General features: G+C 63.3%; 56 protein-coding genes and 1 pseudogene (1 of these 57 running past the window's edge). 25 read left to right on the top strand and 32 right to left on the bottom strand.

The features are described 5' to 3' along the window. A protein-coding gene (locus AB7I51_RS05285; RefSeq protein ID WP_428403285.1) for an ATP-dependent DNA helicase crosses the window boundary here: on the top strand, nt 1–151 show its 3' end. Its footprint begins 944 nt before the window's first position; the window shows 151 of its 1,095 coding nt (coding positions 945–1,095); its start codon lies beyond the left edge, outside the window; the stop codon is at nt 149–151. Between the two features lie 212 nt (nt 152–363). Here AB7I51_RS05285 and AB7I51_RS05280 read toward each other — a convergent pair whose 3' ends face one another. The 3 genes from AB7I51_RS05280 to AB7I51_RS05270 form a co-directional block, all read right to left on the bottom strand. Beyond that, nucleotides 364–1,542, bottom strand: coding sequence for a hypothetical protein (locus AB7I51_RS05280; RefSeq protein ID WP_428403284.1), 1,179 nt, complete (start codon nt 1,540–1,542; stop codon nt 364–366). 283 nt (nt 1,543–1,825) lie between these two features. Further along, nucleotides 1,826–2,314: a hypothetical protein gene (locus AB7I51_RS05275; RefSeq protein ID WP_428403283.1), complete on the bottom strand. Its 489-nt coding sequence runs from the start codon at nt 2,312–2,314 to the stop codon at nt 1,826–1,828. A 28-nt stretch (nt 2,315–2,342) separates the two neighbouring features. Next, the gene (locus AB7I51_RS05270; protein ID WP_428403298.1) at nt 2,343–2,861 is read right to left on the bottom strand and encodes an HNH endonuclease; all 519 of its coding nucleotides are present in this window, start codon (nt 2,859–2,861) and stop codon (nt 2,343–2,345) included. A 426-nt stretch (nt 2,862–3,287) separates the two neighbouring features. Between AB7I51_RS05270 and AB7I51_RS05265 the strand changes: the two genes are divergently transcribed. The 5 genes from AB7I51_RS05265 (at nt 3,288) to AB7I51_RS05245 (ending at nt 12,775) form a co-directional block, all read left to right on the top strand. Beyond that, complete coding sequence (locus tag AB7I51_RS05265; protein ID WP_428403282.1) at nt 3,288–4,505, top strand: exonuclease SbcCD subunit D; 1,218 nt, start codon at nt 3,288–3,290, stop codon at nt 4,503–4,505. A gap of 2 nt (nt 4,506–4,507) precedes the next feature. Beyond that, complete coding sequence (locus tag AB7I51_RS05260; RefSeq protein WP_428406124.1) at nt 4,508–8,275, top strand: AAA family ATPase; 3,768 nt, start codon at nt 4,508–4,510, stop codon at nt 8,273–8,275. Between the two features lie 229 nt (nt 8,276–8,504). Further along, entirely contained in the window at nt 8,505–10,292 is a 1,788-nt protein-coding gene (locus AB7I51_RS05255; RefSeq protein WP_428403280.1) for an OprO/OprP family phosphate-selective porin, read from the top strand. Between the two features lie 198 nt (nt 10,293–10,490). Continuing rightward, nucleotides 10,491–12,344 (top strand): OprO/OprP family phosphate-selective porin, encoded by a 1,854-nt coding sequence (locus tag AB7I51_RS05250; protein WP_428403279.1) that lies wholly within the window; start codon nt 10,491–10,493, stop codon nt 12,342–12,344. A gap of 209 nt (nt 12,345–12,553) precedes the next feature. Continuing rightward, nucleotides 12,554–12,775: a DUF2093 domain-containing protein gene (locus tag AB7I51_RS05245; RefSeq protein ID WP_014890019.1), complete on the top strand. Its 222-nt coding sequence runs from the start codon at nt 12,554–12,556 to the stop codon at nt 12,773–12,775. Here AB7I51_RS05245 and lpxK read toward each other — a convergent pair. The 4 genes from lpxK to AB7I51_RS05225 form a co-directional block, all read right to left on the bottom strand. Then, nucleotides 12,772–13,776 (bottom strand): tetraacyldisaccharide 4'-kinase, encoded by a 1,005-nt coding sequence (gene lpxK, locus AB7I51_RS05240; protein WP_428403278.1) that lies wholly within the window; start codon nt 13,774–13,776, stop codon nt 12,772–12,774. The genes AB7I51_RS05245 and lpxK overlap by 4 nt on opposite strands. Before the next feature lie 27 nt (nt 13,777–13,803). Next, nucleotides 13,804–15,081 (bottom strand): 3-deoxy-D-manno-octulosonic acid transferase, encoded by a 1,278-nt coding sequence (locus AB7I51_RS05235; RefSeq protein WP_428403277.1) that lies wholly within the window; start codon nt 15,079–15,081, stop codon nt 13,804–13,806. A gap of 126 nt (nt 15,082–15,207) precedes the next feature. Further along, complete coding sequence (locus AB7I51_RS05230; protein ID WP_428403276.1) at nt 15,208–15,468, bottom strand: DUF4170 domain-containing protein; 261 nt, start codon at nt 15,466–15,468, stop codon at nt 15,208–15,210. Next, on the bottom strand, nt 15,465–16,283 hold the full coding sequence (locus AB7I51_RS05225; RefSeq protein ID WP_428403297.1) for a 3'(2'),5'-bisphosphate nucleotidase CysQ: 819 nt from the start codon (nt 16,281–16,283) through the stop codon (nt 15,465–15,467). The genes AB7I51_RS05230 and AB7I51_RS05225 overlap by 4 nt, the downstream gene beginning before the upstream one ends. A 222-nt stretch (nt 16,284–16,505) precedes the next feature. Between AB7I51_RS05225 and AB7I51_RS05220 the strand changes: the two genes are divergently transcribed. Continuing rightward, the gene (locus AB7I51_RS05220) at nt 16,506–17,036 is read left to right on the top strand and encodes a DUF6101 family protein (RefSeq protein ID WP_428403275.1); all 531 of its coding nucleotides are present in this window, start codon (nt 16,506–16,508) and stop codon (nt 17,034–17,036) included. 154 nt (nt 17,037–17,190) lie between these two features. Here the strand turns inward: AB7I51_RS05220 and AB7I51_RS05215 are convergent, their stop codons facing one another. The 5 genes from AB7I51_RS05215 to AB7I51_RS05195 form a co-directional block, all read right to left on the bottom strand. After that, nucleotides 17,191–18,294, bottom strand: a complete 1,104-nt coding sequence (locus AB7I51_RS05215; RefSeq protein WP_428403274.1) for a CobW family GTP-binding protein — start codon at nt 18,292–18,294, stop codon at nt 17,191–17,193. A 152-nt stretch (nt 18,295–18,446) separates the two neighbouring features. Next, complete coding sequence (locus AB7I51_RS05210) at nt 18,447–19,322, bottom strand: metal ABC transporter substrate-binding protein (RefSeq protein ID WP_428403273.1); 876 nt, start codon at nt 19,320–19,322, stop codon at nt 18,447–18,449. A gap of 4 nt (nt 19,323–19,326) precedes the next feature. Continuing rightward, nucleotides 19,327–20,196, bottom strand: a complete 870-nt coding sequence (locus AB7I51_RS05205; protein WP_428403272.1) for a metal ABC transporter permease — start codon at nt 20,194–20,196, stop codon at nt 19,327–19,329. Beyond that, nucleotides 20,186–20,974, bottom strand: coding sequence for a metal ABC transporter ATP-binding protein (locus AB7I51_RS05200; RefSeq protein WP_428403271.1), 789 nt, complete (start codon nt 20,972–20,974; stop codon nt 20,186–20,188). The genes AB7I51_RS05205 and AB7I51_RS05200 overlap by 11 nt, the downstream gene beginning before the upstream one ends. Beyond that, on the bottom strand, nt 20,971–21,141 hold the full coding sequence (locus tag AB7I51_RS05195; protein ID WP_428403270.1) for a hypothetical protein: 171 nt from the start codon (nt 21,139–21,141) through the stop codon (nt 20,971–20,973). The genes AB7I51_RS05200 and AB7I51_RS05195 overlap by 4 nt, the downstream gene beginning before the upstream one ends. Before the next feature lie 260 nt (nt 21,142–21,401). Here AB7I51_RS05195 and rpsU point away from each other — a divergent pair. Then, nucleotides 21,402–21,626 (top strand): annotated as a pseudogene (gene rpsU / locus AB7I51_RS05190) (30S ribosomal protein S21); the annotation flags it as partial. Between the two features lie 113 nt (nt 21,627–21,739). Then, nucleotides 21,740–22,615 carry a tetratricopeptide repeat protein gene (locus tag AB7I51_RS05185; RefSeq protein WP_428403269.1) on the top strand — a complete coding sequence of 292 codons (876 nt, stop codon included), beginning with the start codon at nt 21,740–21,742 and terminating at the stop codon, nt 22,613–22,615. 102 nt (nt 22,616–22,717) lie between these two features. Here the strand turns inward: AB7I51_RS05185 and AB7I51_RS05180 are convergent, their stop codons facing one another. After that, nucleotides 22,718–23,407, bottom strand: coding sequence for a TerC family protein (locus tag AB7I51_RS05180; RefSeq protein WP_428403268.1), 690 nt, complete (start codon nt 23,405–23,407; stop codon nt 22,718–22,720). Nucleotides 23,408–23,719: 312 nt separating this feature from the next. On the opposite strand from AB7I51_RS05180, the gene AB7I51_RS05175 reads away from it, so the two are divergent. Next, entirely contained in the window at nt 23,720–24,889 is a 1,170-nt protein-coding gene (locus AB7I51_RS05175; protein ID WP_428403267.1) for a PQQ-dependent sugar dehydrogenase, read from the top strand. Here AB7I51_RS05175 and AB7I51_RS05170 read toward each other — a convergent pair. Together AB7I51_RS05170 and dapF are read right to left on the bottom strand one after the other, a co-directional pair. Then, nucleotides 24,870–26,048 carry a MiaB/RimO family radical SAM methylthiotransferase gene (locus tag AB7I51_RS05170; protein WP_428403266.1) on the bottom strand — a complete coding sequence of 393 codons (1,179 nt, stop codon included), beginning with the start codon at nt 26,046–26,048 and terminating at the stop codon, nt 24,870–24,872. The genes AB7I51_RS05175 and AB7I51_RS05170 overlap by 20 nt on opposite strands. Next, on the bottom strand, nt 26,045–26,908 hold the full coding sequence (gene dapF / locus AB7I51_RS05165) for a diaminopimelate epimerase (protein WP_428403265.1): 864 nt from the start codon (nt 26,906–26,908) through the stop codon (nt 26,045–26,047). Before dapF ends, AB7I51_RS05170 begins: the two co-directional genes overlap by 4 nt. 134 nt (nt 26,909–27,042) lie before the next feature. Between dapF and AB7I51_RS05160 the strand changes: the two genes are divergently transcribed. Further along, a complete protein-coding gene (locus AB7I51_RS05160; RefSeq protein ID WP_428403264.1) occupies nt 27,043–27,813 on the top strand; it encodes a GyrI-like domain-containing protein in 771 nt (256 codons plus the stop codon). 11 nt (nt 27,814–27,824) lie between these two features. Here AB7I51_RS05160 and AB7I51_RS05155 read toward each other — a convergent pair whose 3' ends face one another. Genes AB7I51_RS05155 through AB7I51_RS05145 form a run of 3 tightly spaced genes read right to left on the bottom strand, consistent with a single transcriptional unit; the run spans nt 27,825 to nt 29,509 of the window. Beyond that, nucleotides 27,825–28,706: a hypothetical protein gene (locus tag AB7I51_RS05155; RefSeq protein WP_428403263.1), complete on the bottom strand. Its 882-nt coding sequence runs from the start codon at nt 28,704–28,706 to the stop codon at nt 27,825–27,827. A 15-nt stretch (nt 28,707–28,721) separates the two neighbouring features. Next, entirely contained in the window at nt 28,722–28,940 is a 219-nt protein-coding gene (locus AB7I51_RS05150) for a helix-turn-helix domain-containing protein (RefSeq protein WP_428403262.1), read from the bottom strand. After that, nucleotides 28,940–29,509, bottom strand: coding sequence for a DUF2975 domain-containing protein (locus AB7I51_RS05145; RefSeq protein WP_428403261.1), 570 nt, complete (start codon nt 29,507–29,509; stop codon nt 28,940–28,942). The genes AB7I51_RS05150 and AB7I51_RS05145 overlap by 1 nt, the downstream gene beginning before the upstream one ends. Nucleotides 29,510–29,594: 85 nt before the next feature. Here AB7I51_RS05145 and AB7I51_RS05140 point away from each other — a divergent pair, with 85 nt between their 5' ends. Next, a complete protein-coding gene (locus AB7I51_RS05140) occupies nt 29,595–30,233 on the top strand; it encodes a hypothetical protein (protein WP_428403260.1) in 639 nt (212 codons plus the stop codon). Here the strand turns inward: AB7I51_RS05140 and carA are convergent. Beyond that, on the bottom strand, nt 30,230–31,420 hold the full coding sequence (carA, locus tag AB7I51_RS05135) for a glutamine-hydrolyzing carbamoyl-phosphate synthase small subunit (RefSeq protein WP_428403259.1): 1,191 nt from the start codon (nt 31,418–31,420) through the stop codon (nt 30,230–30,232). The two genes, AB7I51_RS05140 and carA, sit on opposite strands and share 4 nt — an antisense overlap. 190 nt (nt 31,421–31,610) lie before the next feature. On the opposite strand from carA, the gene AB7I51_RS05130 reads away from it, so the two are divergent. Then, nucleotides 31,611–32,060 carry a GatB/YqeY domain-containing protein gene (locus AB7I51_RS05130; protein WP_428403296.1) on the top strand — a complete coding sequence of 150 codons (450 nt, stop codon included), beginning with the start codon at nt 31,611–31,613 and terminating at the stop codon, nt 32,058–32,060. Nucleotides 32,061–32,128: 68 nt separating this feature from the next. Here AB7I51_RS05130 and thiD read toward each other — a convergent pair whose 3' ends face one another. The 7 genes from thiD to AB7I51_RS05095 form a co-directional block, all read right to left on the bottom strand. Continuing rightward, nucleotides 32,129–32,932 (bottom strand): bifunctional hydroxymethylpyrimidine kinase/phosphomethylpyrimidine kinase, encoded by an 804-nt coding sequence (thiD, locus tag AB7I51_RS05125; RefSeq protein WP_428403258.1) that lies wholly within the window; start codon nt 32,930–32,932, stop codon nt 32,129–32,131. Nucleotides 32,933–32,964: 32 nt separating this feature from the next. After that, nucleotides 32,965–33,678 (bottom strand): DUF4336 domain-containing protein, encoded by a 714-nt coding sequence (locus tag AB7I51_RS05120; RefSeq protein WP_428403257.1) that lies wholly within the window; start codon nt 33,676–33,678, stop codon nt 32,965–32,967. Nucleotides 33,679–33,770: 92 nt separating this feature from the next. Beyond that, entirely contained in the window at nt 33,771–34,775 is a 1,005-nt protein-coding gene (locus AB7I51_RS05115) for a WD40 repeat domain-containing protein (protein WP_428403256.1), read from the bottom strand. 2 nt (nt 34,776–34,777) lie between these two features. Further along, the gene (locus tag AB7I51_RS05110; protein WP_428403255.1) at nt 34,778–36,007 is read right to left on the bottom strand and encodes a hypothetical protein; all 1,230 of its coding nucleotides are present in this window, start codon (nt 36,005–36,007) and stop codon (nt 34,778–34,780) included. Nucleotides 36,008–36,184: 177 nt separating this feature from the next. Then, nucleotides 36,185–37,375 carry a tRNA epoxyqueuosine(34) reductase QueG gene (queG, locus tag AB7I51_RS05105; protein WP_428403254.1) on the bottom strand — a complete coding sequence of 397 codons (1,191 nt, stop codon included), beginning with the start codon at nt 37,373–37,375 and terminating at the stop codon, nt 36,185–36,187. Nucleotide 37,376: 1 nt separating this feature from the next. Further along, a complete protein-coding gene (locus AB7I51_RS05100; RefSeq protein ID WP_428403253.1) occupies nt 37,377–38,576 on the bottom strand; it encodes a sensor histidine kinase in 1,200 nt (399 codons plus the stop codon). 91 nt (nt 38,577–38,667) lie between these two features. Beyond that, a complete protein-coding gene (locus AB7I51_RS05095; RefSeq protein WP_428403252.1) occupies nt 38,668–39,351 on the bottom strand; it encodes a glutathione S-transferase family protein in 684 nt (227 codons plus the stop codon). Nucleotides 39,352–39,480: 129 nt separating this feature from the next. On the opposite strand from AB7I51_RS05095, the gene AB7I51_RS05090 reads away from it, so the two are divergent. The 8 genes from AB7I51_RS05090 (at nt 39,481) to AB7I51_RS05055 (ending at nt 46,784) form a co-directional block, all read left to right on the top strand. Further along, the gene (locus AB7I51_RS05090; RefSeq protein WP_428403251.1) at nt 39,481–40,203 is read left to right on the top strand and encodes an SIMPL domain-containing protein; all 723 of its coding nucleotides are present in this window, start codon (nt 39,481–39,483) and stop codon (nt 40,201–40,203) included. Nucleotides 40,204–40,340: 137 nt separating this feature from the next. Then, the gene (locus tag AB7I51_RS05085; RefSeq protein ID WP_428403250.1) at nt 40,341–40,751 is read left to right on the top strand and encodes an ArsC/Spx/MgsR family protein; all 411 of its coding nucleotides are present in this window, start codon (nt 40,341–40,343) and stop codon (nt 40,749–40,751) included. Between the two features lie 170 nt (nt 40,752–40,921). Then, nucleotides 40,922–42,214, top strand: a complete 1,293-nt coding sequence (locus AB7I51_RS05080) for an adenylosuccinate synthase (protein ID WP_428403249.1) — start codon at nt 40,922–40,924, stop codon at nt 42,212–42,214. 294 nt (nt 42,215–42,508) lie between these two features. Then, on the top strand, nt 42,509–43,012 hold the full coding sequence (locus AB7I51_RS05075; protein WP_428403248.1) for a DUF2948 family protein: 504 nt from the start codon (nt 42,509–42,511) through the stop codon (nt 43,010–43,012). Between the two features lie 27 nt (nt 43,013–43,039). Then, nucleotides 43,040–44,341, top strand: coding sequence for a histidinol dehydrogenase (hisD, locus tag AB7I51_RS05070; RefSeq protein WP_428403247.1), 1,302 nt, complete (start codon nt 43,040–43,042; stop codon nt 44,339–44,341). Nucleotides 44,342–44,344: 3 nt separating this feature from the next. Next, complete coding sequence (locus AB7I51_RS05065) at nt 44,345–44,824, top strand: UPF0262 family protein (protein ID WP_428403246.1); 480 nt, start codon at nt 44,345–44,347, stop codon at nt 44,822–44,824. Nucleotides 44,825–44,900: 76 nt separating this feature from the next. Then, on the top strand, nt 44,901–46,328 hold the full coding sequence (locus AB7I51_RS05060) for a hypothetical protein (protein WP_428403245.1): 1,428 nt from the start codon (nt 44,901–44,903) through the stop codon (nt 46,326–46,328). 15 nt (nt 46,329–46,343) lie between these two features. After that, a complete protein-coding gene (locus AB7I51_RS05055; protein ID WP_428403244.1) occupies nt 46,344–46,784 on the top strand; it encodes a low molecular weight phosphatase family protein in 441 nt (146 codons plus the stop codon). A 288-nt stretch (nt 46,785–47,072) separates the two neighbouring features. Here AB7I51_RS05055 and AB7I51_RS05050 read toward each other — a convergent pair whose 3' ends face one another. The 3 genes from AB7I51_RS05050 to AB7I51_RS05040 form a co-directional block, all read right to left on the bottom strand. Further along, complete coding sequence (locus tag AB7I51_RS05050) at nt 47,073–48,248, bottom strand: amidase (RefSeq protein WP_428403243.1); 1,176 nt, start codon at nt 48,246–48,248, stop codon at nt 47,073–47,075. Nucleotides 48,249–48,552: 304 nt separating this feature from the next. Then, nucleotides 48,553–49,023: a DUF2269 family protein gene (locus AB7I51_RS05045; RefSeq protein ID WP_428403242.1), complete on the bottom strand. Its 471-nt coding sequence runs from the start codon at nt 49,021–49,023 to the stop codon at nt 48,553–48,555. Beyond that, on the bottom strand, nt 49,020–50,315 hold the full coding sequence (locus tag AB7I51_RS05040; protein ID WP_428403241.1) for an SDR family oxidoreductase: 1,296 nt from the start codon (nt 50,313–50,315) through the stop codon (nt 49,020–49,022). The genes AB7I51_RS05045 and AB7I51_RS05040 overlap by 4 nt, the downstream gene beginning before the upstream one ends. Nucleotides 50,316–50,798: 483 nt before the next feature. Here AB7I51_RS05040 and smbP point away from each other — a divergent pair, with 483 nt between their 5' ends. Both smbP and AB7I51_RS05030 read left to right on the top strand, forming a co-directional pair. Next, nucleotides 50,799–51,152, top strand: coding sequence for a small metal-binding protein SmbP (gene smbP, locus AB7I51_RS05035; protein WP_428403240.1), 354 nt, complete (start codon nt 50,799–50,801; stop codon nt 51,150–51,152). An 11-nt stretch (nt 51,153–51,163) separates the two neighbouring features. After that, the gene (locus tag AB7I51_RS05030; protein ID WP_428403239.1) at nt 51,164–51,352 is read left to right on the top strand and encodes a hypothetical protein; all 189 of its coding nucleotides are present in this window, start codon (nt 51,164–51,166) and stop codon (nt 51,350–51,352) included. Between the two features lie 14 nt (nt 51,353–51,366). Here the strand turns inward: AB7I51_RS05030 and AB7I51_RS05025 are convergent, their stop codons facing one another. Together AB7I51_RS05025 and AB7I51_RS05020 are read right to left on the bottom strand one after the other, a co-directional pair. Beyond that, the gene (locus AB7I51_RS05025) at nt 51,367–51,726 is read right to left on the bottom strand and encodes a hypothetical protein (RefSeq protein WP_428403238.1); all 360 of its coding nucleotides are present in this window, start codon (nt 51,724–51,726) and stop codon (nt 51,367–51,369) included. A gap of 476 nt (nt 51,727–52,202) precedes the next feature. Further along, nucleotides 52,203–52,763 (bottom strand): carboxymuconolactone decarboxylase family protein, encoded by a 561-nt coding sequence (locus AB7I51_RS05020; protein ID WP_428403237.1) that lies wholly within the window; start codon nt 52,761–52,763, stop codon nt 52,203–52,205. Nucleotides 52,764–52,868: 105 nt separating this feature from the next. Here AB7I51_RS05020 and AB7I51_RS05015 point away from each other — a divergent pair, with 105 nt between their 5' ends. After that, on the top strand, nt 52,869–53,216 hold the full coding sequence (locus AB7I51_RS05015; protein ID WP_428403295.1) for an integrase core domain-containing protein: 348 nt from the start codon (nt 52,869–52,871) through the stop codon (nt 53,214–53,216). A 10-nt stretch (nt 53,217–53,226) separates the two neighbouring features. After that, nucleotides 53,227–54,351: an AI-2E family transporter gene (locus AB7I51_RS05010; RefSeq protein WP_428403236.1), complete on the top strand. Its 1,125-nt coding sequence runs from the start codon at nt 53,227–53,229 to the stop codon at nt 54,349–54,351. Between the two features lie 145 nt (nt 54,352–54,496). Here AB7I51_RS05010 and AB7I51_RS05005 read toward each other — a convergent pair whose 3' ends face one another. After that, nucleotides 54,497–54,937 (bottom strand): hypothetical protein, encoded by a 441-nt coding sequence (locus tag AB7I51_RS05005; RefSeq protein ID WP_428403235.1) that lies wholly within the window; start codon nt 54,935–54,937, stop codon nt 54,497–54,499. Nucleotides 54,938–55,112: the final 175 nt, after the last annotated feature.

Here is a 55,112-nt window from a genome sequence, read left to right as displayed (position 1 = left end):
CGGCTATGCGCTCACCGTCCACAAGGCGCAAGGTTCGCAATGGGACGACGTGACGCTGTTCGACGAGTCCTTCGCCTTTCGCGAACATCGGGCGCGCTGGCTTTACACAGGCGTGACGCGGGCGGCGAAAAAGCTCACGCTGGTGATGTAATTTTTTCTATTCTGCGCCACGCAGGGTCATACGCTACGCTCGTCCCATGAGAAATTCGATTGAAGGGCTGGGGGTTGTCATTCCCAACGCGCGCAACGCGCGCGATCGGGAATCCAGAGCAAGACCAGCGTTCTTGGATCGTCTCTGGATTCCCGGTCAGGCCTTCGGCCCGCCGGGAATGATAGGCGCGGCGGCCAAGCGAAATTTGTGACTCACTTGCCCCAGGCGTCGATGGCGTCGGCAAAGACGCGCTCGCCCGATGGGCCTTTCTCCATATTGATCGTCGCCGCGCGGCCATCGGCAAGCTGCATTGGCAGATCGAGCGCCGCAAGAGATCTGAGCAGAAGAATATTGCGCGACTCGCGGTCGCCGCGCATCAGTCCGATGAGGAAATTGTTTTCGGTGATCGGCACGGGAATGCCGACGACTTTTTCTCCCGACTGGGCGTCGGAGCGTCGCATCTGAATCGGGCCGATCGCCTTTACGCCGCCAATCGGGCTGCCGGGCGCCACTGTGAACGACACGTTGATCGTATGCGACGCGGAAAGCGTCGCGTCGGTGTTCTTTCGAAACAGCAGCGACATTTTCAGCTTGGCATCGGGGATGTCGATGTCGCCGCGTATGGCCGATCCGACGGGCTCTCCGGGTCCGCCGACGTTCTCGAGGCGCCAGACGACCGAACCATTGTAGATTTTGTCGACCTTGGTCGGTTCGGCGAGCGAGCCAACCCACATTTCCGCTTTTTGCGCCACCGGCACGGCCGGGCTGCGCGGCGCGGCCGGCTTGACCGCCGCTCCCTGGCTTCCGACCCGATCATTGATCTTGCCGCTTTCAGGCGCGCTGCCGGCCGACTGCTCGGGTTTGAGTTTAGCGAGATCCTCAGGCTGTTCGCGAAGCTGCCAGGCGAGCGTTCCGACGATCGCCACGAGCGCAACGACAACGCCAGCGATGGACAAGGTCAATCGCAGCGAGCGTTTCGGCCTCGGCGCAGGCGGCAGCGGCGCGGGCGGCCGCTGGAATTCTCGCTGCGGGACTTCGCCTCTGCTCGCAGCGGACGAATAAGGCGCGTCGCGCCAATTCGACTCTTCGTTCTCAGCCGGCGCGCGCTCGGCTGGCATTGGGCTCGTGATCGAATGCGGCGCAAAACCTTCGGCGTGAGGTTGCGGCGCTTGCGCCTGCTTTACGGCGCTTTCAGTTTCGACTCGCTCGATCGCTTCTTCGAGCGCGCGGCCTTCCGCAGCGATGTCGGCTTCCGCAACCGGCGGCTGGATGCCGCGCAACTGGTTGAACAGCGCTTTGCGGGCGCGTTCGTACACCGCCTGGCGCGCGTCCGGCGTGGACTGCGGCAGAGCCGCCACCGCCCGCGAGATCAAAGAATGGTAGTCTGCCATGTCAGTTTATGAGCATTTCCGGCTTTGGGCGTCAATCCTGACGCCGCCAGAGTCCAGGAAAATCGGGGGATTCTGGGGCGCCGCGCATTTGCGGCGCGATGGGGCGGCGATTCCGCCGGACGTCGGTTAGCGCGCTCATGCCGCGCCATGCAAATTCGCCCTAAAATGACGAACACAAAGAAATATCCTTGCTGCGCAAGCCGCGCCTTATCCTGTTCGCGCGCGAACATCGGGGCGTAGCGCTTTGAAGTTTTGAAGCCGCTCAGCGGCGGCGAAAAGGCGATCAGATATGCGTCGGGTCGCGACCCGACCGCGCGGCGATCAGCCAGTAGATCGCCCCCGACACCGCGCCGGTGAGGAAAAACAGCAGAGCGATGCGCATTTCGAGGGGGTTCGCGTCACGGGCGCGGTCGAGTCCCTTCGCGGCGCGAACGATCCAAGGCGAAGCGCCAGCAAGCGTCCCGCTGACCCCCGAATACCCTAGGAGCGAGCGTGCGCCGGCGATTTCGCCGATCAACGCCGCGACGGCGAGGGGCGCGACGCAGGTGGCGATGACGATCGCCCAAACGATGACTCCGAATGTCGCCAGTGGATCGTTCAACTCTCCGGGGCGCATGTCTTCATCGAAGAAGTCGAAGAGGCCGGACAGCGCCGCCTCGATTCCCGCTTCGCGCATCGCCGGGTCCAGGAGCGATGAGACGAGCAGGAAACTGGCGCCCACGCCGACAGCGAGGAGGAAGCCGAAAGCCATGACGACGATTCGGCGAATCATCGGAGCCCTCTCTGGGACGTGCGCCAACCTATGGTTCGAGCACCGAATCCCAATAGAGGTAGTCCATCCAGCTTTCGTGCAGATAATTGGGAGGAAACAGCCGGCCGTTGCGATGCAGATCGGCGATTGAAGGCTGAAAAGGCGTCTGCGCCGGCGACATATGCGCCTCATGCGGCAGGCGGTCGCCCTTGCGCAAATTGCAGGGCGAACACGCCGCGACGACGTTCTCCCACGTCGTCGCGCCTCCTTTCGATCGCGGAATGACGTGATCGAACGTCAGTTCGTCATGTTCGCCGCAATATTGGCAGGTGAAACGATCGCGCAGGAAAACATTGAATCGCGTAAACGCCGGCTGCCGAGTCGGCCGCACATATTCCTTGAGCGACACGACCGAAGGCAGACGCATTTCGAAGCTCGGGCTTTTAACCGTCTTCTCGTATTCGGAGACGATGTTCACGCGCTCGAGAAACACGGCCTTGATCGCGTCCTGCCACCCCCAGAGCGAGAGCGGATAATAGCTCAGCGGCCGGTAGTCGGCGTTGAGCACCAGCGCCGGACAGGCTTGTGGCGAAACAGTTTGTTGACGAAAGTGAACGGTCACCCTGGCTGCCTCTCGGATTGAGGGGGCCTGATGGACCGCGCCAAGGTCCAGCCCTTTGCGACGGCGCATACTTTACAGGCACGACGACAGGCTTGTGAAGGCGCCGCGAAACAGCCAAGCCGCTTCGCATTTCGAGACTAAAAATGTTACTTGATAGGCAACTATGACAACTAAACTATCATGCTATCGTATATGTCGTCACCTATTCTGTGTTGAATGTCGGGTTAAGCTGACGCCGTTAGCGTATTGATGATTTATTTTTTGCTGTTGGCGAGGCGATTAGGGCTTCGAAGTCCGTGAATTATTCGAAGCGTCATAAGTGGCCGAGCTTTACGCTTGCCCGAGCGCGGCCGCCTATTGCCTACTTGTGGGGTGATTCGCCTTCTTCATACCGCCGATTGGCATCTGGGCGCGACTCTGCAGGGCTGGTCGCGCGAGGCGGAGCATCGCGCCGCGCTGGCGCAGCTCGTCGCGATCGCGAAGCAGCGGGCGGTCGACGCGATCATCGTCGCTGGCGATGTTTTCGACAGCCTCAATCCGTCCGCCGACGCCCAGCGGCTGCTCTACGACACCTTGCGCGACTTGCGCGCCGCCTGTCCGCATGCGCGCATCGCGCTCGTCGCCGGCAATCATGATCCGGCGGCGCGGCTCGAAGCGCCGCGCGCCCTGTTCGAGATGGCGGATGTGATTTCGATCGGCGCATTCGCGCGCCGCGACGGCGTTTTCGATGCGCGCGCCCATCTGTCGCCAATCCGTGACGCGAAGGGACGAGTCGGCGCGCATCTGCTCGCGTTGCCCTATCCGCGCGCGGCGGACTTGCCGCTAGTTTGCGACGGCGCGGACGGCGCCGTGCGCGCGGCCTATCGCGAGGCGGTCGACAGCGCCCGGCGGGAGATGGGCCAGGGGGAGACCGGCATGGCGCCGCTCGTCGTCACCGGCCATCTTCATGTCGCCGGCGGGCTTGAGTCGGAAGGGTCGGAAAGACGCATTCTCGTCGGCGGCGAACATGCGGTTCCGCCTGACATATTTTCGCCCGACATCGCTTATGTCGCGCTCGGCCATCTGCATCGGCCGCAGTCCGTCGGCCGCGAGACGATCCGCTATGCCGGATCGCTCATTCCGATGTCGAAGACCGAAATCGACTATGCGCATGGCGTCAGCATCGTCGATATTGACGATTCCGGCGCCGTCACGGTCGAACATGCGCCTTTCAGCCGTACCGTGCGACATCTGCGCACGCCCGCGACGGGCGCTCTGGCGATCGCCGAACTTGAACCTGCGCTTCAGGCGCTCGATCTCGATGAGTCGGCGCCGATCGAGAATTGGCCTTTCGTGCATCTCGCCATCAAAGTCGAGGGTCCGGCCGTGGGTGTGAAAGCCGAGGTCGACGCCATTTGCGAAAAATTTCCGCTGCGCGTGGTGTCGATGACCGTCGAACGGCCGCAAGCGCTGGCGCCTGCGGCGGCGCCGCTGCGCCTTGCGGAACGCAAGCCTGCCGATTTGTTTCGCGAGGCATTTGAGCAGACTCACGGCGTCGCGCCGACAGACGACCATCTCGACTGTTTCGAGCGTCTTCTGCAGGAGGGGTGATCGTGCGCATTCTGGCGATCAGAGGGGCCAATCTCGCCAGTCTCGCCGACCCCTTCGTCATCGACTTCGACAGCGAACCCCTGCGTTCGGCGGGACTTTTCGCCATCACCGGCGAAACTGGCGCCGGCAAATCGACAATTCTCGACGCGATCTGTCTCGCGCTCTACGACAAATTTCCGCGCGTCGCGGCGTCCGGCGCGAGCGAAGGCGCGCCCGACCCCTCGGGAGAGACGCTGGGCGCTGGCGACCCGCGGGCGATTCTGCGTCGGGGCGCCGGCCGCGGCTTCGCCGAGGTGGATTTCATCGGCAAGGACGGGCAGCGCTATCGGGCGCGCTGCGACCTACAGCGTGCGCGCGGCAGAGCGGCGGGCGCATTGCAGAAGCGCGGACGGTCGCTGTTGCGCATCGACGACGCCGGCGCAATCGTCGCGGCGATCGAAAGCGGCATAGAGCCCGTTAACGCCCGCATCGTCGAACTGACCGATCTCACCTTCGATCAGTTTCGCCGAACGGCGCTACTTGCGCAGGGCGAATTCGACGCCTTTCTGCGCGCCGACGCCAAAGAGCGGGCCGAGCTTCTCGAAAAGATCACCGGCGCCGAAATCTATGGCCTCTTGTCGAAGCGCGCCTTCGAGCGCGCGCGCGAGGCGCAGCAGGCGGCCGCGCTTGTCGAACGCAGTCGCGCCGAGATCGGCGTGATGTCTGAAGACGAACGCGCCGCGGTTGACGTGGAAGTCGCCGCGATCGATAGCGAACGCGCCGAAGTCGCCATGCTTCGCAGCGAGACGATGACGGCGCTCGGCAAGCTCGACGCCTTGGCGCAGGCGCAAGTGAAGCTCGGGCAGGCAATGGCGGCGCGCGCCGAAGCTTTGCGCAAGTTTGAGGGCTTGTCGCAGGAGCGCGAGACGCTTGCAGCGCTGGCGAAGGTTGAACCGCTGCGCGCGCCTTGCGATGAATTGCGCCGCGCCGACGACGCAAAAGAACAGGCGGCGCGCGCCGCCATGGAGGCCAAGGCGCAGGCGAAAGCGGCGCAAGAGAATTTCGCCGCTCATGACGCGCAGGCGCGATTAGCCATGCAAGATTGCGCCGCGGCGGACGCAGACATCGCCCGATTCGCGCCGATCTGGAGCGAGGCGGCGTCGCTTGATTCGCGCATCGCCAATCTGGCGAGCGAGGAAGAAAAGGCGCGCGGCGTCGCTGAAGACGCCGCATCGCGCGCGTCGGAGAAGCGCGCCGAACACGCCGATGCGGTCGCACGGCTCGCCGACGTTCAAACTGAGAAGCAGGCGGCGAACGCCGAACTCCAGAGGCTCGCGCCGGCGCGCCCGCTCAGCGAACGCTGGCAGGAGATCGAGGAGTGGCTGACGAAGCGAGGCGAGCTTTCGCAAGCCAAGCGCGTATGTGACGACGCGATGGCGGAGGCCGTCGCCGAACTCGGCCGCAGCGAAGCGACGCTTGCCGAATTCGACTCGCGCGATGCGCAGGATCGGGCGGCGAGCGAGAAGCTCGCGACGCAGATTGACGAGCGCAATCGCGCGCTTCTCGCGCTCGATGAGCCGGCTTCGCTCATGCGCGACGACGCCCTTTCGGCCTCTGCCCAGCTCATCGAAGCCCTGCGTCGGCAGGCGCGCGCCTATGACGAGGCCGACGTCGCGGCAGCGTCGGCGCAACGGGATATTGCGCGCAGCGCCGAGAGCGAAGCCGCGCTTCGACAGAAATTGGAAGAGTTGCGCGCGACTCGCGCGCAATATGGCGCGCAGAACGCCGACGCCGAGCGCTTGGGCGAACTGGCGGACGCTGCGGCTGATCCTCATGCGCTGCGATTGCGCGCGGCGCTGAGCGAGGATGCGCCATGTCCGGTCTGCGGCGCGCGCGACCATCCTTTCGCCGAAGCGCAAGACGCCGCGCACGCATTGATCGAAGAGCTGCGCGCACGGCGTAATGAGTCACGACGCGCGCTCGCCAAACTGGACGAAGAGGCGGTTGCGCTAAGCGCGCGCGCCGCTGAGGCGCAAGCGCGTCACGCGGACGCGTCGCGACGCGCGGCAGAAGCATTGTCGGCGCGCGCGCGTGCGGAAGGTGAATATGCCTCGGCGCTCGGCGATGATTGCGCGCGAAACATTCTTGCCGAATTCGCGCCGCCGGCTTCGGTTGCATCAGGCTCGCCGCGGCTGGATGCATTGGCGAAAGAGGTTGTGGCGGCGCGAGATGCCGTTGCGCAAAAGCTTCTCGCTGCGCGCCGACTGCGCGAGGAACGCGATCGACTGCGCGGCGCGCGCGAGGAGATGCGTCAGGCTCTGGACGCACGCCAGGAAGAGCGCGCCACGCTCGCCAAGATGCTCCAGTCGGCGCGCGAGACGCGCGGCCGCACGGAGGCGCAAAGCGCCGGATTTTTCGAGCGCCTGGAGTCGATCGACCGCGCGCTTGCGCCTTTTTTGGAGCTTTGCGAGCTTTCGGCCGTTGACATCGATCGCGACGCGGCTTCGGCGCGCCGGGCGCTCGAATGCGCTGGCGCGCAATACCGAAAGGCGTCGGCGCGATCGGATGAGCTCGGCGCGGCGGTCGCCGCGATCAGTCTCACGACGGAGCGCCTCGCCGCTGAGTCGGACGCTTCATGCGCCCGAGCGGCCGACGCCATAGCTGATCACTGGGCGCGCGCTGAGAGTCTCGCCGATGCGCGAAGCGAACGCGCGCGCCTTCTCAACGGCGAAGCGACGGCCGCGCATCGCGGCCGTATCGAGGGCCGCGACAGGGCGGCTGTTCGGCAGCGCGAGGAAGCGCGCGAAGGATTGGCTGAAGCGCAGCAAGCGAAGGCCGCATGTGAGGCGAGTCTTTCTCATCACGCCAGCGCTGAAGAGGCTGCGACGACTCGCGCCGAGGAGGCGCGGTCGGCTTTTGCGGCGGCGCGCGAAGCCGCTGGTTTCGATGAGGCGACGGCGGCGCAGCTTCTTGCGATATCGGGCGAAGGGCTGGTGGAGCTGCGGCGCGCCGTTCAGACGGCGGAAGCTGAGCGATCGGCGGCCGAGGTTGCAGTGACGGAGCGGCAGACGGACCTTGAGGCAGCGCGCGCCGTCGCGCCGGCCGAGATATCGCGTGAGGCGCTCGCCGACCAGGAGAAGGTCGTCTCCAGCCGTCTTGACGAATTATCAGCGCGGCTCGGCGCGTTGCGCGAGCGTCGCGCGAGAGACGATGAGGCGCGCGAACGCGCCGCCGCGCTGGGCGAGGAGTTCGAAGCGGCGTGCACAAAGGCCACGCTCTGGAGCGAGATCAGCGAAGCCATCGGCTCGGCGAGCGGCGACAAGTTCCGCCGTTTCGCCCAGGCCGCGACGCTGGAGCATCTTGTCGCCCTCGCCAATCAGCGGCTGAAGCTGCTCGCGCCGCGATACGCTCTCGAGCGCTCGGGCGAGGCCGGCGCGCTTGGCCTCCAGATCGTCGATCGCGATCTTGGCGACGAGCGCCGCTCGACGCGCTCGCTTTCGGGCGGAGAGCGCTTTCTCGCGTCGCTGGCGCTCGCGCTGGCGCTGGCTGGCCTGGAAGGGCGCAATTCCTTCGTCGACACGCTGTTCATCGACGAAGGCTTCGGCGCGCTGGATTCGGCGACCCTCGACATCGCTGTCGACGCGCTGGAGACGCTGCAGGGGCAGGGGAGGCGGGTTGGCGTGATCAGTCACGTCGATTCCCTGCAGCAGCGGATCGCGACGAAAATCTGTGTCGAGCGCCGTGGCGGGGGCGTCAGCGTCGTCCGGCTGCGCGCGCCGGAACAGGGATAAGATTCGCCCGCTCCAGGCGCTGAAATTTGGAAACGAGATCGAGAAAAAAAAGACTTGGCTGTGACCTGAGAGCCACAAAAAACAAGGATCAATCGAAAAAACTGTTGCAGCGGCGCCACAAGCCCTTGCTCTTGCATCGTCACATTCCGTCCACCGCCACAATTGTCACGGCTCTGTCATCCAGCGTCGGCTTCACTGTCGCCCGAAAGTTAACCGGGGGACTAAACCTATGAAACTTGGAGTTGGACAACGCGCGCTCGCCATCGCAGCGTTCGGCTTATTTACAACGGCTTCGGCTATTCCGGCCGCGGCTGACACCGCGACCGAAATCCGCGAATTGAAGGAGCGGCTGAAGCAGCTCGAGGCGATGGTCGCCAAGCAGAATGTCGCGGTGAAGCGGGCGACGAATGTCGCGAACGCCGCTCAGGCGCATGTCAGCAAGGACGGCCACGGCCATCGGCCGCCGCCGCCGGTCTTCGTCAGCTTCAGGAACGGCCTGTTCGTCGAGACCGAGGACAAGGCCTACAGCTTCAAAGTCGGCGGCCGCGTCCAGGTTGACGGCGGCGGCATCAACACGCCGATCGGCCTTGCGCCCAACTATGGTTACAAGGGCCAGGCAGGCATCCGTCGCGCGCGTCTCGAAGTTGAAGGCGTTGCCGCGAAAATCTGGTTCTACAAGCTGCAATATGACTTTGCCGGCTCGGGGTTAGCCGGCATCCGCGACGCTTATATCGGACTGAAGGTTCCGAACAGCGAACTTCCCTACGCCACCAGTCCAGTGTGGATCCACGTCGGCTCGACGTACGAGCCGTTCAGCCTGGACGCGATGAACTCATCGAAATATATCGATTTCATCGAGCGCCCGATGTCGGTCCCGGGCTTCGCCCCCTTCCGTCATATTGGCGTCTCCGCCGCGAGTCACGGCGACAACTGGACGGCCAGGGCGGGCGTTTTCACGGCGAGCTTCGAGGACGCCAACTTTGCTCCCACTTTGATCAGCGCTCCGGCGACTTTCTGGGCGCCGGTGCCACGCGGCGGCGGTCAGTATTTCGATGTGACCGGCCGTTTGACTTATGCCCCGATTAAAACCGAGCATGAGGTTCTCCATCTCGGCGTCGCCGGTCGTTATCACCAGCCGAATGACGCCACTGGAGCCAGCGATGACCGCATGCTGCGCGTCGGCAACCGCGAGCGTTCTGAGGCGAACATCCTCGGCATGCAAACGCTGGGCACGCCCGACCTTTCTTGCGGCTCCAGTGGGTTCCCGCTTGGCGGAATTCCTGGGAACGCTGTTTTCAGCAACACAGCCAATGTCGGTGGCGTGCCGGGCAAATGCGTCAACAATGAAGTCCAGTACGGCTTCGAACTGGCCGCCGCGTGGGGACCGCTCTCGTTCCAGGGCGAATATATCGGCATGCAGGTCAACCGTAACCCCAGCAAAATGCTGCAGTCGGCGATCCTGGGCAACTTTACGCCGGGCGGCTCCTCGGCCTATTTCAACGGTTTCTATGGATACGGTCAGTGGTACATCACCGGCGAGGAGCGCGCCGAAGCATACAGCGTGAAGGACAAGAATGGCGCGTCCTTCGAGCAGATCAAAATTCTCCACCCCTTCAGCAAGGGCGGTCCTGGCGCTATCAGCGTCGCCGCGCGATACAGCGCGATGAATCTCAACAGCGGTCGCTGGTCGGGTTCGGGCCTCTACAACATGCTGACCTTTAGCCAGTTCGTCTTGCAGAATAATAACGCTACCGCGGTGATCGCCAATCAGGCGGGCATCGCCGGCGGCCGCCAGGAGAACACGACTTTAGGCATCAACTGGTATCCGGACAATGGCTTCCACTTCCAGGCCAACTGGACTCATGTGCTGCATTGGTCCGCTCCGCTGCAAGGACCCTCTGCGTTGGGGTATTCGGCAGCTGGTCTAGTTCCGTCACCATTGCTGGCCCTTCAGGGAAGATATCAGAGCCAATCGCATCCTGATCTCTTCGAAGTCCGCGCTCAGGTTTACTGGTAGACGCAGCAATCTCTCTCTGTCTCTCTCAGTTGGCCCGCCGAGCTTTTGGCCCGGCGGGCCTTTCCTTGCACGCTGGCTCAAGGCCGGCCCGCCGCCCCAAGCTGAGAAGGCGGTAACAATTCATTAAGGTTAACATTTCATTGTCGCTGCCGAACGCAAATGGAAGCGCGAGGCGGGACTTTGGCCAGTCGGCGAGCGATGCGAGCACTCGGCTTGGCGACGCTCGGCGCGTTACTCTCGCCGGGCGGCGCAATGGCGACCGACAGCGCCACTGAAGAGCGCTTGCGCAAGCTTGAAGCGGAGATCGCCAGGCTTCGTCCGCTGGAGGCGGAGGTCGCCAGATTGCGGCGCGAGGCGCGCGGCTCGAAAGCGCGGGCGGGAAGCGCGACCAATGTCGCCAATGCCGCAGTGGCCAAGAATGGCTCGCCCGCTCCGGCGCCGCGACCGCCGGTATTGATCAGCTTCAAGAACGGGCTTTTCGTCGAAACCGAGGACAAGGCGTATAGTTTTAAGGTCGGCGGCCGGGTTTTGATCGATGGCGGCGGCATTTCCCTGCCGCTTAACGGTTTCGACAATCAGGTCGGCGGACGGCAACTGCGCCTGGAAGTCGATGGAACGGCCGCGAACATCTATTTCTATAAGCTGCAATATGACTTCGCGGGAAGCGGCCAGATAACCGGCAACAACCAGGTGCAGGGCGGCATTCGAGACGCCTATTTCGGCATCCGGAGCCCTCTGCTTACGCTGCCCTTCGCCAAAGATCCGGCCTATGTCATGGTCGGCAGCATGTTCGAGCCCTTCAGCATCGAGGCGCTCAATTCCTCAAAATATCGCGACTTCATCGAACGTTCGCTCGCCGTCGACACCTTCCAGCCCGATCGTCACATCGGCCTTGCGGTGGGCGCTTATGGCGACGACTGGACGTTCAAGGCCGGCATTTTCAGCACCAGCTTCGCCGATGCGAGCCTAAACCCGGCTCGCGGCTATCCGGCCACTTGGGGAATTCCGCGACTTTATATTCCCAATGCCGGCGGCGGCCCTGCATTCGCCTCAAACACCACTTGGTGGCGGGCGACCGGGGGCGGACAATATTTTGATCTTACCGGCCGCTTGACCTACGCGCCGATCCACACCGAACATGATCTCATTCATGTCGGCGCCTCCGGTCGCTATCACCAGCCAAACGACGCCACTGCGGCGAGTGATGATCGCGTGCTGGCGCTGGGCAATCGCATCAGATCGGAAGCCAATATTCTCGGCCAGGGACTCATCGGCACGCCTGATCTCTCCTGCGGCGTGATTGTGGGTCCCATCCCACAAAATATTTTCAACAGCTCCGCCTTCTCGGGCAAATGCACCAAGAACGTGGAATCCTTTGGCTTGGAGTTGGCGGCGTCGCACGGGCCGTTCAGCGTTCAGGCCGAATATTTCGGCGCATTCTACAATCGCGACCAATCTGCGATCAATCGAGCGACCTATCTGACCGGGGCTCAGGCGGCCACCGGCGTCATTCCCGTGACTGGCGCTCTCGTTCCCTTCAATCCTGGCGGGCGGTCCGCCTATTTCGACGGCTATTACGTCCAGGGAACCTATTGGATCACAGGCGAGGAACGCGCGCAGTCCTATGAGATGCACGACAAGAACGGCGTGTCTTTCGGACAGCTAAAGATCAAGAATCCGCTCAGCGCCGGCGGTTGGGGGGCATGGGGATTAGCGGCGCGGTTCAGTTCCGTCGACCTCAACAACGGGCCGTACAATGGAAACACGCTCTACAACCTGCTCGCTTTGACGACATTTGTGGCGCCGAACCCTCTCGCGCGGACATATATCGCGAACGCCGGGATCAACGGCGGTCGTCAGCAGGACCTTACGCTTGGCGTCAACTGGTATCCCGACGCGGGCCTCGCATTTCAGGCGAATTGGACGCGGGTGATGAACGTCGTCGCGCCACTGAACCTCTACAATGGCGGCCAGTTCCCCACATTGCTCGGCGCCAATTACACAGGCGCGCATCCCAATCTGTTTGAAATGCGCGCCAAGGTCTATTGGTAGGCGGATGCGGCGCCAGGACACAGGCCGTCGAGCCCAAGACTCGACGCCGATGACCGGCGGGCTTTTCTTTGCGCGTTCGGGGATGATATGATTGATAACAACTGAAATCCCAAAGGGGGCGTGCGAGTTCATCGATGAGGTCGCTCGTGACGACGCTCAGGCGATTGGTCCGGCGTCCATTTCCCCGGCGCTACGGCTTGAGAACGCGCATGAACCGATATGACCGCCAGCCTCAGCCCGCTGAAGAGGCCGTCGTCGAATATCTCGACGGCGAATATCGCGTGCGCAAGCCCGGCGCCTACGTCCGCTGCGCAGTGACGGGGGAGCCGATCCCGCTCGAGGATCTGCGCTACTGGAACGTCGATCTGCAGGAGCCTTATAGCGGCCCGCACGCCAAGCTGATGCGTCTCGGCGTCAAGAAGCCCGATTAGGGATTGGCGCGGCGCGTTTCTTTTTCGCCAAAAAGCCTGTCGAGCGCTTCGTCCAATACGACTGCGTCGTCAAATGCGAGAGCGACGGGAAGCGCATCAACGCCGAGCGTCGCGATCTCGTCTCCCATTCGGGCCGCATCCTTTTCCGTTGTGACGAGGCGTGCGCCATGCGCTTGCCGCAACTTCGACAGCGTCGCACAATCCCGCTTCGTGAATCGACGGTGATCGTCAAAGGTAAGCCGCGCCGCGACTTCGGCGCCGCATTTTTCCAATGAGTTAAAAAATTTCTCGGGTCGAGCAATGCCGGCAAAGGCCACGACGCGAACGCCTCTTATCGCTTCAACCGCATCGGGGTCGGGCGCCAGATGCGCGGCGACGATAGGCTTGTTGGCGCGCGCGGCGATATCGCGGCCCCGTGCGCCGTCGCCAATGACGACCAGAATGTCCGCCGCCGCAAGCTGCGCGTCGAGCGGCGCGCGCAAAGGTCCGGCAGGCATGCAGCGGCCGTTGCCGGCGCCATAGTCCGAGTCGATGGCGATCAGCGTCAGGTCGGGCGCGATGCGACGGCTGTGAAGGCCGTCATCGAGCACGACCACGCTGGCCCCCAGTCGCTGCGCCAGGGCTGCGCCAGCGAAGCGGTCGGCGCCGACGATCGTCGGCGCGGCGCGTGCGAGCAGCAGCGCTTCGTCGCCGACGTCGTCTGCATCGTGCCGATCCGGATCGACGGCAAAGGACGAAGCTTCGCTGGGCTTGCGGCCGTAGCCGCGCGTCAGAATCGCAGGCTGCTCGCCCGCAGCGAGAAGACGTTGCGCGAGGGCGATCGCGAGCGGCGTCTTGCCGTCGCCGCCCGCCGTCAGTCCGCCCACCACGACGACCGGCAGATTAGCGTGCGGCGCGACGCGCGCCAGCCTCCTGCGGGCGACGCCGCCATAAAGGGCGCCGAGCGGAGAGAGAATGCGCGCCGCCGCGCAATCATCGCGCCAAAAGCCGGGCGTGCGCATCTCAATGAGCGCGAGGGCGCGCGACGCTCATTGCTGGGCAACCGCCAATTGCGCGAGATAGGGCTCGACGGCGTTCATGATTCCGCGCGAGGCGCCGCCCAGCCTCTCGACCGTTTCCGCCGCGGCGCGCCCCATCTTGCGCATGCGCGCCGGCTCGGTAAGGAGATAATGCGCGGCCCGCGCCACCGATGCGGCGTCCGAGACGCGCGCGGCCGCTTTTGCCGCCGCGAGCTCATTGTAGACCTCCGAGAAGTTTTCGACATGGGGGCCATGGAGAATGGCGCAGCCGAGCTTTGCCGGCTCGATCGGATTTTGTCCGCCGCCGGGCAGCAGCGACTTGCCCATCAGGACGACTCCGACGCTTCGGAAAACGAGGCCAAGTTCGCCGACGCGGTCGACGACATAGACGTCGACCTCGCGCCGCGGCTCAGCCTCTTGCGAACGCAGCGCGGCGTTCAGTCCTCTGGCGCGGGCCGCTTCGACGATCTCGGCGGCGCGCTCACGGTGGCGCGGCGCGATGATCGTCAGCAGCGACGGCGTCTTGACGGCCATTTCGACATGCGCGTCGAGCACAATGTCCTCTTCGCCGGCATGAGTGGAAACCGCCGCCCAGGCCGGCCGCGCTCCAATCGCGCCGTTGAATTCGGCAAGCTTCGCAGAATCGGCGGGCGGCGGCGGAACGTCGAATTTGAGATTGCCGGCGACGCGCACGCAACGCGCGCCGAGCGCCAGGAATCGGGCGGCGTTATCCGAGTCCTGCGCGAGGCAGAGATCAACGGCGCCGAACACGGATTTCGCCGCGCCGGGAATGGCGCGCCAGCGCTCGGCGGATTTGCGCGAGATGCGGGCGTTGGCGAGAACCAGCGGCGCGCCGCGCGCACATACCGCCGCGACGATATTGGGCCACAGCTCCGACTCCGCGAAGACCGCGATGTCCGGACGCCAATGATCGAGAAATCGCTCGATGAATTTGGGCGCGTCGAGCGGCGCATATTGATGGAAGGCGCCTGCCGGCAGGCGCGCGCTGAGAACCTGCGCGGAAGAAACCGTGCCGCTCGTGACGAGCACTTCGAGTCCGCGCTGAATGAAACGGTCGATCAGCGGCAGCAGCGACAGGGTTTCGCCGAGGCTCGCGCCATGCAGCCACACGAGTCGTCCGCCGGGACGGGGGCGATGCGATTCGCCCATGCGTTCGGCTAGTCGTTCAGGATCTTCCCTGCCATGTCTTGCTCGCCAGTTGAGCAGAGCGCTGGCGAAGGGAGTCGCCGCTATCGTCGCCAGCCGGTACAATTTCAGAAGCGACATGTTTCCTGTCTATTCGGAATCGTTCCAGGTCTGCACGGGCTCAATGACCGCGCCTTCTCCGCGCGTCGCGGCCATCTCTGGAAGCATGATTCTATTGCTCGGCAAAGCGGCGAATTTAGGAAACGATTATAGCTCCTCCACGTCGGGATCGAGCAGCCGATAGAGGTGGACCACGAAATAACGCATATGCGCATTGTCGACCGTCGACTGGGCTTTCGCCTTCCAAGCCGCGAGCGCGCTGTCGTTGTCCGGATAAATGCCGACGATGTCGAGCTTGCTGGGATCACGGAAAGCGACGCCGTCGAGCGTCTCCAGCTCGCCGCCAAATACAAGATGCAACAATTGTTTTTCTTTTTTTGGCGTGGTCGCCTGCGTCGCCTTGTTCATAATTTTCCTTCCAGCGCCTCCCGCGCCAGCGCGAGGCTTTCGTCAAACAGCGATTCCGGCGCCGCGATAAGCATGTCGCGGGCGAGCGAGGCGCGATTATAGGTGAGCGCAACGCCTTCAGGCTCGCTTAGCATGGCGTCCGCCTCTGCGAGGATAACGTCTGCGGCGGCGATGTCCCAGTCGCGCGCATTGGGCGCGGCGACAACAATATCATGCCGGCCGGAGGCGATGTCGGCAAGCCGCAACGCCAGCGAGGGCGTGCGCGGCGCCATGACGAATCCCAGCGGCGATGCCGCCAGTTGGTCCCGAATCGCGCGAGGCGCGACGAGCGCCGCGCCCGAGATTTTCGCGCGCTGGGGGGCGCGGATCGGAGAGGCGTTGAGAAAGGCGCCGAGTCCGCGCGCGCCGACATAGGTTTCTCCCAGAGCCGGCGCGTGGATGACTCCGGCCACCGGCCGGCCGCCAACGACGAGAGCGACGGAAACCGACCAGCGCGCGTCGCCTCGCTTGAAGGCGTGCGTTCCATCGATCGGGTCAACGATGATCACTGAATCGCGCTCGAGGCGATGGCCGTTGTCGGCGGATTCTTCAGAGAGCCACGCCGCCTCCGGCGCGAGCTGCGCCATCTCGTTGAAAAGGAACCGATCGACGGCGAAATCCGCTTCGGTGACCGGCGAGCCGCCGCCCTTGTATGACACGGCGGCGCTCGTCGGCGCGCCCGGACGGAAATAGGCCATGGCGATGTCGCCTGCGCGGCGCGTGACGCTTTCGAGTTGTGGAAGAAAAGCGGCGAGTTCCGCCTGGCTGAAGCCCATCATAGGGAGGAGTAGGTGAGGCGCCCGGCGCACGCAAGCGGGCCCGTTGCGCAGAATAGGAGCAATTTGATCGAATCCATTTTCCTGGAGTTCACCCTCATCGTCTAAATCCAGCGTCAAAGCAATGATTTACGACATGTTCACCAGGCTTTTTAGCGCCTTTCCGGCAAGGCTGCGGCAATATCGGCGCCGAGAAGGAATTCAAGCCTTAAGGAGTGACCCATGGTTGAGGCCGAGATCGCGCGTAAGATCGAAGACAGCGTCTATGTTCAACGCGACCGGCGCGCCGATGGCGGCGCCCGCCGCATCCGGATGACGCGGGAGGACGTGCTGATCGCTCGCCGACTGAGCGGCGTCGCAATGGTCATCTCTGTGCCGGTTGCCGCCTATCGCGGCGTCGCCCTCGACGTGCAGCCGGCCGGAGACGGATCGCCGCGCTACGTCCTGTCGCTGACGCATAGCGACCCAGACCTCGATATTCTTCTCGGCGAGACTGAGGATTGCGGGTCCGTCGCCGCCGACTGGCGCTATTGGGCGTCCTGGCTCGGGCTGCCGCGCTTGACGGAAGAGGAGGGCGAATTGCGCGCGCTCGACGGGGCCGCCGAAGACGCCGCCGCCGTTTCGGCGCGCCGCCGCGGCGACGCCAATGTCCGCCAGCGCCGCCCGCGATTTCTCTTTCGCCGTAAGGGCGGCGATCCCGGACGCGCCAAGATGGTCCATGCGCAAGAGCGCGAGATCATTTCCTATGAATAAGCCGTCTTGCGTTCGGCTAAGTCGACGCCTCTGAATCGGTCACAGGACTTTGCGAGCCAGGAGGCTCGCGGTCCAAATGCGGCGCATCAGGCACCGCGAGCCTCCAGGCTCGCTGGCTTCGAACCGGACGTAGCGCTTAGTTCGCGGCGCCGACTTAGCTCGCGCCAAGTACCTCCTTTGCAAAACCCTCGCGGATTTCCTGCTCTTTGAGCTTCCTGCCGATGAAGACGAGGCGCGATTCGCGCTTCTCGCCTTCCTTCCATTCGCGCTGCAAATCGCCGTCGAGAATCTGATGGACGCCCTGGAAGACGAAGCGCCGCGGCTCGTTGTTGAAGGCGATGATTCCCTTGCTGCGGAGAATGTCCGGCCCTTCGCGCTGAATGAGGTCATTGAGCCAAGGAACAAAGCGTTCGGGATCGACAGCGCCTTCGTGGCGGATCGAGATCGAATGCATCTCGTCATCATGGAAATGCGTCAACCCGGTGTGAGGCGCATGATGATGCTCATCATGATGGTCATGATGATGTTCATGATGATGATCATGGCCGCAGTCTGGACCGCATTCATGATCATGGTCGTGATGGGCGTGATCGTGATCGTGGTCTTCTTCTGCCGATTCGAGGAAGGCCGGTTCGATTTCAAGAATGCGGTCGAGGTCGAAGGCGTTGCGCTCCAAGACCGCCTGCAGGGGAACGTCCGACCGAACCGTGCGATGCAGCGCGGCGTATGGATTGATCGCGCGGATGCGGCCCTCGACTTCGGCGAGTTCGTCATCTGAAACGAGATCTGTCTTGTTGAGAACGATCACGTCGGCGAAGGCGATCTGACTTTTCGCTTCAGGCGCGTCCTTCAACCGCTCGCCAAGCCATTTGGCGTCGGCGACGGTCACCACCGCGTCGAGCCGCGCCGCCTCTTTAACGTCGGCGTCCATGAAGAACGTCTGGGCGACCGGCGCCGGATTGGCGAGTCCTGTCGTCTCGACGACGATCGCGTCGAACTTGCCGCGGCGGCGCATTAGCCCTTCGAAAATGCGGATGAGATCGCCGCGAACGGTGCAGCAGATACAGCCGTTGTTCATCTCGAAAACTTCTTCGTCGGCGCCGACCACAAGATCATTGTCGATGCCGATCTCGCCGAATTCATTGACGATGACGGCGTAGCGACGACCGTGTTGCTCGGTGAGAATGCGATTAAGCAGCGTCGTCTTGCCGGCGCCGAGATAGCCGGTGATGACAGTGACGGGGATTTTGTCGGTCAATGCGGCTTGCTCCAGTTTGTATCGCCCCCTCCCTGTCCCTCCCCCGCAAGCGGGAGAGGGAACCCTAACGATCGGCTATTCGCGAATCTCTCTGTGAAGCGCCGGGCCTGCTCCCTCTCCCACGAAGTGGGGGAGGGGTGGGGAGGGGGCGGCTACGGCGCTAGGGCTTTGGCGAGTTGTTTCACATTATGGCGCATCATGTCGATATAGGTTGCGCCGTCGCCTTTTGCGTCGGACAAGGCGTCCGAATAGAGCACGCCGCCCATGCGGGCGCCGGTCTCGCTGGCAATCCTTTTGGCGAGGCGCGGATCGGCGATATTCTCGAGGAACACCGCCGCGACCTTATGCGTCCTGACCGCGTCGATGATTTTGGCGACATCGCGGGCGCTGACCTCGGCTTCGGTCGAAACGCCTTGCGGCGCGATGAATTCGACCCCGTAGCGCGCCGAAAAATAGCCGAAAGCGTCATGGGTCGAAACCACGCGGCGACGCTCCTTCGGGAGAGCATCGATCGCCTGCCTGATTTCGCCGTCGAGCGCGTCGAGCTTGGCGAGATAGGCGTCGGCGTTCGTCTTATAGACTTGCGCGCCTTCGGGATCGGCCGCGATCAGAGCGTCGCGAATGGCCTCGACGTAGATTTTCGCGTTCGCCACATCCTGCCAGGCATGCGGATCGACTCCCTCTTCGCCATTGCGCGCGGCGACGCCTTTGCCTAGCGTAATGACTTCGCCTTTGCCTTTGGCCGCGGCGATCAGACGTTCGAGCCAGCCCTCGAAACCAAGCCCGTTGACGAAAATCAGCCGGGCCTGGGCGATGCGGCGGCCGTCGGCGGGACTGGGCTGATAGACATGGGCGTCTCCGTCCGGTCCGACGATCGTGGCGACCGAGACCCGGTCGCCGCCGACCTCGCGGACGAGATCGCCGATGATCGAAAAGCTGGCGACGACCGGAATTTTCTTCGTTTCCGCCTGCGACGGCGCGATAAGCGCGACGAGGGAAAGCGCGAGCGCGCGACGGCGTGTGAGCATCGCTTTATCCTTCAAGATGCCGGCGCGGCCGTTTCAATCGCAACAAGCCGCCGGCGCGGCCGAAAATCATCGAGACAAAATAGATGACGCCGGCGGCGAGAATGATCGCCGGTCCAGTCGGCGCGCTGGTCTCATTGGAGAAGACGAGACCAAAGTAACAGCAGAGCGCGCCGATCGCCGCGGCGAGCGGCAGGGCGATCGCGAGATCGCGCGTCCATAAGCGCGCTGCGGCGGCGGGAAGCATCATCACGCCGACCGCCATCAGCGTGCCGAGCGCCTGAAAGCCGGCGACGAGATTGAGCACCACCAGCGCAAGGAAGAGGAAAGGCATGAATTCGCCGAAGGCGCTCGTCTGGCGCAGAAACAGCGGGTCGAGCGTGTCCATCACCAGCGCCCGATAGAAGAGCGCCATCAGGACGAGCGTCACGGTCGAGACGCCAACGAGCATCAACAGCGCCGCGTCGTCGAGGCCGACGACCGAACCGAACAGCACATGAAGCAGATCGACGTTCGAGCCGCGCAGCGACACCAGCGTGACTCCGAGCGCCAGTGACACGAGATAAAAGGCCGCGAGCGAAGCGTCCTCGCGCAGCGTGGTAAATCGCGACGCCGCGCCCGCGGCGAGCGCCACGACGAGGCCGGCGACGAGACCGCCGAAGGTCATCGCCGGCAAGGAGAGACCGGCGACGAGATAGCCGACGGCGGCGCCGGGCAGGATGGCGTGCGAGAGCGCGTCGCCGGCGAGCGACATGCGCCGAAGGATCAGGAACACGCCAAGCGGCGCTCCCGACAGAGCGAGCGCCAGCGAGCCGACGAGCGCTCGCCGCATGAATTCATAATCAGTAAAGGGCGTGACGAAGACGTCAGTGAACATGGAGCTTATCTTCGGCGCCGTGATCGTTGTCGCGGAGACATTCGCCAGCGGCTTCGTCGAAGGCTTCCGACATGGCGCGGGCGCGGATGAGATTTTCCTGGCAAAGCGCGTCGCTCGTGTCGCCCCAAAAGATACATTCGCGCGCCAGCAGCAGCGTTTGCGGAAACGCTCGGCGGACGATGTCCAATTCATGCAGGACGGCGACGACCGTGCGTCCCTCGACGCGCCATCGCGCGATCAGCGCCAATAGGTCGTCGATCGTCGCTTCGTCGATCGCGCCGAACGGCTCGTCAAGAAGGACGATCGGCTGATCCTGGACAATCAGCCGGGCGAACAGCGCGCGTTGCATCTGCCCGCCGGACAGAGTCTCCAAGGTTCGCGATTCGAATCCGACCAGCCCGACCGTTTCGATCGCCGCCGCGACCCGCGTGCGCTCGGCCGCATTCAGCGCCGACATGAGGCCGATGCGCGCCAGAGCGCCCATCGCCACGAAATCCCGCACATTGATCGGGAAGGCGCGGTCGATCTCGACAATTTGCGGCAGATAGGCGGCCACGCGGCGCGACGCGCCGACGAAATCGATTGCGCCGCCAAGCGGCGCGAGCAGCCCAGCGAGCCCCTTGAGCAGAGTAGATTTGCCGGCGCCGTTCGGGCCGCAGACGGCGAGGCCTTCGCCGGCTGCAATCTCGCCATCGAGGTGGTGAACCGCAGGACGGCGATCGTAGCCGAGAGTGAGATTGACGAGCCGGATCGCCGGCGCGTGCACGCCCGCGCTCAATGCAACGCCCAATAGGCGCCAGCCCACAGCGCCATGAGCAGCAACGCCGCGACGCCTAGGCGCGCGCCGGCGGAGGCGCCGAGCGCCGAAAGCCGCGTCTCTTTGGCGCCGGCGATAGGCGCGTCGGCGTGCGTATGCTGAGGCAGGGCGCGTTCGTGCGTCGTCATGTCGGACATGGCCGATGTTATATTGTAACGCCGCGATTGAACAAGTCGGCCGGCGCCTTTCACGTGTCTGAAAAACACGTTGGAGCGCCGCCTGAGCATATGTTGAACAGCGTTCGCGCCAATTGGACGTGGACAGGGAAGGGCGACTCTGTTATCTGCTGCCGCACGGGTCAGGCGCTCCGTCAGCGCCCGGCGACCTATTCCCAATTCGACCGCTTGTCGACGTTTCCGTCGCGGCGCGCCAAACACAGGATGGATACGTGCAAGTTCTCGTTCGCGACAACAATGTCGATCAGGCTCTCAAGGCACTGAAAAAGAAGATGCAACGTGAGGGCATCTTTCGCGAGATGAAACTGCGCGGCCATTATGAAAAGCCATCTGAGAAGCGTGCGCGCGAGAAGGCCGAGGCGGTCCGCCGCGCCCGCAAGCTCGCCCGCAAGAAACTCCAGCGCGAAGGCCTGCTGCCGGTAAAGGCGAAGGCGGTCGGCCGCTGAGCGAGCCCGTTGTCGAATTCTCGCTGGATTGCAGGCGTTTTCTTAAGAATTGCCTGACGAAAAGAGAGCGAGACGACTGTTGCGGCTTGGGAGGTTTGGAAGGCATGGTCTTTAGCCGTGCGGCGGATGTGCGCCGCCAAGCTTCGCCTCTATCCCGTAAGGCCCTGGCGCGCAGCGCTGTGGCTTTCGCCATCGTCGCCTTGGCTGGCTGTGAAACCGCGAGCGGCATTCGGCCGCCGGGGCGCGGCATCGCCGAAATCGCCGACACCGATCCCAGGGCGGCCTCGGCGAATATTGATTCGCTCAGCGAAGTGATTCGCCGTAATCCGTCGAGCGCCGAGGCCTATAATACGCGCGGCGTCGCTTATGCTCGCGTCGGGCGATTTCAGGAGGCGGTCGGCGACTTCACTCAGGCGATCAAGCTCGAGCCCAATAATGCGCCGGCTTACACCAATCGCGCGCTGGCGATTCGGCAGATGGGGCAGAGCGACGCCGCCCGCGCCGATTTCGACCGCGCCATCGAAGCCAATCCGAGACATGCGCCGGCCTATGTCGGCCGGGCGAATTTGTTGCGCGCGCAAAATAATCTCGATCAGGCGCTCGCCGATCTCGACCAGGCCATTCGGCTCAATCCTGAAAGCGCGCAGGCTTTTCACGCGCGCGGCCTCATTCACCAGAAACGCGGCGACGACACCCGCGCGGTGACTGATTTTGATAACGCGATCGATCGCGACCCCTTCGCCGCCGCGCCCTACCTCGCTCGCGGCGAAAGCGAGATAACGCTCGGCAAATATGACAAGGCGGTCGAGGACTTCAGCGCCGCGCTCAATGTCGACAACAAGAGCGCCCTCGCCTGGGCCTGGCTCGGCGTCGCTTATGAAAAGAGCGGCAATCGGCCGAAGGCGCAGGAATCCTATCAGCGCGCGCTCACGCTTGATCCCCAGCAGCCGATCGCCAAACAGGGCATGGGACGCGGCTAGTCAGCGCGCCAATTCCGGGTTGTTCGAAGCCATGCGAGCCTGGAGGCTCGCGGTCCAGGATGCGCGCCCTTGGAATGCGAGCCTCCAGGCTCGCTATAGCGCTTACGCGCGCTGATCCTCGCGCCACTGCCGGTAGACCGCGATCGCCAGGGCGAAGGCCAACACAAAGGCGCAGCCGCCGATCGACAGCCAAAGTTCGAGCGCGCCGTGGTTTGCGGCATGAACAAATCCTGGGAGCGCCGGGTCCGCGGCCGCCATGTCGCCGGCGACCCAGCCGAGAAGGCCGGCGCCGGCCCAGACAAGCACGGGAAACCTCTCCAGCACTTTCAATAGCGCGCCGGCGCCGAACATCACGATCGGCACTGAGAGCAACAGCCCAAAGACGATGAGACTGGTCGAGCCGCGCGCCGCCGCCGCGATGGCGATCACATTGTCGAGCGACATCACCGCGTCCGCCATGATGATCGCGCCGACGGCGCTCCAGAGATTGGGCTTTGCCGTTACGTCCGAATGTTCGCCTTCATCGATCAGCAGTTTGACCGCGACGATCAGCAGCAAAATCGCGCCGACGATTTTGAGATAGGGAATCGTCATCAGCTCGACGATGACAAGCGTGAAAGCGATGCGCAGAATGATTCCGCCCAGCGCGCCGAGAAAAACGCCCCAACGGCGCTGGCGGACCGGCAGCTGCCGGCATGCGAGCGCGATCAGGATCGCATTGTCGCCCGAGAGCAGCAGGTTGATCCAGATGATCTCGAAGACTTCCCAACCCATGGAAAATTCGTGGGACATGCGTCCTTACCTGCCGGGCGCCGCCCGTTCATTGTGGAAGAGACTGGAGCTTTTCATCTGGAGCGATCGCGCGCCGTGCGTCTGCATTAGCGGCATTTAAGGCAAGAAGGAAGGCGCGCCTAAGCCGCTTTGGCGGCGCCTTTCTTGTTCGTCAGAAACATCGGGCGTTCCTCGGCGGCTATGTCGCCAATGTGACAGGCGGCGTCGGTGACGTCGCCATGACGGGATGACGCCAAAGCGGCCTTTTCCTTTTTGCGCCCTATATTTATTTGTAGCCTTGCATATAGATTTGAACGGTGAGGGCTCGAGTCCATGCGCATCGCCTTAGCCGCATTTTTGATCGGCAGCGTGCTGAGCTGCAACGTCGCCGCTGGCGAAAGCATTTCGCAGAATGCGCGAAGCGCCGAAATTGAATCGATTCTCAAGCGCGTCAAACTTCCTCCCGGCTTTGCGATTTCGCTCTATGCGATCGCGCCCGGCGCCCGCACCCTCGCGGTCGGACGCGAAGGGAAAGCGGTTTTTGTCGGCACGGAAGAGAAAAACGCCTATGTGGTGACGCCGGGCGCAAACAAAGCCGCCGCGGTCGAACGCTTCAAGCCGTCGTCGCCATTCATCATGCCGCATGGCGTGTGTCTCTCAACCGATGGCGCGCTTTTTCTCGTCGAGCGCAACCGCGTCACGCGTTTCGACGACGCCGAAAACACTTGGCGCGACGCTGCCGCGAAGGGCAAGGTCATCGTCAAGTCAGGCGATCTCATTCCAAGGACTGAAGAGAGTCGCGGCCATGCGTCTCGCGTGTGCCGGATAGGTCCAGACAACAAGCTCTATATTTCGCTCGGCCAGCCGTACAACGTCGCGCCTCCGGAAAAGCTCCCGCTCTACGAGAAAACTGGAATCGGCGGCATTATCCGGATGACTCTCGACGGATCGGGCCGCGAAGTCTTCGCGACGGGGATTCGTAATTCCGTCGGCATGGCGTTCGATACGGATGGGTCGCTTTGGTTCACGGACAATCAGGTCGACTCGATGGGCGACGATCGGCCGCCCGACGAAATCAATCGCGCCGACAGGGCGGGACTGAATTTCGGCTTTCCCTGGTATGGCGGCGGACATGTGCGCACCAACGAATATGCGCGCGCCGAGCCGCCAAAAAACCTCGTCTTCCCCGTCATCGAGACTGCGCCGCACGCCGCCGGTCTCGGCATAACATTCTACCGCGGCGACATGTTTCCCAAGGAATATCGCGGCGCGCTGTTTTACGCCCAGCATGGTTCCTGGGACCGCTCCGTGCCGATCGGCGCGCGGGTGATGGTGACGCTTGCGGGAACCACCACAAGTACGCCCTTCGCCGAAGGCTGGAACGTTGGTTCCGGATCCTATCTCGGTCGGCCGGTCGATGTCGCGGAACTCGCGGACGGTTCGCTTCTCGTCACTGATGACCAGAACGGCGTGATCTACCGGATCACCTACCAAAAGCCGTGAGGCGCGTTTCGAGCGCGCGCCCGTCGTGTCCCGTGCACAGCGCGTCAACCATCTGACCCGCCTCCGCGCCCGGCGTGCGCGCAAGCGTGAAATCGGCGGCGCGCGCCATGCCGCCGCGCTCGGTCAGCAGCCGCAATCTGCGGCCCCTTTGCCCGTCAAGATGCGAGCGCAGCGCCGTATCGGCCGTTTCGCGCAGCCGCGCGGCGCGCTCTTTAGTGATTTGTGATGCGACCTGCGGCATGCGCGCCGCCGGGGTTCCTGGACGCGCCGAAAAAGGAAAAACGTGAAGATGGGTGAGCCCGCAGTCATCGACGATGTCGAGCGTCGAGGCGAACATTTCTTCCGTCTCGGTCGGAAAGCCGACGATGAAGTCGGCGCCGAAGATGATGTCGGGCCGCGCCTTGCGCAGCGCGCGGCAGAAGTCGATGGCGTCCCGCCGCGAATGGCGGCGCTTCATGCGCTTCAAAATCAAATCGTCGCCCGATTGCAGCGACAGATGAAGATGCGGGCATAGCCGCGAGTCTTCCGAAAAAGCGGCGATGAGATCGTCGTCGACTTCGATACAGTCGACGGAAGAAAGGCGCAGCCGTTCGAGTTGCGGAACGTCGCGCAGCAAGAGGCGCACGAGGCGTCCGAGCGTCCAGCCGTCGTCAAGATCGACGCCATAGCTCGTAAGATCGACGCCGGTTAACACGATTTCCTTTTTGCCGCTCGTAACGAGCGCGCGCGCCTGTGCAAGAGCATCGCTTGGCGGTGCCGAGCGCGCCGCGCCGCGTCCAAACGGAATGATGCAGAAGGTGCAGCGATGATCGCAGCCGTTTTGAATGGCGAGGAGTCCGCGCGTGCCCTCGACGCTGGTGAGCGCGCGATTTGGCGCATGTTCGGCGAGAACCTGCGTTACGCCGTCAATCTTGGCGAAGCCTTGGGGATCGAGCCTTGCCGCGCAGCCGGCGACGATAATTTCAGCTTGCGGCCGTTCGCGATGCAGGCGGCGGATCGCCTGCCGCGATTGCCGCGTCGCCTCGCCGGTGACGGCGCAGGTGTTGACGACGACGGTGTCGCGCGCGCTCGCATGCGCCTTGGCGAGTTCCTGCGACTCGACCGCGTTGAGCCTGCAGCCGAAGCTTACGACTTCAGCGTTGCGCAGCGGCGCGTTCACGCGGCGAGGTCCCGAAAAATTTGCGGATCGAGCCTCGCTTCGAATTCGAATTCGACCGGCCCGGTCATCAGCACATGGTCGTCGGCCCGCCATTCGATCGTAAGATCTCCGCCGGGCAGGCGCAGGCGCGCGGCGCGATCGCCAAGATTAGCACGCGCTGCGGCGACGAGCGTCGCGCAGGCGGCGGAGCCGCAGGCCTTGGTCGCGCCGGTCCCGCGCTCCCAGACGCGCAGCAAAATATCGTCGCGCGCAAGCATCTGCGCGAAGCTGACATTGACGCGCTGAGGAAAGAGCGGATGACGCTCGATGCGCGGGCCAAGAGTCTCGAGATCGATCAGCGCCGCATCGGCGACAAAGAACACTGCGTGAGGATTGCCCATGCTCACCGCGGAGAACTGCGGCGGCGCGCCGGCGACAGGCGGATCGAGCGCGACTTCGCGCGTATCCTCGACGGCGCGCGCAAGCGGTATCTCGCGCCAATCGAGTCGCGGACAGCCCATGTCGACCGTGAAAACCGTATCGGCCTTGCGCTGTGTCTCGATGAGGCCGGCGTCGGTCTCGAGGCGCAGCGCGTCCTTGCCCTCGCGCGCCAAAACATAGGCGACGCAGCGGGTTCCATTGCCGCAGGCGGAAGAGAGCGAACCGTCGACATTGTAGATGCGCATGAACGCGTCGTCGCCCGGCCGACGCGGCCTGTACAGCGCCATGAGTTGGTCGAAGCGCAGGCCGGGCGTATTGGCGATGGCGCGCGCTTCCTGCGGCGCAAGCTCGTGGTCGGTTCCGCGCAAATCGAGAACCAGAATCTCGTTTCCCGCGCCGTTCATGCGCAGAATCGGAAGATGGTCGAGCGGATGCGCCATGAGGCAGATTTCGCCTGTTCTTCGGGAGACGCGCTCGTATATAGAGAAGGCCGCGCCGAAGCGCCACTGCGTCCGCCGGACGCCTGCCGCAGCGAGCGCCAAATTGCCATGATGGCCGAATAGGGCGCTCGACCATGGAAGACGAACCGGGCTTACTGGACAGCCTGCGACGCCATTGGCGGGCGCTGGCGATCTTTACGATTCTTGTCGCGGGCGCCGCGATCTATTCGGAGCGCGCGCTGTTACCGGGCCGCGGCGTTGAAAGAACGGAGAAATCAGTCCCGCCGCCGGTCGCGCCGCCGACTGCCGCTCCGGACGAAAAGGCGGTCGAGAATGGACCCGCTGCGCCCGGCGAGGTCAAGCCCGGCGAGGTCAAGCCCGGGGAGACGAAGCCGGCAGAGGCCAGCCCACCCGGAAGCGCCGCCGACGATGCGGTTCAGGCGGTGATGAGCCAGACCGTCACGGTCGACGCGCGGCCCGCCGCCGTCATCAAGGGGCAGGGCAAGTGGGACGGCGCGGCCAAGACGCTCTCCGAAGCGCTCGCCAAGCTCAACGACGCGGTCGGCAAGGCGGGTCTTGCGGTCAATGGCCGGCCCTTCGCCGTCTTCACCAAGACCGATGACGCGGGCTTCTCCTTCGAGGCAATGGCGCCCCTTTCGGCGGCGCCGGAAGGCGCGCCGAAACTGCCCGAGGGCGTCAGCATCGGCGCTTCGCCCGCCGGCAAGGCGCTCAAATTCCAGCATCGCGGCGCCTATGACGAGATCGAGGCGACCTATGAGGCGATCGCCGCCTATCTCGATGAGAAGGGCCTCGACACCAAGGACCTGATCATCGAGGAATATCTCACCGACTTCAAAGGCGACGACGCGAATGTCGACGTGGACATTTACGTGTTCTTGAAGTGACGCATGCGGCGTCAGCCGCGCGCGTCGTGATGCGATTGCTGTACAATTTCGGAAACGTAACGGCGCCAGAGTTGCGGCGCATTTTCGCCAAAGGCGGATTCGATTGACGGCTCAAAAGCTTCGCCCGCCTCTAGCGCGCGGAGCAAGTGCAGGAACGCCGTCTCTGCGCGCCTGCGCAGCCAGCCGACGAACATGCCCGCCTGCCGATAGGCGAGCCGCTGGCGCTGGGTGAGGGCGTCGAGCCTTGGATCGCGCGGCGGTTCGCGTTCAAAACCAAGCGCGGCGAAGTTGATCCAGCGCCGCCCGTCGAGCACGATTCGATAGCCGTCACGGATCGCCTGCGCCGCTTCTTCTTCGCTGACGCCTTCGGCGCCGCCGCCGTTCGACGCCATTACCGCGAGCCCTTCGGTGAACCATTGCGGCGGGCGCGGCGCGCCAAATGGCCGCCAGCCGGAAAGATGCACATGCGACAATTCATGGGTGAGAACGCTTTCGAGGCGCTTGCGCTCCTTGCTGCAGAGCGTCGGCGACAGCAGCGCGGCGCCGGCGCGCGTCACGGCGGCGATGCCGGAATCGTCCATGCCATTGCCGCTCGCGTAATTGTCGTAGGAAGCGTAGACGCCGATGATCGGCGGCTGCGCAAAGGGACGTCCGTGCGCGGCCTCGATTTGCGCGACTGCGCGCGGCGCGAATTCCGCCACCGCTTCGGCGCAAGCCCGCGCCTCGGGCTCGTAATGCACGCGCGCATCATCCGCGAGAGCGGGAAGCATGCGCGGATCGTTCCAGGCGACGCGCGCCGCGAGGCGAAGGTCCGGTCGCAGAACCAGCGCCAACATGGCCGCAGCGATCAACGCCAGCCCGAACCCTGAAGCCTTAGCCATGATACGCGGCATGCCCGTTGCGCCTTGTTACGCCGAATTGTCGTCCGGCCGATATTCGAGAATATCGCCCGGCTGACATTGGAGAATTTCGCAGATTTTCTCCAGCGTGTCGAAGCGCACGCCTTTCACCTTGCCGGATTTCAGAAGGCTCACATTCTGCTCAGCGATGCCAATTTTCGCGGCGAGATCGCGCGAGCGCATTTTGCGCTTCGCCAGCATCACATCGAGGTTGACGATAATTGGCATCAGACGATCTGCGCGTTTTCATCGGCGATGTCGGCCGCCGTCTTCTGGATGTGGGCGAGCGCAAGCAGTGTCGCGAGCAGCATGACGGTCGAAAGATCTTCTGGCCGAAAATAGACCGCCACCATATGCGCGCCCGCGCCCTTATGCGCAGTAAGGATCAGCGACATGATCGGCCGCGCGGCGATGTCGACGAGCGCGGCGATCAGGCCTGTCAGCGCGAGAGAGCGCAGCCATCCCGCGGCGTCAGGCGTGAAGATGCGCCCCTCGAGATAGCCCGAGAACAGTCTCCAACCGGCGTAGCAGGCCGCGACGAGCAGCGACCAGATTACGAAGCTAAGTCCGAAGGCGGCGAGTCGTTGAGCGGCGGATAGGCCTTCGACATCGACCTTGAGCGACGCAAAGCGCGAGACGATGAGCGCCTCGTCGCTCCAGAACATCGCGATCGTGACGAGCATCCAAAGGCAATAGGCGACGAGCGCGACGCGCAGCGTCTGGCAGAGCCATCCGATTCGGCGACGGAGCGAGTCGAGGCGGCGGTCCTCAAAGGAAAGAGCAGGGAAGTCGGTCATGGCGGTCTCCTTGTGTCGCTTACGTTGACACGAGAAAAATTTGATGTCAAACATTAAAAAATATTAGTTAAACATGAGGCATTCCATGTCGCCCATTCGTTCTCGCCTGTCCGCCCTGGCGCTGGCCGCGGCGCTTGCCGCCTGCAGCCATGTTCCGGTTTCGACCATGTGGGCGTTGCGCAATTTCGACGCTGCTACGGTCGATCCGGCCGTGCTGCGCGCGGCGGTGCGCCTGCCTGAAAGTTTCGAGCCGCAGAGAGGCGGCGTGACGTTGAAAATCGGCTGGTGGCGCGACGGCGAAGAGAAGGCGAAGCATGAGGCGACCTTCGCGCTCAAGGAGACGACCGCGTCCGAGGACGTCGCGCCACTCACCGGCGAAAAGAAGCACGGAACGCGCATTTTCGCCTATCGCGTGAATCCGGCCGACTATGCAGCGATCCGTGCAAGGCAGAGAGGGTTTCTCGAAGAGAAGGCGCGCAACCCGGGTAAGATGCATGGCTCCTTTGGCGTCGGCGCCGAAGCCTGCCGGCGCGGCGACTTCCCTGAAGGTCCGCTGCTGACGACAACCTATCTGCGCACGCAGCCCTCCGGCGCCTATCTCACGGTGCTCAAGGATCTGGATATGCGCGAGGCGCCGACAAAGGAAAAGTCGCTCGATGAACTCGTGCCGCCTTGCGAGAAATTCGCTAATCGAGCCGAGTCGGCGACGGGTAGCGACCGTTAGGCCGCCTTCGCCCTCTCCATCATCTCCACAAAGCGCTTAAACAGATAATGGCTGTCCTGCGGGCCGGGCGAGGCCTCGGGATGATGCTGCACCGAAAAGGCCGGGCGATCGGTGAGCGCGATGCCACAGTTCGAGCCGTCAAAGAGCGAGCGATGAGTCTCGACGGCATTTGCCGGCAGGCTGTCGCGATCGACTGCGAAGCCGTGATTCATCGAGACGATCTCGACTTTGCCGGTGGTGAAATCCTTGACCGGATGATTGGCCCCGTGATGGCCCTGCGGCATTTTCTTCGTCTTCGCGCCGACCGCGAGCGCCATCATCTGATGGCCGAGGCAAATGCCGAAGGTCGGGATTTTCGCCAAGAGCAGATCGCGGATGACCGGCGTGGCGTATTTCCCGGTCTCGGCCGGATCGCCAGGACCGTTAGAGAGAAAGACGCCATCGGGCTTGAGCGCCAGGATTTCTGAGCTCGTCGCGGTGGCGGGGGCGACGATCACCTCGCAATCCTGCTCCGCCAGAAGACGCAGGATGTTGCGCTTCACGCCATAGTCGATGGCGACGACGCGATATTTGGGCGCGCCGTTGCGCGCGCCATAGCCGCCGCCAAGCCGCCAGGTCGTCTCGCGCCAATCGTAGCGCTCTTTCGAGCCGACGCTCGGCACGAGATCCATGCCGTCGATGCCCGGCCAGCGCGCGGCCTTGGCTTTGAGCGCTGCAATGTCGAATTGGCCATGCGGGTCATGGGCGATGACCGCGTTCTGCATGCCACGTTCGCGAATGAGCGTCGTCAGCGCGCGCGTGTCAATTCCACAAAGGCCCACAATGCCGCGCGACGCGAGCCAGTCGGCGAGCGGCTTCTCGGCACGGAAATTCGAAGGATCCGTCGAAGGCGCGCCAAAAATGGCCCCCACGGCGCCGGCGCTCCTGTCGAGATCGACGGTCTCGATGTCCTCGTCATTCGTTCCGACATTGCCGATGTGGGGGAAGGTGAAGGTGACGATCTGCGCCGCGTAAGAAGGGTCGGTCAGGATTTCCTGATAGCCGGTCATGGCGGTGTTGAAACAGACTTCGCCCACCGCCTCGCCGACGGCGCCCAGCCCATAACCTTCAATCACCTCGCCGCTGGCGAGAATGAGCGCGCAAGTGTGGATCGGTTTCTTCCAGCCATTGTCTTGATCGAGGGTCATCCGCGTCCCAAATCCAGCGGCGCCGCCGCCCTTGACAGCGCCCCTTTCGCGCGTCATGGCCGGGCTTGACCCGGCCATCCACGCGCTGCAGCCCGGCGTGGATGCCCGCGACGAAGGCGGGCATGACGCGGCGGCGTTGGCGATGGATGTAATCTATCCGCCACGGAAATGGAAACCCCAAGGACACAACATGCGCGACAAGATTGCGGCGGACCTAAAGACGGCGATGAAGGCGGGCGAGCGCGCCAAGGTCGACGCGCTACGGCTCATCAACGCCGCGCTCAAGGACAAGGACATTGAGGCGCGCGGGACCGGAAAGACGCTCGGCGACGACGACGTGCTGGCGCTGCTCCAGAAGATGATCAAAAGCCGCCAGGAATCGCTGGATATCTATGAGAAGGCCGGGCGCACCGATCTCGCGGACAAGGAAAAGGGCGAGATCGCGGTGATTTCCGCCTATCTGCCGCAGCAGCTCTCGGAAGCCGAAGTCGCCGAAGCGGTGAAGGCGGCGATCGCCGAGGCCGGCGCCGCGTCGATCAAGGACATGGGCAAGGTCGTCGCCGCGCTCAAGGCGAAATATACCGGCCGCATGGATTTCGCCAAGGCGAGCGCGGCGGTGAAGGCGGCGCTGTCGGGGTGACGGAGGCGAAAGAGTAAGGGCGCAAGCCGCTCCCTCTCCCGCGAAGCGGGGGAGGGCTGGGGAGGGGGCTAACGCCACAGCGCATAAAAATGATGCGGCGGGCCGCGGCCTTCGCTGAGGCGGAGACTAGCCGCTGCTTCAAGGGCGCCTTCGAGCCAGGCTTTCGCCGTCGCGATCGCGTCGAGGAGCGGCGCGCCTTTGGCGAGTTCGCAAGCGATCGCCGAGGAAAGCGCGCAGCCGGTTCCGTGCGTGTTGCGCGTGGCGATACGCCTGCCGCGAAAGACGCGCCGCTCTCCCGCCTCGAAGAGAACGTCGATGGGTTCGCCTTCGAGATCGCCGCCCGTGACCAGCACAGCGCGCGCGCCGGCTTCGCAAAGACGCCGCGCCTGCGCCGCCATCTCATCAGCGTTGCTGGCGAGGGGCGTTTGGGTGAGCGCGCTTGCCTCATGAAGGTTGGGCGTCGCGAGGCGCGCCAGGGGAAGGAGATTCGCGACCAGAGTCGCCTCCAGCCCGGCGGCAGCGAGGCTGACGCCCTGCGTCGGAACCAGCACCGGATCGAGCACGACGTTGCGTGCCTCATGGCGCGACAGCGTCTCGGCGACGGCGCGCGCGATGTCGGGCGTCGCGAGCATGCCGATCTTGATCGCTTCGGGACGAATGTCAGACAGGACCGCATCGATCTGCGCGGCGACGATGTTCGGCGCGAGGGGATAGGCGGCGACGACGCCATGCGTGTTTTGCGCGGTGAGCGCGGTGATCGCCGCCATGCCGTAGCAGCCGAAGGCGGAGAAGGTTTTGAGGTCCGCCTGTACGCCGGCGCCGCCCGACGGGTCGGAGCCGGCGATGGAAAGCAGCTTGGGAATATGCGCCATCCCGATAAATTAGCCCGGCGGGACAGGCGCCGTCACTTTCGCTTGGGGCCGACCCAGGCGAGCGCGCTGCGCACAAACTCACTTGCGTTGGCGCGCGGCCACTCGCCGTGCGCGATGACGGCCTGTTTGATCGGCCAGCAGAGGATTTTGTCGCGTGCGGCGCGCGCGGGGCCGCGGTCGAGGAAGGAGAGACGCCATTCGAGCGGGGCATGCGGCGCGGCGAGGGTGATCCCGTCGAGACGCGCGAGCCATCGCCGCCACCAGCTCCAATGCGCGCAGAGGAATTCGTCGCTGAAGGCTTCGATCAAATCGGCGAAAATCGCGACGCCGGATGGACGATGGAAAAAGACGATTTCGTCCATCATGAAAGAGCCGCGAAACCAGACCTGATCGATGTCGCCGCCCCATTCGGGCGGCGGGAAATCTTGAAGCGGCGGTTCGAAGTCGAGTTCGGGACGGCGCTTTAGGGTCGAAAGCGGCCCCCAGAGCTTTGCGTCTGGATAGGCGTCCTTCCACTCGCCAAGATAGAGATGATGGAGCTTGTTTGGACTGATGAGATGCGCCACTCGGCCGAGGGCGTTGACCTCGGCGCGCACCTCGGTCGTAAATTTGACCGGCGACCATACCCAGAGCGCGCCATCGGCGAGCCGCGCGATCAGCATGCGCGTGGGGTAGGGGAAGCTGAAGAAGTCGACGATGTCGCCCTCGGCGAGCCAGAGCGAGTCGCCGATTTGCCCAAGACACATTGGCGACTCCGGCTTCTCCTTAGATCGCAACGCTTTCCATGCCGGATGTCTGATAGCCGTTCAACGTGGCGCAAAGGCGCCGCGTCAGCGGCTCACCCCTTCGGCAACGTCAATACGCCGGCGTCGCCGTTTTCGGCGCCGAAGGCGAGCCGCGCGCCCTTTTCGTCCCAGGCGAGCGCGCTGATCTGGGCGCGATCTCGGTCCTGCGCCGGATGGCGAACCAAAATTTCAGATCCGTCCGTCAGCCGGGTCAGCATGATGAGGCCGTCGTCGTAGCCGATCGCGACGACCAGAGCGGCGGGATGAAAGGCGACGCGCGTCGCAATCGCCCCACGGACCCCGCATTCGCGCGGCGCTTGGCCCATCGGCCCGTCCTTGCCGGAAAAGGGCCAGACGATGCAAGCGTCGGCGCCCGACGTCGCCAGCCATTTGCCGTCATGCGACCAGGAGAGGCTGCGGGTTTTTCCGGGATATCCAGCCATGCGCATATGCTTGCCGTCGGCGAGACGCCATCCATGCAAGGCGTTCTCTTGCATCGAGCTGACGAGAAAGCGACCGTCGGGAGAGATGGTCGCGTCGAGATGCGAGCCCGCCCAGGCAAGCGTTTCGGGCTTGCCAGCGTTTGGAAACCACAGAGTCGCGCCGCCGTAATGGGCGATCGCCAGCCGGTAGCCCTTGGGAAAGAAGGCGAGTCCGCGCGACGTCGACGGCAGATCGAGCGACTTCATTTCGTCTTTGGCCGACCGCGCCCGAGCCAATTTTCCTGTCGTCCAGGCAACCGCGCCGCCACGCGCCGCGACGGCGTCGATCCATTTGCCCTTTTCGTCGCCGATGACTTCGACGCCGCCATCGGCGTTGGTCGCGCAGACGCGGCCGTCGTCCCCGCCGGTGACGAGACGGTCGCCGTCCTGCGCCGCGACGAGAATGGCGGCGTCTTCATGGACGGGGATTCGGCGTCCCTCGGCGCCGTCGCCGAAATGAAGCGTTCCGTCAGCGAGCGCGAAAACCGGCGCGCCGCCGAGAAAGGCCGCCGCCGCGACGGGCTCGCCCAGCCCCAGCGCCTCGACCTTGTTGATAAGAGTTGGAGACAGCGCCACGGCTAAGCACTGTCCCCGGCAGGCGCGCCCAGACCAACAGGCACGCGCGGCAGGCGTTTGCGGAATTGGCCGCGCATGACCAGGGCGTAGGCGATGGCGTCGAGTCCGGCGAGCGTCAGCCACCACAGCTGCTCGGCCGCCGGCCCGAACAGGCATAGGGCGAAACCCGCGCCGATGCCGCCCAGAAGGAAGGGCGCAAGCGCCGGACGCGACTGGCCGACGAACAGGCTGGCGCGGGCGGCGACAAGCGCCGCCGCGGCCGCGCCGAGAGCACCCAGATCGAACCAAATCTTGAAGACGAGACTGCGCGGCGTGGCGGGCGTCAGATAGCCGCCGAGCACGCCCCAGGTCGCCGCGCCAAACCCATGTCCAATCGCCGTACGCCAGCCGTCGGTCCCGATCATCTGGCCCCAGAAGGCGAGATGTCTGAAGAAGGCTGGCGGATTATCGGGCCAGAGAGCATGCGCCAAATAGGCGGCGAGCGGCGCGAGCAGCACGATCGCCGCCATCAGCGCCGCGATAACGGCGGCCATCGCTCGCGCGCGGCCGAAGGAGGCGACAAAGACCGCCGCGCCCGCGACGAGCGCCGGCATCGCATTCGGGGCGCGCGAGAGATAACAGGCCAGCGCCGTCGCGACGGCGAGCGCCGCCGCCCAATACCATCGGTCGCGCACGGCGAGCGCGCCCATCGCCGGCCACACCAGCAAGGACAGGCCAAGTCCGGCGCGGCCGAGCGGCCCGACGTCGAGAATGTCATCGAGCGTATATTGCGGCTTCAGCAGCAGGGTGACCGCGACGAGCGCGATCGTCGCCGCCGCGACGCCGATCGGCAGGAGATTGAGGTTGGAGGTTTTTGTTCGCAGAGGAAGAAATCCGGTCGCCAGCGCGACCAGCGCAAGCGTCGCCGCAATTTTGGCGAAGCGTTCCGCCGGACCCTCGAAGGGCGTCCAGAGCAGTGAAAGCGCCGTCCAGGCGGCCAGCAGCAGGGCGGCGAGAAACGGCGGAGAAAGCAGGATCGCGCGCATGGATCGCGCCGAACTCTCGTCCGGCGTGAGCGTTGCGGCGGCCAGAAGCAGCGCCGCTCCGATCGGCAGCAGAACATAGACCGTCTGGCGCGCCAAAATCGGCGCGATGAGCGAGACCACGAACAGCAAAAATACGCCGATGCGCAGCAGCAGGCGGGCGGCCTCTTCTGCGGGTTCGTCGGTATTGCGGCGCGAAAGGACGGACATTGCGAGATGCGGTTGAGTTTGGGGTCTGAGTTAAAGATTAGAACGAAACGGCCGCCGAGTAGTCCGCCGCAGCGCAGTAAATCTGGCAAAGGGCGCAATTTTTCGGCGACTGTGGCGCTTTTGCTATTTTTCGGAACGCGCCACGCTTTGCACTGAATCGCCAAAAAGCGGCGGGATTTAAGCGGCCTGGCGCCACTCCTCACGAACGGTCTCGTCCGGTTCGGCCGCCAGTCTTTGCCGACGAAGCTCAGCCAGCCGCGCCGGCGCCAGTCTGCCAAGCGCCCAGATGGCGGCTCCCCGAACGATCGGAGCGCCATCGTCAACCAGCCGCTCGGCCTCCGCGGCTAGCTCCGGACGACCGGAATTGCCAATCGCGATCAGAACATTGCGCAAGAAACGGTCGCGCCCGATGCGTTTGACCGGCGAACCGGCGAACTCCGTCCGGAACGCCGCATCGTCGAGCCTCGACAGTCGCGCCAGGGGCGGGGATTGAAATTCAGGGCGCGCAGCGAGCTTCGCTTCCCGTCCGACGCTGGCGTATTTGTTCCAGGGGCAGACCGCTAGACAATCATCGCAGCCATAGATTCGGTTGCCGATTTTTTCACGAAATTCGAGCGGAATCGGGCCCTTATGCTCGATCGTCAGATAGGAGACGCAGCGGCGCGCATCGAGCTGGTAGGGCGCCGGAAACGCTGCCGTCGGACAAATATCGAGGCATTTGCGGCACGAGCCGCAATGATCGGTTTCAAGCGGATCGGCCGTGAGACGCATATCGGTGAAGATCGCGCCAAGGAAGAGCCAGGAGCCGAAATCGCGCGAGACGAGATTCGTATGTTTGCCCTGCCAGCCGACGCCGGCCGTCTGGGCGAGCGGCTTTTCCATGACGGGCGCTGTGTCGACAAAGACTTTGGCGTCGCCTGCGCCGGCGCGTTTCAGCATGAATTGGGCGAGCCGTTTCAGCCGACCCTTGATGAGGTCGTGATAATCGCGGTTGCGGGCATAAACGGAAATCGTCGCGCAGTCGGGCTTTGCGAGCGACGCGAGCGGATCGCCCTCGGGCCCGTAGTTCAGGCCGAGCATGACGAGACTTGTCGCTTCCGGCCAGAGCGCGCGAGGCGCCGAGCGGCGATCGGCGGTTTCGAGCATCCAGCTCATATCGCCATGCGCGCCGTCTTGCAGCCAGGCGCGCAGCCGCTCTCCATGTGTGGGCGCCGTCTCCGCAGGCGCGAAGCGGCAGACGTCGAAGCCAAGCTCGAAGGCGTGAGCGCGGATGTCCTCTTCGATCGTCGGCGGCGCCCCGGCGCGCTTTTCACGTCGATTTCGTTGCTGACGAGTCGCCGTCAGCGCCGGTGAGAAGGACGTTTGCATGTCAGGAAGGCGTGTGAAGCGGGATCAAGACGATGAATTCCGTGCCCGGATCATGCTTCTTCATCTCGAATGTCGCATCGAGCTGGCGCGTGAAGGCGCCGATGATCCGCATGCCGAGGCCTTTGCGGCCTTGAGAGTCGGTCGCGTGAGGCTTCCCCGCGCCTTCGTCGCGCACCGACGCCACGAAATTCTTTTCGCCGGCGCGCGCGACCCTCACCAGAATGACTCCCGACTGGCTCTCATAGGCGTATTTCGCCGCATTGGCGATGAGTTCATTGACGATCAGCGCGGTCGCGACGGCGCGATCGGTCGCGATGACTATGCCTTCTTCGACTTCGGTGCGCACGTCGCATTGCGCGACGCTTTCGTCGAGGTCGCGACAGAGCGCTTCGACATATTTGCCGATGTCCATGCGCTCGACGTCCGAGCCGCGAGACAGCTGGTCATGCGCCTTCGCGATGGCGTCCACGCGGTGCGACGCCTCGTTGAGAAGGTCGCCCGCCTGCTCGTCCTCCGCGTCATTCGCTTGCAGGCGAAGCATGCCGCCGACGATTGCAAGGCTGTTTTTCACGCGATGGTTCATTTCTTTGAGCAGCGCTTCGTTGCGCGCAAGCGCCGCGCGAAGCTTGCGCTCTTCACGTTCGCGTTCGATCGCCATGCCGAGAATATTCGCGGCGCCCTGCAGAAAAGCGATATCCTGCTCGACGAATTCGGTCGGTGAACGGCTGTCGACTTCGAGCACGCCAAAAGGCTTTCCGTCGCCCTGCAAGATCACGTTCATGGCGCGGTGGACGCCGTGCCGCCGCAATATCTCGGGAGTTTTGAACCGCTTCTCGCTCTCGAGATGATTGGAGATGACCGGCGCGCCGCAGCGCAAGGCGTAGCCGGCGGGAGAGTCGAGATTGGCGCTGATTTTGGCGACGCCGACGACGCCGGGACTCCAGCCGACACCGGCGCGCACCAGAAATTCATTCTCGAAGGGGAGCAGTTCCAGAACTTTGCAGAATTCCGCGTCCAGCCCTTGCGCCGTCAGTCGCACGGCGTCGGTCAGCAGCTGATCGAACGTCGCGCCCTGAAGCGCGGAGACGCCGAGTTCCGCCAATATTTCCTGCTGCCGAATGCGCTGCTGCAATCCGCGCGACGGGTCGGCGCCGCGCGCGGGCTCGATGATTTCACCATCCCGATCGTCGGGCTCGCTCATTCGATTGTCCTGTATGGACCTTCACTTGCTTTTACCAAACGATTGTCAAGCGCGGCCGGATGACCGGCGGTCGATCGACTCCGGCCAAGGGTTAAAAATCCAGCTCCGCATAGTAGCGACCGGGCGCGAGTCCTGGCGCCCGATAGGTCAACAGGGGACGAAACGCCGGGCGCGATTTGATCCGCTGATACCACTGCTTTGCCGCTTCATCTTCCTCCCATGGCGCGTCGCCGAGATAGTCGGCGCAGGAAATATGCGCGGCCGCGGCGAAATCGGCATAGGTCAATCGATCGCCCGCCAGCCAGTTTCGCGTATGGGTCAGATAACCGATGTAGCGCAGGTGGTGGCGGATATTGGCGCGCGCCACGCGCAGCACGTCCATGTCCGGCGCGCCGCCCGGCGGCACGAAGCGCTTGTAGACTTTCTCCGTCATCAGCCAGTTCGTGACTTCGTCGTAAAATTTGACGTTGAACCAGTCGACGAGGCGACGCGTTTCAATGCGCGCCGACATTGCCTGCGGCAGCAGCCGTTGCGCCCCTCGCTCGGGGCCATAGACTTCGTCGATAAACTCGGCGATGACGCCGGCGCCGGGAACGACAGTCCCGTCGTCCTCGACAAAGACCGGCGTGCGTCCGGCCGGGTCGAGCGCCAGAAACTCCGGGCGGCGGTCGCTCGCGCGCTCTTCGACGAGCGTGGCGTCAATGCCGTATTCGGACAGGATGAGCCGGATGAATCGGGAATGCGGGCAGAGCGGATGATGATATAGCGTGGGCATGAGGCTTTCGAGAGGACGCGTGACGACCGTCAGGCCGAGGTTGTGTATGCTGTTTGGAATAGCACCGCTAGCAGGCGGTTTTGCGGCCTTGTAAAGCTCAATGGCGCTCAGCTTTCGTTAGGATATGCCATGATTCGTTTGGTCTTCGCACTTTCGTTCGGCGCGATGCTGTTCTCGGGCGCCGCCCATGGCGACTCGCTGAAGGACGGCGTCCCAAATCTTTCAGTCATTGGCGAGGCTTACGAGGACGTAGCGCCAGATGTGGCGATTCTGCGCTTCGGCGTCGTCACCGAACGTCCGTCCGCCGCAGACGCTGCGACGGAAAACGCGCATGCGGCGGAGGCTATACTTGCAGAGCTTAAGGAACTTGGCGTTCCTGACGCCGAAGTCGAGACGCTGGGCATGACGCTTGCGCCGGCGACCACGGAAGAGCGGGACCCCAAGACCGGCAAGATCAAGTCGGTGCGGAAATTGTTCCGCGCCCGGAACGATCTCCAGGTGCGGGTGACCCCAATCGGCAAGGCCGGGGAAATCGCCGGAAGCCTGATCGACAAGGGGGTCAACAGTTTCGAAGGCGTCGATTTCGCGATCGCGCATCCCGAGCAAAGGCTCGACGCATTGCGGCGCGAATCGGTCAAGGACGCCGAACGTCAGGCCAAAATCTATGCGGACGCCGCGGGAATGCGCCTGTCGCGCGTATTGGAAATTCGTCCGATCAACGAGGGCGACATGCGCCCGCGCGCTTTCGCTGCGAAGGCCGGCGCCGCTCCCGCCGCCATGGAAATCCCGCTGCGCCCCGGACTCCAGCGTCTCTCGGCCCGCGTAAGCATCATTTGGGGACTCTCGCGCTAGAACGCCTCTGCCCGCCAAAGCGGCGCAGACCCCCCGTATTGCCTGCAATTTCCTCGATTAAAGCCGTTTCGCGCTGCACAATTTCGCGCTAAGCTTTCATCGGCGCCAGGAGCCCAGGGGCAATGTGAGGGTGGCGGATGGCTCACGTGATTTTTTACGAAAAGCCGGGCTGCGCCGGCAATGCGCGGCAAAAGTCGCTTCTCCGCGCTTCTGGACATGAAGTCGAGGCGCGAAGCCTCGTGAGCGAACCCTGGACCGCATCCAGCCTGCGTCCCTATTTCGGCGCCACGCCGGTGCCGGAATGGTTCAACGCCGCGTCGCCGCGGATCAAATCCGGAGAGGTCGATCCGGAGAAAGTCACGCCGCAGGAAGCGTTGGTGATGATGATCCTCGATCCGCTGCTCATTCGTCGCCCGCTGATGCGCATCGGCGACCATTGCGAGGCGGGCTTCGACCCGAAGGCGGTCGACCGTTGGATCGGCCTGAAGGAAACCGGAGAGACGGTCAACGAAGGGTGCCTCCTCTCGGTCGCGGACGACGCCGCATAGAGCGCGCTTTACGCGAAGGACTGGCTTCCGCTTTTTTCGCCAGCCGCGCTCGGCCCCCCTGCGTCGCCGGCCGGGTCTTTACCCTCAAGACGGCATGCGCTAAACCCTTGCCGTAACCAGCCCCGGCGTTACCGCGCGGGGCTTTTTCTGTTGGAGAATGAGATACGGCCATGGCGAATGTGGCGGTGGTCGGCGCCCAATGGGGCGACGAGGGCAAGGGCAAAATCGTCGACTGGCTGTCGCTTGAGGCCGACGTCGTCGTGCGGTTTCAGGGCGGTCATAACGCCGGGCATACGCTGGTCATCGACGGCGTGACCTATAAGCTCGCGCTTCTGCCTTCCGGCATTGTGCGGCCGGGCAAGCTTTCCGTCATCGGCAATGGCGTGGTCGTCGATCCGCACTTTCTCGTCGGCGAAATCGACCGGCTGCGGGAGCAGGGCGTCGAGATTTCGCCGATGAATCTCAAGATCGCGGAAAATGCGCCGCTGATTCTGTCGCTCCATCGCGAACTCGATGCGCATCGCGAGGAGGCGGGCGGCGGCGCCAAGATCGGCACCACCAAGCGCGGCATCGGCCCCGCCTATGAGGACAAGGTCGGGCGCCGCTCGATCCGCCTCATGGACCTCGCTGAGCCCGAATTGCTGGACGACAAGATTGCGCGTCTCCTTGCGCATCACGATCCGTTGAGGCGCGGCCTCGGCCTGCCGGAGGTCGATGCAGGCGCCTTGCGCGAGGAGCTGCTCTCCGTCGCGCCGCGCATTCTGCCGTTCATGGACGCCGTTTGGGAGCTGCTCGAAAACGACCGTCGCGCCGGCAAGCGCATCCTCTTCGAGGGCGCGCAGGGCGTGCTGCTCGACGTCGACCACGGCACCTATCCTTACGTGACCTCGTCCAACACGGTGGCGGCGTCGGCGGCGAGCGGTTCCGGCCTCGGACCCGGCGCCATCGGCTATGTGCTCGGCATCGGTAAGGCCTATACGACGCGCGTCGGCGGCGGACCGTTCCCGACCGAGCTTCACGATGCGATCGGCGAACTGATCGGCGATCGCGGCCATGAATTCGGCACCAACACCGGGCGGCGGCGCCGTTGCGGCTGGTTCGACGCGGTGCTCACCCGCCAGGCGGTGAAGACCTCGGGCATCAACGGCCTCGCGTTGACCAAGCTCGATATTCTCGACGGTTTTGACGAGATCAAAATCTGCACGCATTACACGCTTGATGGAAAGCGCATCGAGCGCCTGCCGGCCTCGCAGGCGGCGCAGGCGCGGGTGCAGCCGGTCTATGAAAGCTTCCCCGGCTGGAAGGAATCGACGAGCGGCGCGCGTTCCTGGGCGCATCTGCCGGCGCAAGCGATCAAATATGTCCGTCGCATCGAAGAGCTGATCGAGGCGCCGGTGGCGCTGCTCTCGACGAGCCCCGAACGCGCCGACACCATCCTCGTGCACAATCCGTTTCAGGATTGAGCGCACACCTTCCCCTCGAGGGGGAGGGTCGGCGCTAAGCGCCCGGGTGGGGTGGAGCGATTTCGCAAACCATGCCGTCAAGCCGCGCCGTCCGCTGGACCCCCTTCTGATGGAGTTATCTCGGCGGTCGTCCCACCCCGCTTTTGCTTCGCAATGCGAGCCTCCCCTGAAAGGGGAGGGTGAGGTTACGCCCTTCGCGACCGCGCGGACTGCCGGAACGGTCTAACAGACCCAGCGTTGCGCGGGCTTGCGTCGCCGCTCGCCCTTCGCCATATGGGCGAAGGAGGAGAGGAAATGGAACCGCCCAGCCGGCCTTGTGAACATCACGCCCTGCGCCTGCATGCGCTCGACGGCGAAGACCTTTCGCTGCTTTCGGCGCATCTGCAGGATGCGCTGGTGCGCGTCGGTGACATCGCTTTTCTTCCCGACAAGCGCCGCTTTGCGATGGTCGGGTCGCGTTTCGATTGGGCCGCCGAGCTTGACGGACGACTGGAACGCTGCCGCTGCGGCCTGCATTTCGAAGGCGTGCAGCGCGTACGCTGTCAGCGCGTCGCGCGCGAGCATCCTGAGGCCATTCTCGAACTCCTCGCGGTCACTTTCGAACCTGACCCCGAGCCGCCGTCTGGCGTGATTCGCCTCCATTTTGCCGGCGGCGCGTCGATTGCGCTCGATGTCGAATGCGTCGAAGCGCAACTCTGTGACGTGGGACCACGCTGGAAGGTCGCCGCCCGTCCGGTCCATGATCTTGGCGGAGAACTTGGAGGCGAACTTGACGAGGGCGTTCCCGGAGGGCCATGACAGCCGGACTTCCGGCTGGAGAGGATCATGACCCTGCGTTTGGACGCCGCCGCGCCCGATTTCGAAGAACGTTTCGCGTCGCTGCTCGCGATGAAGCGCGAAGCGTCTCAGGACGTCGACGCGACCGTTCGCGGCATCATCGAGGATGTCGTCGCCCGTGGCGACGCGGCGCTCATCGACTATTCCAAACGCTTCGACCGCATCGACCTTGAACAAACCGGCATCGCCGTCTCGCGCGAAGAGATCGCGGCGGCGGAAGCCAAATGTTCGCACGAGCAGCTTGCGGCGCTCGATCTCGCGCTGGAGCGGATCACCGCCTTTCACGAGCGGCAGAGGCCCCAGGATCTGCGTTTTCGCGACGCCGCCGGCGTCGAACTGGGCTGGCGCTGGACGCCGCTCGACTCGGTGGGACTCTATGTGCCTGGCGGCACGGCCGCCTATCCTTCTTCCGTGCTGATGAACGTCGTGCCGGCGAAGGTCGCCGGCGTGAAGCGCATCGTCATGGTGGTTCCGACGCCTGGCGGCCATGTCGAGCCGCTGGTGCTCGCCGCCGCCAAACGCTCCGGCATCGATGAAATCTACCGCGTCGGCGGCGCGCAGGCGGTCGCGGCGCTCGCCTATGGCACCAAGACGATCGCGCCCGTCGCCAAGATCGTGGGTCCCGGCAACGCCTGGGTCGCTGCGGCGAAGCGCCGGGTGTTCGGCCAGGTCGGCATCGACATGATCGCCGGGCCGTCGGAAGTGCTGATCCTCGCCGACGCCTCAGCCAATCCCGACTGGATCGCCGCCGATCTGCTCGCGCAGGCCGAACATGACGAATCCGCGCAGTCGATTCTCATCACTGACGATTCGACGCTCGCCGACGCCGTCGCCGGCGCGGTGGAGCGGCATCTCACGACGCTGTCGCGCAAGGAGATCGCCGGCGCCTCCTGGCGCGACTATGGCGCGACGATCGTCGTGAAGAGTCTCGCCGACGCCATTCCGCTCGCCGATCGCATCGCCGCCGAACATCTCGAAATCATCAGCGAAGACGCCGAGGCGCTGGCGGCGCGCGTTTCGAACGCCGGCGCGATTTTCATTGGCGCCTACACGCCCGAGGCCGTCGGCGATTATGTCGGCGGCTCGAACCATGTTTTGCCGACGGCGCGCTCGGCGCGCTTTTCTTCGGGCCTGAGCGTGCTCGATTTCGTCAAGCGCACCTCGATCCTGAAATGCGACGCCGACTCGCTGCGCGCCATCGGCGCCGCCGCGGTGACGCTCGGCGACGCCGAAGGCCTGGAGGCGCATGCGCGCTCGGTGTCGATCCGCCTCAATCAGCTCGGGGCGTGAGGCGTGGAGTCAAGCGAGTCGAAGCGGCTGATTTCCGTCACGCTCGACGAAAATTCGATCGGCCGCGGCTCCGCGGATCAGGAGCATGAGCGCGCCATCGCGATCTATGATCTCATCGAGGAAAACAGCTTTTCGCTGATCGGTCATGACGGCGGGCCTTACGCGCTGCTGATTTCGCTCGTCGACGCCAAGCTCGTTTTTAAGATCAGCGACGCTGAGGGCGTCTGCCTCGTCACCCATATTCTCTCGCTGACGCCGTTCAGACGCATCCTCAAAGATTACTTCATGATCTGCGAAAACTATTATGCGGCGATACGCAATGCGACGCCGAGCAGGATCGAGGCGATCGACATGGGTCGTCGCGGGCTTCATAACGAAGGCGCGCAGCTTCTCCTCGAACGTCTGAAAGGCAAGATCGACACGGATCAGGACACGGCGCGACGCATCTTCACGCTGATCACGGCGCTTCACTGGAAAGGGTAAATGCGGCGCTTGGCGCCGATGCTGCAGCATCACGCGGCGCAGCGCTGGATAGCCTCAGGCATTTGGAATGCTTCGCATGGGCAAGAATAATTCGGATCACTACGCCGAGCTGCGGCTCTCGATGGAACCAGAAGGCGGCGAACTGCTTCGCGCCTTCGTTCGCGAAGCCTCGCTCGTCAGTGGGGTTCCGGCGGCGATCGCAAGCCTGCTTGCCGCCGACGCCGAGCAAATCTGGTGCATTCTCTGCCAGTCGAGCGCGAACTCGGAACGCGCTTCGGTGATTCTGTCGTCAGAGAAGCGCGAAGCGCGCGTGCGGATTCTGCTCGCCGGCCATTCTCGATTTTCGGCAATCCTTCCGTCGCTCGGCCCGCAACTGCGGCGGGACGCGGGAATTTCCTATCGAGAGCGAGGCGTCGACGGCTGGGAAATCGCGCTCCATCGCAGCATCGAGACCTCTCGTGACGCAACCGGCGTGGAGGAGCCGACCGCCGAAGCGGCGGCGCCGGCGGCGGAAGAGGTACAGATCGACGCCCCTCGGCAGGGCGATTCGGCGGCGATCGCGCGCTGCTTCCTCGCCGTCTACGGACATAATTATATTCATCGCGAAGTCTTTTCGCCGCATCGCTACTGGCGGAAAGTCGAGAGCGGAGAGCTGATCCCGATGGTGAGCCGCGACGCGCGCGGCGAGGTGATCGGACATGTGGCGCTCGAGCGAGAGGCCGGCGCGATGGTCGCTGAACGCGGCGAAGCAGTCGTGCTCCCCTCGTACCGCGGACGCCATCTCCTGGAGCGGATGACCGAACGGCTGACCGATGAAGCCGTCAGACTGGGGCTCGTCGGAATCTACGCCGAGCCCGTCACCACGCACACATTCTCGCAACGCAATGATGAGCGCGCCGGCATGCCGACGACCGCCATCCTGCTCGGCGCGGCGCCGGAGACGCTGCATTCGAAGGATTTGCCCGTGCCGACGGCCGGGCAGCGCCAGAGCTTTCTGCTTACTTTCCGCTTCCTGCAGCCGTCGGGCGAATGCGAAATCGTCGCGCCGCAGGAATATCGCGACGTCATTTCGGCGACATATGGGCGTCTTGGCGTTAGCGTTTCTCCGCTCGATGGCAGGACGCCAAAAGAAACGCGATCGATGACCAGCATCGCCGTCAACGAGGGCGGCTACGGCAGGATTCGCTTCGAGACGATCGGATCGAACGCCGCCATCGAACTGGCGCAGGCGATGAGCGACGTCGACAGTCTGGGCGCACGCGCCGTGCAGCTTTCCGCCCATATCGGCGATCCTGGCCTGCCGCTATTGACGGAGGCCGCACGCGCTCAAGGATTTTTCTTTTGCGGCCTGGCGCCGGCCTTCTCCGTCGGCGGGGATCTGCTGCTGATGCAGCGCCTTAGCGAGCCGCTCGATGTCAACGCGCTGCAATTGTTCACGGATCAAACGAAAGAACTTGCAGCCTTCATTGAACAGGACCGGCAGTCGGCGACGAGCCGGCGATGAAAGAGCGTTAGCGACGTGACGCGACCCCAGTCGATCCTCTTCGCCTGCACGCTCAACACTGTTCGATCGCCCATGGCCGAAGCGATCGCCAAGCATTATTTCGGCCGCGAAATCTACTTCGCTTCGGCGGGACTGAAACGCGGCGCGCCGGACCCTTTCGCCATCGCGGCGATGGAGGAGATCGGCGTCGATATTTCGGCGCACAAGCCGCACAGTTTCGAAGATCTTGAAGATTCGAACTTCGATTTGATCATCACTCTGTCGCCAGAGGCGCACCACAAGGCACTGGAGTTCACCCGCACGATGGCGGTCGACGTCGTCTATTGGCCGACGCCGGACGCAACCGCCGCGCACGGATCGCGCGAAGCGATACTCGAGGCCTATCGCGACGTGCGCGAAAGGCTGACGGGACGGATCAAGGAGCTACTCGGCCACGGGCCGCGGCCGATCGGATGAGCGCGGATGTCATTCCCGACGCGCGCAAAGCGCGCGATCGGGAATCCAGAGCAAGACCAGCGTATTTGAATTTGCCCTGGATTCCCGGTCAGGCCTTCGGCCTGCCGGGAATGACAAAGACCAAGTGAACGGATCAGTTGGAATTCGTATCATACCCGACTTCCATTCGGGACGAGCTCGTCATTGCGAGCGAAGCGAAGCAATCCAGAATGCCCCTTGCTCTGGATTGCTTCGTCGCTGCGTTGCTCGCAATGACGACCGACGGTGCGTGCGAGGGAGAAACCGGAATTATAGCGCCTTCTTCATCTGCGCGCAGAAGCGCTGGGCGAAGGCGATCAGGGCGCGATCGGCGCCATGTCTGCCGACGAAGGACAGCGCAACCGGCGCTTCGCTTGTCGGCAGCGGAATGCTGATCTGAGGCAGGCCGAAAAAGCTGGCGATGAGAAACAGCCGCATCATCTGATAGCGCTTGGCGTCGAGCTTTTCTTCAGTTTCGGCGAGCAGCGGCGCGCGAAACGGCGCCGTCGGCATGACGAAGAAGCCGCGTTCGCCGAGCATCGCGTCAATCCTTGGTCGCTCCTTGTCGCGGAAGGCTTGGGCGGCGTCCCTCTTGTCGGCGGTCACCTTGGCCGCAAAGGCGAAACGCTCTTCGACGCCCTTGCCGAAGGCGGGTCTGTTCGCCGTAATCCAATCGCCATGCGCCGCCCAGGCCTCGAAAGCCTGCATATTGCGGAAATGCCCCAGAGCCGTCTTGAAGAATTCCTCGCCGAGCGTCGCTTCGCGCCAGGGCTCGAACGCCTTCAGGGCGTCGATCGGATGCGCCGCCGCCGAGGCGAAATCCATTTCGACTCCTAAAAAGGCGTCGGTGAGCAGCACGGCTTCTCCGACCTCGGCGTTCTTCGCGTCCGCCGGCAACAAAACGTCGCCGACCGACGCCATGGCGTCGATGTCGCGGGCAAACCAGCCGATGGCGTCGAAGGAGGGCGCCAACGGAACGATTCCCTCCATCGACACGGCGCCGTGCGATGTGCGGAAACCCAAGATTCCACAAAATGCGGCCGGCGCTCGGCAGGAGCCGGCGGTGTCGGTGCCGATGGCGAAATTGACCTGGCCAGCAGCGACGGCGACCGCCGAGCCTGTCGACGAGCCGCCAGGATGCCGGTCCCGCGCGGCTGGATTGATCGGCGTGCCGTAATGCGGATTGGCGCCGAGCAGACTATAGGCCATCTCGTCCATATTGGTCTTGCCGACGAGGCGCGCCCCAGCGTCAAGCAAGCGATCCACGACCGGCGCGTTGCGCGCCGCGGCGGCGTGTGTCTTCGCCCATGTCGGGTGTCCGTTCGTCGAGACGTGTCCGGCGACGTCGATATTCTCCTTGACGACGAATGTCGCGCCGGCGAGCGGCCCCGGCGCATCTGTGCCCTGGTTGAGAACGACGGAGAGCGCGCCGAGATCTACTTTCATCGCGGCATCCTTCCTGGTGCGGCCAGAGCATCGGCGCGGCGGGAATAGAATTGCGCCCGAGCGAGATTATACCCAAGATTGTGGCGAGACGAAACGCGTAGGCCGCGGATGCTACAGTTGCGCGGTTCGCAGGCTTTCTACAAAGCGCCGGCGCGGCGCCGATTATAGGAGGGGCGAGATGGATGAATTTGGCGGCGGCTTTCTGCGCAATGCGATCATCGGGTTTGCGCTGGCTTTGGCTATTTCGATCATCTACCTCTGGTACAGCCGATAGGCGCGCGCGTCGCGTCGCGGGCGTTCGCATTCAGAATATCTGCGGCCTGGCGATCATCAGCCATATGATCGTCAGAACGGCGGCGAAGGCGGGAAAGCCGAAAGCGAACCACCACCAGAATAATCTGTGGTAGCTCTGCGGCAGCGACTGATTCGCCGCAACAGCGGCCTGCGCGATGTCGCGCATGCGCATCTGCATCCAGACGACTGGCAGCCAGAAGGCGCCGGTAAAAAAATAGAGCGCGATTGAAAGCGCGATCCAGCCCTCGGTAAGCGAATAGCCAGAGAGCCAGGCGAGCGCGACGCCGGTGATCGGCTGAAGCACGACGGCCGAAGCCGTAAACAGGAAGTCGGCGATCACGACAATGCGCGCCACGCCGGCGATAACCGGCGCGGAGCGGGTGATATGCGCCATCACCATGAAGAAGGCGATTCCGGCGCCTGCGCCGAGCAAAACCGTGGCGCCGATGATGTGAAGAAATTTAACGATGAGATAGGTCATCTATCGTCGACGATCGCAAGACACACGATATTCAGCGCCATCACTGGCCAGACTTTGAGCATTGGCCCCAGCGGCTCCATCCAGAGTCGCGGCGCCAGAATGGAGCCGACGATAAGATAGATGAATGAGAGGATGAGCGCGGCGACAAGCGCGATTTTGGATGTTCTTCGAAAGGCGATGGCGACGCCGATGATGAGATCGGATGAGGCGCCGGCAAATACGGTCAGCGGAACGATCGGGCCCGACAGTCCGCCTTCATGCAATAGTCCCAGCCCGATATCCCATCCCGGTCCGAATGAAATCAGCGCCGTCGAAATCCAAGTCAGCGCGGTGACGACGAAAATGAGCGGCTTGAGCGCATAGATGCGCGCAAACCATTTCTCGCGCACGTCGGCGGGCTCGGCCGCGAGCGCGGCGCCGAGCGAGCGCGGCTCGACGCCCGTGATGTTCGTCCATTGCGTCGGATCGCCGACGGCGCCGCGCGTCATTTCTCTTTTCGCAATGTCGCGGATCGGCGTGCGCCAGCCGAGCCAGGCGAGAAAATCGCCGATGCGGTACATCGCATTGATCAACCAGTCGGGAAGATCGACGCGCCAGGCCGGCCGCCATCCGAGCCAGCTGCGGTAGGCGGCGACGACATCGTTGAATGTCAGACGCTCGGGACCGACGATCTCAAGTTCAAGGCGCGAAGGCGCCGAGGGCGAAAGAAAAAACAGCGCCGTCGCCACGACATCGTCGAGCTGGACGATTTGCAGCTCTCCGGCGTTGTTGAAGCGCGGGACGATCGGCAGCGCCGCCAAACCTCGAAACAGCGCGCTTCCGCCATAAGCCGGGCGTCCGACGACGACGGAGGGGCGCAGGATGACCCAGTCGAGCGACGCGGCCTTCAACGCGTTGTCGCCCTCAGCCTTGCTTCTAGAGAACTCGCTCGGCGTTTGTCGGTCGACGCCGACGCCGGAAAAGTGAATGACCCGTTTGACGCCGGCCTGTTCGCACGCCGCAAACAGAGTGGCCGGACCTAGGCGATGCGCAGCGTCGGTCGAATCGGCGCCGCCTCCGCCGAGCACGCCGGCGCAATTGACGACGGCGTCGACGCCATCGAGATATGTCGACCATTGCCGCGGGTCGTTTACAGTTCTCAGGTCGAGGGAAACCCAGTTCGCCTTAGGAAATTGCCGTCGAACGCCGGCGCGTCCGCGCGAAGCGGCGATCACGCAATGTCCAGCCGAGAGAAGCTTTGCAAGAAGGCTCGATCCGATGAAGCCTGTCGCGCCAACGAGAAGAACTTTCATCGGTCGCTCTTGATCATGAAACGTTGGCGTCGCCATAATTCGAATCTAGGCGCGTAGTGTTACAGGGACCAGCGCCACACGCGCAATGCGGCCTCTTCGTGAGCGCGCTATCGCAGCATTCGGTAGATGACGCTGAACAGGGTGGCGTTGACCGTCGCCAGAATCAGGACGATCAGTAACGTCTCAGCTATCCGATCAAAATCTCGCCCAGGCGACATTGGACGCCTCGCGCATTCAAGTTGCGCAGCGACATTTAGTTAGAGCGGCTGCGCCGGGCGGCAATTCGTGGTTTTTTCGAGTCGTCGCCTACCAACGGCGTCTGCCGCGCCTTGGCAATTGAACTGGAGCAGTTGCGGCCAGTGCGGTTCGAGCGACGCGCTAGCCCTTTCGCGCGCATGACGAAGCGCTAGGTATCTTAAGTGTGCGCCAGTTTTAGCTTGGGATGGCCACCCGGCGATTTAGCTCGATAGATAGGAGACCATTATGAACAGACGCGGATTCCTGAGCGCTACGATGGGCGCCGCAATCGCGGCGTTTGCCATTCCTGGCGCCGCGCTCGCGACGAATCATCTCGCCAAGGCCATAGCCGAGATCAACAAAGCGATCCCTTATGGCGAAGAGCCGGCTCACAGCTCCTCTTTCGTCCAGCACATCGACAACGCCATCGATCATGCCGTTATGGCGCAAAGGGCGCACGCGAATCGACATATCAAAAGGGCGATCGCCTATCTGCGCCGCGCGCGCAAGACCGCCTATGGCACGCATCTGCTGAAATACTCGCGCCGAGCCGCGTCACTGGCGAAGAAGGCGCTGACGCAACTTCGGGCGGCGGGATGAAACAACTTTGAATGATGCTTATTGAAAGCATCTTGCAACAAGTGAGGGATCGCCAAGGCGACGCAAACGATGGCGAACGTCATCTTTGTTGGTCGCCTGATTATGGCGACGGATTAGACAAAGTGTCGCTCGGCGAAACGGCGGAACTTCTGCTTTCAAGCAGCGACCGCCGGATCAATCAGCGCAGGATCGCCATCTAAATTGACGGCCGGTTTCACCACCACCAGCCTCCATAAGGATAGCCCCAGCCGCCGACGGGATAGCCCCAGCCGCCGCCCCAGCCCCATCCGCCGTAGGGATAGCCCCAGCCGTAGTAGCGGGGAGCCGTCGCGGCGGCGATGCCTGCGCCCATTATTCCGAGAGCCGCAGCGGCGAACATCGCCCCTGCAGGATTGTAGCGATAACCGTAGCCCCGGCGGTAATACCGACGCGGATGGTAATAGCGCACGTAATGTCGATATGGGCGACCGCGGTAGCGTATTGTGTCGGCGGGAGACGTTAGGCCGATATCGGCGGGCGGGGCCACACTCATCGGCCCGGCTAGAACCTCAGCCGGCATAGCCGAGAGAGCCATCGCTCCGCACAACGTGCAAGCCAAGACGGATTTGAATTGCTTACGCATAGGCGCACCCTCCCGGACGATTGTTTCGCAGGCGCCGAGTCGCACTCTTGAACGCGACCGCATTCTAAAACACGGAATCTGATTGAATTGTTCCTTTCTCGACCCCGATTCTCACCAAGCCGCGCGGCGGGGTTGTCGAACCGTACATTCCCGCTGGCGTCTCCTGGCGCACGAAAGCCGGTCTTACGATGATGCTACACACTCGTAGTCTACCGTGCAAAACCCATGTCCCAGCGACGCCTTCAACGCGAAGATCGACGATCGTGGGCGGCAGCTATTTGCAAAATGGCAACGCGAAGCATCAAAGGAACTACAGCCACAAAAGCGCCCCACCAGTTGACCGGTGATGGACGTCAGTTCGGGGTGGGCGAAAACGATAAGAATCTTTTTTGGTCAGGGGATTATCGCTAGGGACGATGGACGCGCGGCTACTTGCGGTCCTTCGGGTGAACCCAGGCATGGGGCAGCGACACTTCGTCGAGTTCGGTATGCGCCAACGAATTGGTGAAGTTGGAAATCAGTTTGGAAGCAAGGCCGACCAGCACCTCGAGCGCCTGCCGCTCGGTGTATCCCGCATTCAGGAACGCCTTGATCTCGCGCTCGTCGAGATGCCCCCGCTTGTCGAGAAGCTGGCGCGCGTAGGTTCTGAGCGCTTCGAGCTTGGCGTCCTTGATCGGGAGACCTTCGCGCAGCGCCTCGATGACGTCGGCCGGCATTTTCTTGAAGGTCATCAGAAAAGTGTGGCCCGGGACGCAATAGTGGCAGTTGTTCTCATAGTTCGCGGTCATGAACACGACCTGCTGCTCCAGCGGAGTGAAGGTCGTCTGTTGCTCAAAGAGCGCGAAGGTATCGAGATAGGCCTGGTAGGCAGCCGGCGCTCCCCCCAGCACCTGGTGCAGCTTCGGGAGAAAACCGTAGTTTTTCAGCGACCGTTCGATTTGCGGGAGCGATTCCTTGGGGGCGTCTTTCTGGGAATAGGACTTGAACATGGACCTGCCTTTCGAGAGGACGCGCGGCAGAAAGGACGGTCCTGCGTCCAATGCTACGCGCGCCAATGATATTTGGGCCGATTGTTGGCATATGTGAAATCGATAATGTTAAGACTAGAAATCCAAACTATGGATACCCGCTGCATCGATCTCGATCTCCTGGCAACCCTCGACGCGCCGCTCGCCGAACGGAATGTGACGAAGGCGGCAACTTGGTTGCGTCTCAGCCTCGACGAGGCGCGTCAAAAATGCGAGGCTTGGCGTAGAAACTATAACGACGTGCGATCGCGTAGCTCGATCGGCAATAAAACGCCGGGAGAGCTGCATTCGCCGCCCCTGCAATCCGGGCCGGCGAATGAAGCCGGAATTTTCTGGCCAACCCGGTCCAACGTCGGGGGCAAGTTCAGCCGCTCTGAAACTAACATTAGACTTGGATCACCCAATGGGGGCTGACCACAGATGAATGGCGCCGCCGATCGCTCCACCCTTCGTATCAAAATCGCAAACGACCGACCGGGCGTCCAATAATAACGGGATCATCATGGAAAACAGTCGCATTACGCGCGTGACCTCCGTCGTAGTGATCCTCTTTATCGTTCTGATCTGCTGCAAGTTCGGGCAGGCGGTCCTTGAGCCCGTCGTCTTTGCCGTCTTCATCATTGCGATTGCTTGGCCCCTGCAGAAGTCGATGCAGGCGAGAGTAGGAAAGGCCATTGCGTTGAGTGTGACGGTCGCGCTGACCGCCGCGGCGATCCTGGCGCTGTTTGCTCTGATCGCTTGGGGCGGCAGAGAGGTGGTGGAGTGGGCCAGACAGAATCTCGACCGCATCCAGGAAACTGTGATGACATCCACGTCCTGGCTGGAAGAGCATGACATTTTTATCTTAACGCTCATTGCTGAACAGTTTAACACCGCGTCGGTTATAAGGCTTCTTCACATAGTCGCCGTTAGAGTGAACACAATTTTAGCCTTCGCAGTCATCGTGCTCGTGTACGTAATTTTAGGACTAGCGGAAACCGAAGCCGTTCGGAAGCGTATTGCTTCACTCGAAAATCGGGAGACAAGCCGGCGCTTGCTCGAAGGCGGCAGGAAGATCGGCGAAAAGTTCCGCACCTATATATTCGTTCGAACGATCGCCAGCATTGCGACAGGTCTCGCGGTATGGGGTTTCGTCCAGTTCATGGAATTGGAAATGGCCGGCGCATGGGGCGTGCTGACCTTTGCGTTGAACTACCTGCCCTACATCGGCTCCCTCATCGTTACAGCGCTTCTGCCGCTTTTTGCCTTCGTGCAGTTCGGCTCAATCGAAACGCCGTTGGTGGTTTTTTTCGGGGTGTTGGTGATCCAGTTCATCATTGGGAGCTATCTGGAGCCAGTGTTTTCCGGATCAGCTCTGTCGATCTCCCCGCCGATCGTCCTTTTTTCGATTGTTCTTTGGACTTTCCTGTGGGGCGCGCTTGGGGCGTTTCTCGGCGTCCCGCTGTCGATTGCGACGCTGACGATTCTTGAACAATTTCCGTCGAACCGATGGGCGGCGGAGATCCTGTCAGGAGGGCGGCCCGGCGTGTCGCCTCGCCAACCCGCCTAAACGGCGACGCAGATGTTTCCACGCTTCGCCGCGCAATCCAAACGCCCACGCCGCCGACCAGGAGCGCGTGTATGCCGGGCGGCGCTCATTTTGAAAACACCCGGTGATTTGCGGCGGGTAAACCATATGGCTGCTGCGCTCGAATTCAGATAAGACGATGGTCTGAGCTTGCGCAGAGAGGCGTCAGATGCTTTGGGCGATCAGATTCATTGGCTTGCTGTCTCAAGCGATTTTCCTGGAATTCTTGCACATCTTCGGTTTGATCGTCTTTCTGCTCGCCGCGCTGCTTGGCTATTTCAGGGCTCCCTGGTGGATCGCCCCAGCGCTCGCCGTCGCTAGCGGATTCTTCGCCAACAGGTTCATTGATCTCACTTATCTGACGGAAATATTCCGCAGGGCGGTATCCGCCAATGATCGATGGGCTTTCGTGATCGTCGTCTATTTCGCAATCACGATCGGCGGCTATCTCATTGGCCTTTTGGGGCGTTTGTTCATGAGACGCGCGAGGCGGCGCTAGGAAGGCGCTTGACGGGGTCGCGACCGCGAATGTGCTGTCTTGAAGAGAGTTGCGCAGCGACGCGCGCATTCTCTGGCGCCGAAGCCGTCATCCGTGAAGAACTCGCAAGGCGTTGATGTGACGAAGTTTTGAGACCTGCGGAAGTAATCGTTTCCGCAGGTTTTCGCTGCGCGGGATGCTGTTTGCTTGCAAATTGATCCGGCGCCGCTGTCGTGATTCTGTGCTCTCGGGGAAGGCCTCGAGG

The sequence above is a fragment of the Methylocystis sp. genome, from assembly GCF_050246715.1.
GTDB lineage: Bacteria > Pseudomonadota > Alphaproteobacteria > Rhizobiales > Beijerinckiaceae > Methylocystis.
The sequence above is the reverse complement of the archived record's forward strand: the minus strand, read 5'-3'. Positions and strand labels throughout refer to the sequence as shown.

Bases quoted from the DNA above. Each gene is read 5' to 3' on its own strand.
- AB7I51_RS05280 (WP_428403284.1), bottom strand. From the start codon at position 1,542: ATGGCAGACTACCATTCTTTGATCTCGCGGGCGGTGGCGGCTCTGCCG.
- AB7I51_RS05275 (WP_428403283.1), bottom strand. From the start codon at position 2,314: ATGATTCGCCGAATCGTCGTCATGGCTTTCGGCTTCCTCCTCGCTGTC.
- AB7I51_RS05255 (WP_428403280.1), top strand. From the start codon at position 8,505: ATGAAACTTGGAGTTGGACAACGCGCGCTCGCCATCGCAGCGTTCGGC.
- AB7I51_RS05250 (WP_428403279.1), top strand. From the start codon at position 10,491: ATGCGAGCACTCGGCTTGGCGACGCTCGGCGCGTTACTCTCGCCGGGC.
- AB7I51_RS05245 (WP_014890019.1), top strand. From the start codon at position 12,554: ATGAACCGATATGACCGCCAGCCTCAGCCCGCTGAAGAGGCCGTCGTC.
- lpxK (WP_428403278.1), bottom strand. From the start codon at position 13,776: ATGCGCACGCCCGGCTTTTGGCGCGATGATTGCGCGGCGGCGCGCATT.
- AB7I51_RS05235 (WP_428403277.1), bottom strand. From the start codon at position 15,081: ATGTCGCTTCTGAAATTGTACCGGCTGGCGACGATAGCGGCGACTCCC.
- AB7I51_RS05230 (WP_428403276.1), bottom strand. From the start codon at position 15,468: ATGAACAAGGCGACGCAGGCGACCACGCCAAAAAAAGAAAAACAATTG.
- AB7I51_RS05225 (WP_428403297.1), bottom strand. From the start codon at position 16,283: ATGGGCTTCAGCCAGGCGGAACTCGCCGCTTTTCTTCCACAACTCGAA.
- AB7I51_RS05220 (WP_428403275.1), top strand. From the start codon at position 16,506: ATGGTTGAGGCCGAGATCGCGCGTAAGATCGAAGACAGCGTCTATGTT.
- AB7I51_RS05210 (WP_428403273.1), bottom strand. From the start codon at position 19,322: ATGCTCACACGCCGTCGCGCGCTCGCGCTTTCCCTCGTCGCGCTTATC.
- AB7I51_RS05205 (WP_428403272.1), bottom strand. From the start codon at position 20,196: ATGTTCACTGACGTCTTCGTCACGCCCTTTACTGATTATGAATTCATG.
- AB7I51_RS05195 (WP_428403270.1), bottom strand. From the start codon at position 21,141: ATGACGACGCACGAACGCGCCCTGCCTCAGCATACGCACGCCGACGCG.
- AB7I51_RS05185 (WP_428403269.1), top strand. From the start codon at position 21,740: ATGGTCTTTAGCCGTGCGGCGGATGTGCGCCGCCAAGCTTCGCCTCTA.
- AB7I51_RS05180 (WP_428403268.1), bottom strand. From the start codon at position 23,407: ATGTCCCACGAATTTTCCATGGGTTGGGAAGTCTTCGAGATCATCTGG.
- AB7I51_RS05175 (WP_428403267.1), top strand. From the start codon at position 23,720: ATGCGCATCGCCTTAGCCGCATTTTTGATCGGCAGCGTGCTGAGCTGC.
- dapF (WP_428403265.1), bottom strand. From the start codon at position 26,908: ATGGCGCATCCGCTCGACCATCTTCCGATTCTGCGCATGAACGGCGCG.
- AB7I51_RS05160 (WP_428403264.1), top strand. From the start codon at position 27,043: ATGGAAGACGAACCGGGCTTACTGGACAGCCTGCGACGCCATTGGCGG.
- AB7I51_RS05155 (WP_428403263.1), bottom strand. From the start codon at position 28,706: ATGCCGCGTATCATGGCTAAGGCTTCAGGGTTCGGGCTGGCGTTGATC.
- AB7I51_RS05150 (WP_428403262.1), bottom strand. From the start codon at position 28,940: ATGCCAATTATCGTCAACCTCGATGTGATGCTGGCGAAGCGCAAAATG.
- AB7I51_RS05145 (WP_428403261.1), bottom strand. From the start codon at position 29,509: ATGACCGACTTCCCTGCTCTTTCCTTTGAGGACCGCCGCCTCGACTCG.
- AB7I51_RS05140 (WP_428403260.1), top strand. From the start codon at position 29,595: ATGTCGCCCATTCGTTCTCGCCTGTCCGCCCTGGCGCTGGCCGCGGCG.
- carA (WP_428403259.1), bottom strand. From the start codon at position 31,420: ATGACCCTCGATCAAGACAATGGCTGGAAGAAACCGATCCACACTTGC.
- AB7I51_RS05130 (WP_428403296.1), top strand. From the start codon at position 31,611: ATGCGCGACAAGATTGCGGCGGACCTAAAGACGGCGATGAAGGCGGGC.
- thiD (WP_428403258.1), bottom strand. From the start codon at position 32,932: ATGGCGCATATTCCCAAGCTGCTTTCCATCGCCGGCTCCGACCCGTCG.
- AB7I51_RS05120 (WP_428403257.1), bottom strand. From the start codon at position 33,678: ATGTGTCTTGGGCAAATCGGCGACTCGCTCTGGCTCGCCGAGGGCGAC.
- AB7I51_RS05110 (WP_428403255.1), bottom strand. From the start codon at position 36,007: ATGTCCGTCCTTTCGCGCCGCAATACCGACGAACCCGCAGAAGAGGCC.
- queG (WP_428403254.1), bottom strand. From the start codon at position 37,375: ATGCAAACGTCCTTCTCACCGGCGCTGACGGCGACTCGTCAGCAACGA.
- AB7I51_RS05100 (WP_428403253.1), bottom strand. From the start codon at position 38,576: ATGAGCGAGCCCGACGATCGGGATGGTGAAATCATCGAGCCCGCGCGC.
- AB7I51_RS05095 (WP_428403252.1), bottom strand. From the start codon at position 39,351: ATGCCCACGCTATATCATCATCCGCTCTGCCCGCATTCCCGATTCATC.
- AB7I51_RS05090 (WP_428403251.1), top strand. From the start codon at position 39,481: ATGATTCGTTTGGTCTTCGCACTTTCGTTCGGCGCGATGCTGTTCTCG.
- AB7I51_RS05085 (WP_428403250.1), top strand. From the start codon at position 40,341: ATGGCTCACGTGATTTTTTACGAAAAGCCGGGCTGCGCCGGCAATGCG.
- AB7I51_RS05080 (WP_428403249.1), top strand. From the start codon at position 40,922: ATGGCGAATGTGGCGGTGGTCGGCGCCCAATGGGGCGACGAGGGCAAG.
- AB7I51_RS05075 (WP_428403248.1), top strand. From the start codon at position 42,509: ATGGAACCGCCCAGCCGGCCTTGTGAACATCACGCCCTGCGCCTGCAT.
- hisD (WP_428403247.1), top strand. From the start codon at position 43,040: ATGACCCTGCGTTTGGACGCCGCCGCGCCCGATTTCGAAGAACGTTTC.
- AB7I51_RS05060 (WP_428403245.1), top strand. From the start codon at position 44,901: ATGGGCAAGAATAATTCGGATCACTACGCCGAGCTGCGGCTCTCGATG.
- AB7I51_RS05050 (WP_428403243.1), bottom strand. From the start codon at position 48,248: ATGAAAGTAGATCTCGGCGCGCTCTCCGTCGTTCTCAACCAGGGCACA.
- AB7I51_RS05045 (WP_428403242.1), bottom strand. From the start codon at position 49,023: ATGACCTATCTCATCGTTAAATTTCTTCACATCATCGGCGCCACGGTT.
- AB7I51_RS05040 (WP_428403241.1), bottom strand. From the start codon at position 50,315: ATGAAAGTTCTTCTCGTTGGCGCGACAGGCTTCATCGGATCGAGCCTT.
- smbP (WP_428403240.1), top strand. From the start codon at position 50,799: ATGAACAGACGCGGATTCCTGAGCGCTACGATGGGCGCCGCAATCGCG.
- AB7I51_RS05030 (WP_428403239.1), top strand. From the start codon at position 51,164: ATGATGCTTATTGAAAGCATCTTGCAACAAGTGAGGGATCGCCAAGGC.
- AB7I51_RS05025 (WP_428403238.1), bottom strand. From the start codon at position 51,726: ATGGCTCTCTCGGCTATGCCGGCTGAGGTTCTAGCCGGGCCGATGAGT.
- AB7I51_RS05020 (WP_428403237.1), bottom strand. From the start codon at position 52,763: ATGTTCAAGTCCTATTCCCAGAAAGACGCCCCCAAGGAATCGCTCCCG.
- AB7I51_RS05015 (WP_428403295.1), top strand. From the start codon at position 52,869: ATGTTAAGACTAGAAATCCAAACTATGGATACCCGCTGCATCGATCTC.
- AB7I51_RS05010 (WP_428403236.1), top strand. From the start codon at position 53,227: ATGGCGCCGCCGATCGCTCCACCCTTCGTATCAAAATCGCAAACGACC.
- AB7I51_RS05005 (WP_428403235.1), bottom strand. From the start codon at position 54,937: ATGCGCGCGTCGCTGCGCAACTCTCTTCAAGACAGCACATTCGCGGTC.